This window comes from Chromatium okenii (assembly GCF_016583745.1).
GTDB lineage: Bacteria > Pseudomonadota > Gammaproteobacteria > Chromatiales > Chromatiaceae > Chromatium > Chromatium okenii.
This window is the reverse complement of sequence record NZ_NRRQ01000011.1, coordinates 1-55,215: the sequence shown is the minus strand read 5'-3', so window position 1 is coordinate 55,215 and position 55,215 is coordinate 1. Positions and strand designations below refer to the sequence as shown.

The 55,215-nt window shown below is 51.5% G+C and carries 63 protein-coding genes and 3 tRNA genes (1 of these 66 only partly in view); 38 read left to right on the top strand and 28 right to left on the bottom strand.

Annotated features, from left to right (window positions below; all coding sequences use genetic code 11):
• Together CKO12_RS06150 and CKO12_RS06145 are read right to left on the bottom strand one after the other, a co-directional pair.
• Positions 1-698, bottom strand: the 5' portion of a protein-coding gene (locus CKO12_RS06150; protein ID WP_200153865.1) for an ATP-binding protein. The gene continues 655 nt to the left of window position 1, outside the view; the window shows 698 of its 1,353 coding nt (coding positions 1-698); the start codon lies at positions 696-698; the stop codon falls past the left edge of the window.
• The gene (locus tag CKO12_RS06145) at positions 695-1,456 is read right to left on the bottom strand and encodes a response regulator (RefSeq protein ID WP_200153864.1); all 762 of its coding nucleotides are present in this window, start codon (positions 1,454-1,456) and stop codon (positions 695-697) included. Before CKO12_RS06145 ends, CKO12_RS06150 begins: the two co-directional genes overlap by 4 nt.
• A 75-nt stretch (positions 1,457-1,531) precedes the next feature.
• Between CKO12_RS06145 and CKO12_RS06140 the strand changes: the two genes are divergently transcribed.
• The 3 genes from CKO12_RS06140 to CKO12_RS06130 are packed head-to-tail and all read left to right on the top strand — an operon-like array spanning position 1,532 to position 2,903.
• Entirely contained in the window at positions 1,532-1,870 is a 339-nt protein-coding gene (locus CKO12_RS06140) for a PepSY domain-containing protein (RefSeq protein ID WP_200153863.1), read from the top strand.
• 2 nt (positions 1,871-1,872) lie between these two features.
• Entirely contained in the window at positions 1,873-2,535 is a 663-nt protein-coding gene (locus CKO12_RS06135; RefSeq protein ID WP_200153862.1) for a response regulator transcription factor, read from the top strand.
• Between the two features lie 44 nt (positions 2,536-2,579).
• On the top strand, positions 2,580-2,903 hold the full coding sequence (locus tag CKO12_RS06130; RefSeq protein WP_200153861.1) for a helix-turn-helix domain-containing transcriptional regulator: 324 nt from the start codon (positions 2,580-2,582) through the stop codon (positions 2,901-2,903).
• Positions 2,904-3,011: 108 nt separating this feature from the next.
• Here CKO12_RS06130 and iscB read toward each other — a convergent pair whose 3' ends face one another.
• On the bottom strand, positions 3,012-4,340 hold the full coding sequence (gene iscB, locus CKO12_RS06125; RefSeq protein WP_200153860.1) for an RNA-guided endonuclease IscB: 1,329 nt from the start codon (positions 4,338-4,340) through the stop codon (positions 3,012-3,014).
• Between the two features lie 577 nt (positions 4,341-4,917).
• Between iscB and CKO12_RS06120 the strand changes: the two genes are divergently transcribed.
• The 3 genes from CKO12_RS06120 to CKO12_RS06110 all read left to right on the top strand — a co-directional run bounded on the left by CKO12_RS06120 (position 4,918) and on the right by CKO12_RS06110 (position 6,321).
• A complete protein-coding gene (locus tag CKO12_RS06120; protein ID WP_200153859.1) occupies positions 4,918-5,364 on the top strand; it encodes a pilin in 447 nt (148 codons plus the stop codon).
• Positions 5,365-5,656: 292 nt separating this feature from the next.
• Complete coding sequence (locus tag CKO12_RS06115) at positions 5,657-5,899, top strand: AbrB/MazE/SpoVT family DNA-binding domain-containing protein (protein WP_105074903.1); 243 nt, start codon at positions 5,657-5,659, stop codon at positions 5,897-5,899.
• 5 nt (positions 5,900-5,904) lie between these two features.
• Complete coding sequence (locus CKO12_RS06110) at positions 5,905-6,321, top strand: type II toxin-antitoxin system VapC family toxin (RefSeq protein WP_200153858.1); 417 nt, start codon at positions 5,905-5,907, stop codon at positions 6,319-6,321.
• A gap of 225 nt (positions 6,322-6,546) precedes the next feature.
• On the opposite strand, the gene CKO12_RS06105 is transcribed toward CKO12_RS06110, so the two are convergent.
• From CKO12_RS06105 to CKO12_RS06090, 4 genes are all read right to left on the bottom strand, one after another.
• Positions 6,547-6,879, bottom strand: a complete 333-nt coding sequence (locus CKO12_RS06105) for a type II toxin-antitoxin system PemK/MazF family toxin (protein WP_420826831.1) — start codon at positions 6,877-6,879, stop codon at positions 6,547-6,549.
• Positions 6,870-7,031 carry an antitoxin MazE family protein gene (locus CKO12_RS06100; protein ID WP_242466235.1) on the bottom strand — a complete coding sequence of 54 codons (162 nt, stop codon included), beginning with the start codon at positions 7,029-7,031 and terminating at the stop codon, positions 6,870-6,872. Before CKO12_RS06100 ends, CKO12_RS06105 begins: the two co-directional genes overlap by 10 nt.
• 194 nt (positions 7,032-7,225) lie before the next feature.
• Positions 7,226-7,435: a CopG family transcriptional regulator gene (locus CKO12_RS06095; protein WP_200153856.1), complete on the bottom strand. Its 210-nt coding sequence runs from the start codon at positions 7,433-7,435 to the stop codon at positions 7,226-7,228.
• Positions 7,428-7,700, bottom strand: a complete 273-nt coding sequence (locus CKO12_RS06090) for a type II toxin-antitoxin system RelB/DinJ family antitoxin (protein WP_200153855.1) — start codon at positions 7,698-7,700, stop codon at positions 7,428-7,430. The genes CKO12_RS06095 and CKO12_RS06090 overlap by 8 nt, the downstream gene beginning before the upstream one ends.
• A gap of 285 nt (positions 7,701-7,985) precedes the next feature.
• Here CKO12_RS06090 and CKO12_RS06085 point away from each other — a divergent pair, with 285 nt between their 5' ends.
• Together CKO12_RS06085 and nadS are read left to right on the top strand one after the other, a co-directional pair.
• Positions 7,986-8,336 carry a type II toxin-antitoxin system RelE/ParE family toxin gene (locus CKO12_RS06085; protein WP_207146288.1) on the top strand — a complete coding sequence of 117 codons (351 nt, stop codon included), beginning with the start codon at positions 7,986-7,988 and terminating at the stop codon, positions 8,334-8,336.
• The gene (gene nadS, locus CKO12_RS06080) at positions 8,320-8,604 is read left to right on the top strand and encodes a NadS family protein (RefSeq protein ID WP_200153854.1); all 285 of its coding nucleotides are present in this window, start codon (positions 8,320-8,322) and stop codon (positions 8,602-8,604) included. The genes CKO12_RS06085 and nadS overlap by 17 nt, the downstream gene beginning before the upstream one ends.
• Positions 8,605-8,821: 217 nt before the next feature.
• Here nadS and pufA read toward each other — a convergent pair whose 3' ends face one another.
• The 3 genes from pufA to CKO12_RS06065 form a co-directional block, all read right to left on the bottom strand.
• Positions 8,822-9,067: a light-harvesting antenna LH1, alpha subunit gene (gene pufA, locus CKO12_RS06075; protein ID WP_200153853.1), complete on the bottom strand. Its 246-nt coding sequence runs from the start codon at positions 9,065-9,067 to the stop codon at positions 8,822-8,824.
• Positions 9,068-9,109: 42 nt separating this feature from the next.
• A complete protein-coding gene (gene pufB / locus CKO12_RS06070) occupies positions 9,110-9,256 on the bottom strand; it encodes a light-harvesting antenna LH1, beta subunit (RefSeq protein WP_105072690.1) in 147 nt (48 codons plus the stop codon).
• Between the two features lie 182 nt (positions 9,257-9,438).
• Complete coding sequence (locus tag CKO12_RS06065; RefSeq protein WP_242466234.1) at positions 9,439-9,837, bottom strand: hypothetical protein; 399 nt, start codon at positions 9,835-9,837, stop codon at positions 9,439-9,441.
• A 237-nt stretch (positions 9,838-10,074) separates the two neighbouring features.
• Between CKO12_RS06065 and crtD the strand changes: the two genes are divergently transcribed.
• From crtD to CKO12_RS06010, 11 genes are all read left to right on the top strand, one after another.
• Positions 10,075-11,562: a 1-hydroxycarotenoid 3,4-desaturase CrtD gene (gene crtD, locus CKO12_RS06060; RefSeq protein WP_200153851.1), complete on the top strand. Its 1,488-nt coding sequence runs from the start codon at positions 10,075-10,077 to the stop codon at positions 11,560-11,562.
• Between the two features lie 15 nt (positions 11,563-11,577).
• Positions 11,578-12,537: a carotenoid 1,2-hydratase gene (locus tag CKO12_RS06055; RefSeq protein WP_207146286.1), complete on the top strand. Its 960-nt coding sequence runs from the start codon at positions 11,578-11,580 to the stop codon at positions 12,535-12,537.
• Positions 12,538-12,613: 76 nt separating this feature from the next.
• Positions 12,614-12,994, top strand: a complete 381-nt coding sequence (locus tag CKO12_RS06050; protein ID WP_200153850.1) for a hypothetical protein — start codon at positions 12,614-12,616, stop codon at positions 12,992-12,994.
• A 284-nt stretch (positions 12,995-13,278) separates the two neighbouring features.
• Complete coding sequence (gene bchC / locus CKO12_RS06045) at positions 13,279-14,238, top strand: chlorophyll synthesis pathway protein BchC (protein ID WP_200153849.1); 960 nt, start codon at positions 13,279-13,281, stop codon at positions 14,236-14,238.
• The gene (locus tag CKO12_RS06040; protein WP_172452494.1) at positions 14,235-15,185 is read left to right on the top strand and encodes a chlorophyllide a reductase iron protein subunit X; all 951 of its coding nucleotides are present in this window, start codon (positions 14,235-14,237) and stop codon (positions 15,183-15,185) included. Before bchC ends, CKO12_RS06040 begins: the two co-directional genes overlap by 4 nt.
• A complete protein-coding gene (gene bchY / locus CKO12_RS06035) occupies positions 15,178-16,524 on the top strand; it encodes a chlorophyllide a reductase subunit Y (protein ID WP_200153848.1) in 1,347 nt (448 codons plus the stop codon). The genes CKO12_RS06040 and bchY overlap by 8 nt, the downstream gene beginning before the upstream one ends.
• Before the next feature lie 25 nt (positions 16,525-16,549).
• Positions 16,550-16,792, top strand: a complete 243-nt coding sequence (locus CKO12_RS06030) for a type II toxin-antitoxin system Phd/YefM family antitoxin (RefSeq protein ID WP_200153847.1) — start codon at positions 16,550-16,552, stop codon at positions 16,790-16,792.
• Positions 16,789-17,052 (top strand): Txe/YoeB family addiction module toxin, encoded by a 264-nt coding sequence (locus CKO12_RS06025; RefSeq protein WP_200153846.1) that lies wholly within the window; start codon positions 16,789-16,791, stop codon positions 17,050-17,052. The genes CKO12_RS06030 and CKO12_RS06025 overlap by 4 nt, the downstream gene beginning before the upstream one ends.
• 139 nt (positions 17,053-17,191) lie before the next feature.
• Positions 17,192-17,596 (top strand): excalibur calcium-binding domain-containing protein, encoded by a 405-nt coding sequence (locus tag CKO12_RS06020; RefSeq protein ID WP_200153845.1) that lies wholly within the window; start codon positions 17,192-17,194, stop codon positions 17,594-17,596.
• 10 nt (positions 17,597-17,606) lie between these two features.
• Positions 17,607-17,894 carry a hypothetical protein gene (locus CKO12_RS06015; RefSeq protein ID WP_200153844.1) on the top strand — a complete coding sequence of 96 codons (288 nt, stop codon included), beginning with the start codon at positions 17,607-17,609 and terminating at the stop codon, positions 17,892-17,894.
• Between the two features lie 46 nt (positions 17,895-17,940).
• Positions 17,941-18,405, top strand: a complete 465-nt coding sequence (locus CKO12_RS06010) for a DUF29 domain-containing protein (protein ID WP_242466233.1) — start codon at positions 17,941-17,943, stop codon at positions 18,403-18,405.
• 43 nt (positions 18,406-18,448) lie between these two features.
• On the opposite strand, the gene CKO12_RS06005 is transcribed toward CKO12_RS06010, so the two are convergent.
• The gene (locus CKO12_RS06005; RefSeq protein WP_200153842.1) at positions 18,449-18,838 is read right to left on the bottom strand and encodes a DUF2750 domain-containing protein; all 390 of its coding nucleotides are present in this window, start codon (positions 18,836-18,838) and stop codon (positions 18,449-18,451) included.
• 151 nt (positions 18,839-18,989) lie between these two features.
• Here CKO12_RS06005 and CKO12_RS06000 point away from each other — a divergent pair, with 151 nt between their 5' ends.
• The 6 genes from CKO12_RS06000 to CKO12_RS05975 all read left to right on the top strand — a co-directional run bounded on the left by CKO12_RS06000 (position 18,990) and on the right by CKO12_RS05975 (position 28,963).
• Entirely contained in the window at positions 18,990-20,099 is a 1,110-nt protein-coding gene (locus CKO12_RS06000) for a glycosyltransferase family 2 protein (RefSeq protein WP_200153841.1), read from the top strand.
• Between the two features lie 110 nt (positions 20,100-20,209).
• Positions 20,210-21,289: an alanine racemase gene (gene alr / locus CKO12_RS05995; protein WP_200153840.1), complete on the top strand. Its 1,080-nt coding sequence runs from the start codon at positions 20,210-20,212 to the stop codon at positions 21,287-21,289.
• 132 nt (positions 21,290-21,421) lie between these two features.
• Complete coding sequence (locus CKO12_RS05990; RefSeq protein WP_200153839.1) at positions 21,422-22,840, top strand: acetyl-CoA carboxylase biotin carboxylase subunit; 1,419 nt, start codon at positions 21,422-21,424, stop codon at positions 22,838-22,840.
• 362 nt (positions 22,841-23,202) lie between these two features.
• Positions 23,203-25,881: an ATP-binding domain-containing protein gene (locus CKO12_RS05985; RefSeq protein WP_200153838.1), complete on the top strand. Its 2,679-nt coding sequence runs from the start codon at positions 23,203-23,205 to the stop codon at positions 25,879-25,881.
• A 157-nt stretch (positions 25,882-26,038) separates the two neighbouring features.
• Positions 26,039-27,859 (top strand): sodium-extruding oxaloacetate decarboxylase subunit alpha, encoded by a 1,821-nt coding sequence (gene oadA, locus CKO12_RS05980; protein WP_200153837.1) that lies wholly within the window; start codon positions 26,039-26,041, stop codon positions 27,857-27,859.
• An 18-nt stretch (positions 27,860-27,877) separates the two neighbouring features.
• Positions 27,878-28,963, top strand: coding sequence for a TRAP transporter substrate-binding protein (locus CKO12_RS05975; RefSeq protein ID WP_200153836.1), 1,086 nt, complete (start codon positions 27,878-27,880; stop codon positions 28,961-28,963).
• Positions 28,964-28,988: 25 nt separating this feature from the next.
• On the opposite strand, the gene plsY is transcribed toward CKO12_RS05975, so the two are convergent.
• The gene (gene plsY, locus CKO12_RS05970) at positions 28,989-29,597 is read right to left on the bottom strand and encodes a glycerol-3-phosphate 1-O-acyltransferase PlsY (RefSeq protein ID WP_200153835.1); all 609 of its coding nucleotides are present in this window, start codon (positions 29,595-29,597) and stop codon (positions 28,989-28,991) included.
• 87 nt (positions 29,598-29,684) lie between these two features.
• Between plsY and folB the strand changes: the two genes are divergently transcribed.
• The 3 genes from folB (at position 29,685) to CKO12_RS05955 (ending at position 31,984) form a co-directional block, all read left to right on the top strand.
• Positions 29,685-30,038, top strand: a complete 354-nt coding sequence (gene folB / locus CKO12_RS05965) for a dihydroneopterin aldolase (protein WP_200153834.1) — start codon at positions 29,685-29,687, stop codon at positions 30,036-30,038.
• Between the two features lie 58 nt (positions 30,039-30,096).
• Positions 30,097-30,471 (top strand): DUF2782 domain-containing protein, encoded by a 375-nt coding sequence (locus tag CKO12_RS05960; RefSeq protein WP_338032706.1) that lies wholly within the window; start codon positions 30,097-30,099, stop codon positions 30,469-30,471.
• Positions 30,472-30,628: 157 nt separating this feature from the next.
• Positions 30,629-31,984, top strand: coding sequence for a sensor histidine kinase (locus CKO12_RS05955; protein WP_338032705.1), 1,356 nt, complete (start codon positions 30,629-30,631; stop codon positions 31,982-31,984).
• 8 nt (positions 31,985-31,992) lie between these two features.
• On the opposite strand, the gene dxs is transcribed toward CKO12_RS05955, so the two are convergent.
• Positions 31,993-33,894, bottom strand: coding sequence for a 1-deoxy-D-xylulose-5-phosphate synthase (gene dxs, locus CKO12_RS05950; RefSeq protein ID WP_200153832.1), 1,902 nt, complete (start codon positions 33,892-33,894; stop codon positions 31,993-31,995).
• 185 nt (positions 33,895-34,079) lie between these two features.
• Between dxs and CKO12_RS05945 the strand changes: the two genes are divergently transcribed.
• Entirely contained in the window at positions 34,080-34,922 is an 843-nt protein-coding gene (locus tag CKO12_RS05945; RefSeq protein WP_200153831.1) for an SAM-dependent methyltransferase, read from the top strand.
• A 156-nt stretch (positions 34,923-35,078) separates the two neighbouring features.
• Here the strand turns inward: CKO12_RS05945 and CKO12_RS05940 are convergent, their stop codons facing one another.
• The 3 genes from CKO12_RS05940 to CKO12_RS05930 all read right to left on the bottom strand — a co-directional run bounded on the left by CKO12_RS05940 (position 35,079) and on the right by CKO12_RS05930 (position 38,150).
• Positions 35,079-35,501 carry a sulfur globule family protein gene (locus CKO12_RS05940; RefSeq protein WP_200153830.1) on the bottom strand — a complete coding sequence of 141 codons (423 nt, stop codon included), beginning with the start codon at positions 35,499-35,501 and terminating at the stop codon, positions 35,079-35,081.
• A gap of 128 nt (positions 35,502-35,629) precedes the next feature.
• A complete protein-coding gene (locus tag CKO12_RS05935; RefSeq protein WP_242466232.1) occupies positions 35,630-36,607 on the bottom strand; it encodes a uracil-DNA glycosylase in 978 nt (325 codons plus the stop codon).
• Positions 36,600-38,150, bottom strand: coding sequence for a 2-isopropylmalate synthase (locus tag CKO12_RS05930; protein ID WP_200153829.1), 1,551 nt, complete (start codon positions 38,148-38,150; stop codon positions 36,600-36,602). Before CKO12_RS05930 ends, CKO12_RS05935 begins: the two co-directional genes overlap by 8 nt.
• A 122-nt stretch (positions 38,151-38,272) precedes the next feature.
• On the opposite strand from CKO12_RS05930, the gene CKO12_RS05925 reads away from it, so the two are divergent.
• Both CKO12_RS05925 and CKO12_RS05920 read left to right on the top strand, forming a co-directional pair.
• Entirely contained in the window at positions 38,273-39,148 is an 876-nt protein-coding gene (locus CKO12_RS05925) for a TauD/TfdA family dioxygenase (RefSeq protein WP_200153828.1), read from the top strand.
• A 52-nt stretch (positions 39,149-39,200) separates the two neighbouring features.
• Positions 39,201-39,653 carry a rhodanese-like domain-containing protein gene (locus CKO12_RS05920; RefSeq protein WP_200153827.1) on the top strand — a complete coding sequence of 151 codons (453 nt, stop codon included), beginning with the start codon at positions 39,201-39,203 and terminating at the stop codon, positions 39,651-39,653.
• A gap of 49 nt (positions 39,654-39,702) precedes the next feature.
• Here the strand turns inward: CKO12_RS05920 and CKO12_RS05915 are convergent, their stop codons facing one another.
• Positions 39,703-40,560, bottom strand: a complete 858-nt coding sequence (locus CKO12_RS05915) for a 23S rRNA (adenine(2030)-N(6))-methyltransferase RlmJ (RefSeq protein ID WP_200153826.1) — start codon at positions 40,558-40,560, stop codon at positions 39,703-39,705.
• A gap of 6 nt (positions 40,561-40,566) precedes the next feature.
• Positions 40,567-41,298, bottom strand: a complete 732-nt coding sequence (hypB, locus tag CKO12_RS05910; protein ID WP_200153825.1) for a hydrogenase nickel incorporation protein HypB — start codon at positions 41,296-41,298, stop codon at positions 40,567-40,569.
• Between the two features lie 112 nt (positions 41,299-41,410).
• Between hypB and CKO12_RS05905 the strand changes: the two genes are divergently transcribed.
• The 3 genes from CKO12_RS05905 to metA are packed head-to-tail and all read left to right on the top strand — an operon-like array spanning position 41,411 to position 44,018.
• Positions 41,411-41,992 carry a Uma2 family endonuclease gene (locus CKO12_RS05905; protein ID WP_200153824.1) on the top strand — a complete coding sequence of 194 codons (582 nt, stop codon included), beginning with the start codon at positions 41,411-41,413 and terminating at the stop codon, positions 41,990-41,992.
• Positions 41,993-42,039: 47 nt separating this feature from the next.
• Positions 42,040-42,921 carry an ATPase gene (locus CKO12_RS05900; RefSeq protein ID WP_200153823.1) on the top strand — a complete coding sequence of 294 codons (882 nt, stop codon included), beginning with the start codon at positions 42,040-42,042 and terminating at the stop codon, positions 42,919-42,921.
• 26 nt (positions 42,922-42,947) lie between these two features.
• Entirely contained in the window at positions 42,948-44,018 is a 1,071-nt protein-coding gene (metA, locus tag CKO12_RS05895; protein WP_200153822.1) for a homoserine O-succinyltransferase MetA, read from the top strand.
• 38 nt (positions 44,019-44,056) lie between these two features.
• On the opposite strand, the gene CKO12_RS05890 is transcribed toward metA, so the two are convergent.
• The 10 genes from CKO12_RS05890 to CKO12_RS05845 form a co-directional block, all read right to left on the bottom strand.
• Entirely contained in the window at positions 44,057-44,878 is an 822-nt protein-coding gene (locus tag CKO12_RS05890; RefSeq protein ID WP_200153821.1) for a carboxypeptidase regulatory-like domain-containing protein, read from the bottom strand.
• 84 nt (positions 44,879-44,962) lie between these two features.
• On the bottom strand, positions 44,963-45,688 hold the full coding sequence (gene bioD / locus CKO12_RS05885; RefSeq protein WP_200153820.1) for a dethiobiotin synthase: 726 nt from the start codon (positions 45,686-45,688) through the stop codon (positions 44,963-44,965).
• A 10-nt stretch (positions 45,689-45,698) separates the two neighbouring features.
• Entirely contained in the window at positions 45,699-46,538 is an 840-nt protein-coding gene (gene bioC, locus CKO12_RS05880; RefSeq protein WP_200153819.1) for a malonyl-ACP O-methyltransferase BioC, read from the bottom strand.
• Positions 46,535-47,302, bottom strand: a complete 768-nt coding sequence (bioH, locus tag CKO12_RS05875; RefSeq protein WP_200153818.1) for a pimeloyl-ACP methyl ester esterase BioH — start codon at positions 47,300-47,302, stop codon at positions 46,535-46,537. Before bioH ends, bioC begins: the two co-directional genes overlap by 4 nt.
• A 41-nt stretch (positions 47,303-47,343) precedes the next feature.
• Positions 47,344-48,414 (bottom strand): glycosyltransferase, encoded by a 1,071-nt coding sequence (locus CKO12_RS05870; RefSeq protein ID WP_200153817.1) that lies wholly within the window; start codon positions 48,412-48,414, stop codon positions 47,344-47,346.
• 32 nt (positions 48,415-48,446) lie between these two features.
• Positions 48,447-48,731, bottom strand: a complete 285-nt coding sequence (locus CKO12_RS05865) for a hypothetical protein (protein ID WP_200153816.1) — start codon at positions 48,729-48,731, stop codon at positions 48,447-48,449.
• Between the two features lie 17 nt (positions 48,732-48,748).
• Positions 48,749-49,804 (bottom strand): PilT/PilU family type 4a pilus ATPase, encoded by a 1,056-nt coding sequence (locus tag CKO12_RS05860; RefSeq protein ID WP_200153815.1) that lies wholly within the window; start codon positions 49,802-49,804, stop codon positions 48,749-48,751.
• A gap of 24 nt (positions 49,805-49,828) precedes the next feature.
• Positions 49,829-51,067: a PilT/PilU family type 4a pilus ATPase gene (locus CKO12_RS05855; protein WP_200153814.1), complete on the bottom strand. Its 1,239-nt coding sequence runs from the start codon at positions 51,065-51,067 to the stop codon at positions 49,829-49,831.
• Between the two features lie 184 nt (positions 51,068-51,251).
• Complete coding sequence (locus CKO12_RS05850; protein ID WP_200153813.1) at positions 51,252-52,607, bottom strand: OmpP1/FadL family transporter; 1,356 nt, start codon at positions 52,605-52,607, stop codon at positions 51,252-51,254.
• Between the two features lie 203 nt (positions 52,608-52,810).
• Positions 52,811-54,148, bottom strand: coding sequence for a UDP-glucose dehydrogenase family protein (locus tag CKO12_RS05845; protein WP_200153812.1), 1,338 nt, complete (start codon positions 54,146-54,148; stop codon positions 52,811-52,813).
• Positions 54,149-54,283: 135 nt separating this feature from the next.
• On the opposite strand from CKO12_RS05845, the gene CKO12_RS05840 reads away from it, so the two are divergent.
• From CKO12_RS05840 to CKO12_RS05825, 4 genes are all read left to right on the top strand, one after another.
• A tRNA-Tyr gene (locus CKO12_RS05840) sits at positions 54,284-54,368 on the top strand.
• Between the two features lie 52 nt (positions 54,369-54,420).
• Positions 54,421-54,494: transfer RNA gene (locus CKO12_RS05835), tRNA-Gly, on the top strand.
• 37 nt (positions 54,495-54,531) lie between these two features.
• A tRNA-Thr gene (locus CKO12_RS05830) sits at positions 54,532-54,607 on the top strand.
• A 72-nt stretch (positions 54,608-54,679) separates the two neighbouring features.
• On the top strand, positions 54,680-55,215 hold a 536-nt coding region (locus tag CKO12_RS05825; protein ID WP_200153811.1), incomplete at its 3' end, for a GTP-binding protein.

Below are 55,215 nucleotides of genomic sequence, written 5' to 3'. Positions count from 1 at the left end.
GCGTCGGCAGCAAAATGGCGCTCCGCTGCCAATGCCTGTTCGAGCCGCGCCATCAGCCCGTTGAGCGCCGTCGTCAGCGGGCGGATTTCGAGCGGAGCGCGGCGCAGATCAATTGGCGTCAGTTGCGCTGCTGAGCGGTGCGTGATGTCGCGGGTCAAGCGCATCAGCGGGCGCAGTCCATCCGACACCGCCAGCCAAATCAGCAGCGCCGTCAGCGGCAGCGACCACAGAATTGGCTGCAATGCTTGAAAAGTAAGATATTCAATCAGTTCCTGCCGAATGCTGTCATTTTGCGCGACATACAGCACTTCGCCAGCCCGCGCCGTTGGCAGACCAAACACGCGCCAGCGGGTATCGGCAAGCTGTTGATCCGAAAAGCCCAGCCCGTGCGCCAGCGGTTCGGCTGGCGCGGCACCGAAGCTGCTGACCAACACCTCGCCGCGCCACAGTTGAAAGCTGATTTTGGATTCGTAGGCATGACCGATGGGCGACAGCGTTTGCGGTGTACCCGCAATATCCGGCAAATGACCGGTTTGGGTGATTTGGTGCAAAACGTGTGCGGTTTGCGCGAGTTGCGCATCCAGCAATTCGTCAACCTCATGCTGGGCGCGATCCAACGCCACCAGTCCCACCGCGATCCACACAATCGCCTGCACCACAAACAGCGAAAACAGCAACCGGTAGCGAATGGAATTCATGGCGCAGGCTGCGAGAGCAATTGATAGCCGACGCCGCGCACCGTGAGAATGCGCTGCTTGCCGAGCTTGTGGCGCAAATGATGAATATGCACTTCCAGCGCGTTGCTTTCGATGTCGTCGTGCCAGCCGTAAGTCGTCGCTTGGAGACGCGAGCGCGGGACGACGCAATCGGCATGAGCAATCAGCGCCTCCAATAGACTGTATTCTTTGGGAGAAAGTGCGATTAACTGCTCGCCGAGCGTCACCGTGTGCCGCGCCGTATCCACCGCCAGCTCGCCAGCTTGAAATAACGCCGTCGCATGACCGGTGCGTAAGCATCTCTTTGAGAAATCCCCCCCGCCCCCTTTGTCAAAGGGGGAGCCAAAGCCCCCCTTTGAAACAGCGGGGTTAGGTGGATTTGCAAATCGCCGCAGCAGCGCCCGAATCCGCGCATTTAATTCATCTAAATCAAAGGGTTTGACGAGATAATCATCTGCGCCAGCGTCCAGCCCCGCAACCTTATCCGCAATTGCATCACGGGCGGTGAGAATCAGCACCGGCAGATCAATTCCCTGCTGGCGCAGATCGCGCAGCAATTTGAGACCATCGCGCCCCGGCAGCCCCAAATCCAGCACCATGACATCGAAATGCTCAACCCGCAGCGCGTGTTCAGCGGGATCGGCGCTTTGCAACCATTCGGCGACGTAGCCATCCTGACCCAGCCCAATTTGCAGACCAGCGCCGAGCAAAGGATCGTCTTCAACAATCAGGACGCGCATGAGTTCACCGGATGTCAGTTTTGAGTGGGCAATTGTCAGCAAATGGTCAGGATCATTGGACGTAGACTCAACCACATGTTTCACACGTCATTCTCGCGCTATCTCCTCCTCTGCATCGCCGCTCTGTTCAGCACCAGCGGCAATGCCGATCATCGCGCCCAACGCAGCGCCGCCGCGCACGATCACGCCCGGCAGGCGTTGGAACGCGGTGAGGTGCGACCGCTGGCGGAAATTTTGGCGCGAGTCGCCGATGCCGTGCCCGGTGAGGTGATTCACGTTGAATTTGAGCGCCAGCATCAGCGTGATCACCCGGTGTGGATGTATGAAATCAAGGTGTTGGCTGCCGATGGGCGGCTGCGTGAGGTGGAAGTTGACGCCGCAACGGGGCGCATTTTGAGCGTGGAGGACGATTGACGATGCGCATTTTGTTGGTGGAAGACGATGAGCGCGTGGCAGCGGGCGTCACGGCGGCACTCACCGCTGCGGGTTTTGTGGTGGATCACGCCCGCGATGGCGACACGGCGTGGTTTCAGGGCGAAACCGAAAACTACGCTGCGGCGATTCTCGATCTGGGGCTGCCGGGTTTGGATGGTTTGTCGGTGCTGCGCAAATGGCGCACGGCGGGAGTGCGGCTGCCGGTGTTGATTCTGACGGCTCGCGGCGATTGGAGCGAGCGGGTTGAGGGCATTGATGCTGGCGCGGATGACTATTTGCCCAAACCGTTTCGCGTGGAGGAATTGCTGGCGCGACTGCGGGCGCTGGTGCGGCGAGCGGCGGGACAGGCGACGGCAGTGCTGGTGAATGGTCAGTTGACGCTCGACACGCGGCGGATGACGGTCAGCGTGGACGGTGCGCCGGTGCATCTCGCGCCGCAGGAATATCGGTTGGTGAATTATCTGATGCAACACGCGGGACGGGTGATTTCGCAGCTTGAATTAACCGAACAGCTTTATGCGCAGGATTTCGAGCGCGATTCCAACGCCGTCGAAGTGTTGGTGGGGCGGGTGCGGCGCAAACTCGGCAGCAATTTAATTCAGACCCGACGCGGCTTTGGTTATTTGATTGAAGTGGAAACGTAAGAAATTGCGCGTATTGGCACGACTGGCAAAAAAGAGGTTAATTTATGTGCAAATCCCGTGCTCATGCTGACGCTAAAATTGAAAGTTTCCACAATAATCCAAGCTATGCTGCGGAATATCTTAATGCCGTTTTAGAAGATGGCGATCAAGAAGAATTACTGGAAACTCTCCGTTATCTTGCCGCTGCTTCTGCTGGAGTTTCTCAACGCACTGAAGAGATTAACTTTAATGCAAGTACGCTATATCACAGTTTATCGCCGACTGGTAATCCAGAATTAAAAAAACTCACGGAATTACTAACAGCAGTGGGATTGCGTTTGGTTGTGCAACCATTGAATCTGCCGCACCATTCCAAACCTTTATTGTGATCGTTTCGTCATTGTTATTTCAGATTGAAGACGGCACTGAAAATGATTCAACTGCAACCTTGCAGATAATTACGCAGGCGCTATCCGATATTGCGCGTATTCGCAACGCTAACGTCGCAGCGTTTTTTGATGCGTATAACTGTAGCCATCAGCGCGTTGAATGACTGTGCAACAGCGGTGCGAAATACTCTGAATTAAACGCTCGGCAGTTTGTAAATTGAAACGTCCCGTGGCGCGAATCGCTACCCGTCCGATATGAACCCCGGCATTTTTGCCTTTCAATACCCGCGCAATCACGCGGTCGCCAGTTTGAAATCCGTAAATGCGTTTGCGGCGCGTGCGATGACTGCGCGGAAAACCAAAGCAATCAAGCTGGGCGCGTTGATAAAGACCGCGTCCAGTTGCTTTGATTGCCAAGATCGGGCATTGCCAGCCGGTTAAAGTGTCGATTTTTCCGACACAAGCTGCATCGAGCGCATGAGTTTTTGGAATGTTAAGGCGGCTGCGATTAAATTGAGTTAATCCACCTGATCCAGTTTCAACCGGAACACCAATTGCGTTTAGTGCATTAAATAATGCCCAGCGCGTGGAATTGACCGCTGCTGCATCGCGTAACGGTTTTTTTGCCTGCGCTTGAATACGCCGCAATACTTCTGGCTTTTTGTTGAGAAATTCTGCAATTGGTTGGCTGCCTTTTTTCTGGTTGCAGGACGCGCAAGCCAAAGCCAAATTGCTAATCCGATTCGAGCCGCCGCTGGCTCGCGGTTGAATATGCTCAATTTGCAACGGGACATTTTTAGCGCCGCAATAAACGCATTGGCGCTGCCATTTTTCCAACAGATATTCCCGAACTTCGTAGCCAGCCAGCGTTCCGCGCTGATATTCCACACCAGAAATTTCTGGGTTTTGCATCTGCTGCATATCAAAGCGCACCAATTCCAAACTGATTGCCGTGACCGGAGCGAGATCACGCAAACGCTTGACCCAGTTCTGGGTGGTCTCGACACGATGGCGCAAACTCGGAGCTAGCCAGCCGACGGGTTTGGTGCGATTGTGAAAACGCGGCTCACGATGACGAAGATTGGCGCTGCGCCGCCGGCGACGCATCTGGCGGCGAGCTGTCAGTGCCTCGCTAATTTGCTGTCCGCGATGCGTCAGTTCACCCAGCCACAACACGGCAGCACGGCGCGTCGTGTTGCCAGTTTCAGGATCAATCGCTTCCGTTTCGCGCACCAGCGCCAAGCCAGTGGTCTTGCTGCCCGGGTCGAGTTTAATCCGCACCGGCTGCACTGCTCCGCCGACGCGATCTTTCAAGCGGATGGTGAACGGGACGAGCCGAGCGACCACGGCGCGACCCCGCGACAACAGCAGCCGCGCCTTTTTCTCGGAACAGGGCATCAGTGGTTGCTGGCGTTTATCTAATACGAATACTGCCATTTTTCTTTACCAAATCAATGCGCTTACGCGCCTAGTGACGGACGCCTCACGGCGTCGCTCCCCTCGGAAATGTGTACAAACGGCTCCTGCTGTTGCCAACAGCGATCAAAACCTTCGGCGTTTTACCTTTCGCCAGCATGATTCTGATCTTCCAGAGTCCGGGACTAAGGAAGCATCCCGGAGTGAGTCTTGACGACCTTTTGCACACGGAGCGGATTGGCTACCGCTTTCCCTGCTCAACCCAGCTCTTTAATGAGCTATCGGTTTTTGCAAACCGAGGTAGTTGATCGCCCGAAATGTCTCGCTGAACGTGTGCCAACCACCCGAGATGTCACACCTACGCCGCGACATCAAAAAAAATGCCTCGCTCATGGTGTGACACCCGCCGCACCCACTCAGCACCATTTTATTAAATTGCCTTAAAAATAAACGACTTAACGGAAAAAGACAGCGCAGCGCAAATCTTGGCACAGCAACTGCAAAATGGCAATCAGGAAACGATCCGCACCGCTCACTGAATACCGCGCTTCGTTTCTGCTTTCAATTCGGTTGATTCATTCACATTTGGAGCACGGCAATGAAAAAGTATCAACAAGGCTTTACCCTGATTGAACTCATGATCGTGGTTGCAATCATTGGTATTCTGGCCGCGATTGCGATTCCGGCATATCAGGATTATTTAGTGCGTGCGCGTCAGAGTGAAGGACTGGCATTAGCATCAGCAGCTAAAACGTCTGTAAGCGAAAATGCTTCTCAGGGTGAAGCCTTTGCTTCTGGTTGGACTGCACCCACCGAAACAGAAAATGTTTCAGCAGTAGCTATCGATGCGACTGCGGGACTAGTTACTATTGATTACACAGTGAAAGCTGGTGGAGAATGCACAACAACTTTAACACCAACATCCGCTGGCGCTGCTTTAGCCGTAGGAACACCGCCAGCTGGTGGCTCGATCGATTGGAAATGTACAAGCGATTGCGATGATAAATATCTGACTGCCAACTGTCGCGCTGCTGCTGCTGATTAATGACTGCATGAAATGGGTAGCATGAGCAACGGAATATGTTAGAAATGATGCCCATTTAAGTTTATGCAGTTGAATGAAAAAACCGCCTTTGAAAAAAGGCGGTTTTTTATTGCGCCATTAAAATTTGGTTGATTGCACATAATTTGAACTGCGGATTTAATCCGGTTAAAGCCTTCGATGAAATGGGGGCTTTTTTATTAAGTGGGAATTGGGTTGCAGTTGTAGATGAACCAACAGCAAGAATTTGATACATTGTCAAGATGTAGCCACTTGAATTTTCGAGAGCGATATTATGAATAACACAACGAGAATTACAAATAAAGGTCAAGTTACCATTCCTAAACATATTCGAGAACTCGCCGGATTGTTACCCGAAATGGAGGTTGAATTTCGCTTTGAAGATGGGCGAGTGATTCTCGAAAAAACATTCAGTCCGCCCAATCGTGTAGAACGCGCTATTGAGCGATTGCGCCGTGCCCAGCCCTGTATTTCACTCACGACCGACGACATTCTTGATTTAACACGCGGTGAGTAATGTCCATGCGCAAACGCATTTTGGTTGATTCAAACGTACTGCTCGACATCATCACGCATGATCCACACTGGAGTGAATGGTCAACGCAACAACTCAGTGACGGTTTACGCCATCACGGACGCCTTGTTATCAATCCGATCGTATTTGCTGAAATTTCATTTGCTTTTGAAACAATCGAAGCGGTCAACGACATTCTTTCACCTATGGATTATGACTATACATTCATTCCACGCGAGGCGGCTTTTCTGGCGGCACGTTGCCATGCGCAATATCGAATAGCGGGCGGATTGCGTACAATGATTTTGCCTGACTTTTTAATTGGTGCTCATGCTGTTGTCGATAACATGACGTTGCTGACACGCGATGTGCGCCGCTACCGCACTTATTTCCCCAGCTTGCAGTTAATTTGTCCCGGCGAATAGCAGCGTAGGTTGGATTGCCAATTGCAACCCAACAAATAAAACATTCGGAAACGGAGGTTTTTGTTGCGCCAATAATCGCAATTCAGTTAATCTGACCTAACACCAGTTAAAGATTGAATAGTGATTTGAACTGCGGATTTAATCCGGTTAAAGCCTCTGATAAAAAGGAGGCTTTTTTGTTGGGTGGGAATTAGCAGAGTAGGTTAGGTTGCTAATTAATGATGACTACTTAGCAATACCAAAAAATACTGCCAAGCAGCGCTCTATTTCTAACATTGTGTCAGCATCAAGGCGTCCAAAGGTAGCACCGACTTTTTCTCGTGCAACAGTCATTGCTTTATCCACCATGATTTGAGATTTTTTATGTAAGCCATTTGTCTCAGTCGGCATAACTGTGACTCGAAATAGCGGCGCATCTCGTAAATCGCTAGTAACAGGCAATACCGTCAGTGATGGATGTGCATCAAAAAAATCGGATTGAATTACCAAAGCTGGACGCGGTTTTCCATAATCACCTTGGAGTGCAATCGTCACCAAATCGCCGCGTATCATTCCCATCCATTAACATCCGTTACGGCTTCAATCCAATTCAACAACTCACGTTCTTGCATATCATTACGCAAAAGTGAAGATTGACGCCGACATTCAAGCGCAAAACTCGGACGGCGAGTATCTGGCACCCATAATTGAATTGGGCGCAATCCTGCCATACGCAATGCTGCACGGCGCTTGTGAGTGTGCGTTATTGAAGAGTGAGTCATTGTTAATACCCCAAATGATTTACAAAATACAGTGATTTTTTAATTGAACAAATGCTTAAAAATATACCAAGCGATGACCAACTTTGACGATTTCAACAACAGTAGATTTGAACCGCAAATTATAGTGTGCTATTAGTTTTAATCTAGGCTAGAAATGCTTCATCACTCAGAGTAGGCTCTTCTGCGCGGTCGGCAAAAGCAGCTAAATCGCCCTCGTTTTCTTGCAAAGAGAGGCGTATCGCGTCATTAACAATTTCAGAAATACTGCGGTGGGTATTCGCAGCTTTACAGCACAGCGCCTGATGCAGTGTTGGATCAAGATAAAGTGTGGAACGAGTAGCATGACTATTCATAAATACCTCTGAATGATTTGCGGTTCTTATTAAACACCGCTTGTAATTGGTCGAGAGTGATGGATTCCAGATTGTCTTTCTGCGCTTCCTCCATCGCTAAAATAGTAGCAGAGTTTGGTATTAGCGGCTCAAACGGCAGCACTTTTTCATGGGCGATGTGAATCAATAAGATGCGCAAAGCGTCTGACACTGTCAAAAGTACAGCACTGGCTTCTTCTTCAATGTCCGTATCAATGCAAGCGCGAACAACAGTATTTGTTGGCATGAGTTTGTTCTCTGGTAGCGTAGCAATATAAGTTGGGTCGCCAATAGTAACCCAAAAAACAACTGTTTTGCATTGCAAGCAAAACTACCGGTAACGAGGGTTTTTGTTGCGCCAATAATCGTAATTCAGTCAATTTGACTAGCGATCAGTTAAATTTGAACTGCGGATTTAATACGGTTAAAGCCTCCGATGAAATGGGGGCTTTTTTATTTGCGCCTTCCTATTTCGTAAAGATTGGTGTACTATGTAAGCCTCGCTTTAGAGCAAAATCAGTTGGGGTTTGCGTTGATCCAGACCATCGAGTTTATTGAAACCAGAATTTTTACGCATCAAATTCAAACAATTGCCACTGATGATGAAATTCAACAACTTCAGCGTGAACTCATCGAACAGCCTGAAAAAGGAGATTTAATTAAAGGCACCGGTGGATTAAGAAAGATTCGCATGGCAACTGGTATTTACGGCAAAAGCAGTGGCGCTAGAGTGATCTATTTTTTGGCAACATCTCAGACCATTTACCTCATAGCAGCTTACGCCAAACGCCAAAAAGAAAATCTGACACCCGCAGAAAAAGCGGTGCTGAAAAAACTTACGAAACAATTACACAGCGAGGCACACCATGAGTCTATTCAATGACCTTCAAAACTCTCTGGAAGAAGCCATTGCAATCCAGCAAGGTCGTCAATCTGCCAGTCGCGTCACCCGCCATGAAGTGATTGATGTCAAAGCCATTCGCACCCAATTGAATGTCTCACAAAGTGAATTCGCCAGCGCACTTGGCACCAGCATTGATACCATTAAGAGTTGGGAAAGCCAGCGGCGAAATCCATCCGGGCTGGCCGCTAAGGTGTTAATGACTATTCAAAAGAAACCGGATTATTTCCAAGAACTCGCGGCACACTAACTATTTTCGGTTAATGGTTTAGCCGCGTAGGTTGGGTTGCTAATTGCAACCCAACAAATAAACCCTTCGGCAACGGAGGTTTATTTGTTGGGTGAAAATTGAGCTTAAAAGATTCTGATTAGTGGAAGATTGTTGTTAATGCTGACTGAAAAAACGCAGGCAAAAAAATAGGCAGATGAGAATGTCATCCGCCTATCGGCACAAAAAGTGTCAGGTCTTACTGAGCTTGGGTCGCAGCAACTGGTGCAACAACAGCAGCTGGAGCAGCGCGGACGGAATCCTTGAAGCCGTAGCCTGGCAGAGCCAGTGCATAGCTATGAATCATCCACATTTGTACAAACAGAATGCCGAAGAAAGGAACCATCCAGGTAGCTGGATTGATAACGGTCCAAATTTTCCAATCTTCTTCAGGATGATTGGGTGCAGCAACGGACGGATCGGCCAACATAACAGGTACTTGCATTGGAAATCTCCTTTAATAAAAAGAATAAAGCGAATGTAACGCTTAGAACCAGGGTTGATAAACCCAAGTGACCACGTGAACGGCACACGCGATCATCACCCAGCTCCAAGTGCCATGCTTCCAATGCTCATGGAATTCTTTTGCTTGTGCGTCGGTCAGACCGGACAGGTTTTTTGCTGCTTCTGCCATTGAAGTACCCTCTGTGAATAACTGAATAAGTAACACGCACCTAACAGTGCGGGGTTGGGCTTGCTGTTAAGTTTCGCTTCACGTTGTGGAGCCGGAACCCATCAGCAATGCACGAGTGTTAGTTTAGCCTGACAGACGGTTGCGTCAAGTTTTATTTACACATCAACCGCCAGTTGACCTGCTTACCAAGCTCCAAATCCCCATTTTGCTAAGAAAATCAACGCTAAAAAGGTCAAAAACGCGGTGCCAGTGACGCGCCCAAAAAAGAAGATGTTGCTGTACATCGCCCGCCACACTGCGGCAATGCTTTGCTCCTGCATAAATTCCTGCGGAGCGGCTGCGGTGGTAGCGCCAGCACTACCGCCGCTTTCCACACGCGGATCAGCCGGAATCAAGCCATAAGGATCAGCGCGGCTCACTTTGAAAAACTGAATGTCTGAATCCGCGCCGCCTTTCTCAATCACCACAAACTCAGCACCCACCGCCAGCGCCTTATCAGTGGCGTACATCATGGCGAAATCGTCCAAACTCTCTGCCGCGCCGAGATAATCCCAAGTCGCTGATTTCTCAGGCCACATCATTCTTGCTGCGTAATTCAACGATGATTCCTCAATTGGATAGTGTAATGAACGATGAATGAGCGACCGCCGCCTGACTGTGCAAAATCGCCCCCTGTCAGGTAGACTCAACCGCCCAGATGTCTAGTGAACTAGACACTCATTTGAACCTAATCACAGCTCATCTTGCAAGGCGCGATCTCGCAAGTATCCAATCAAATTTTCCCTTTAATTTCACGGTTGAACAGACAAGGCAGACACATGCGGAATAAACGAATCCTCGTGATCGGCGCGGGCATGGGCGGCTTGAGCGCGGCACTCAAACTGGCAGTCAACGGTTGCGAAGTCACCGTCATCGAACGCGGTGCGCGTCCCGGCGGCAAACTCCGCGAGCAACATCGCGGCGACCAAAGTTTCTACACCGGCCCGACGGTGCTCACGATGCCTTGGATATTTGAGGAAATGTTCGCCGAAGCTGGCGCTTCATTAAAAGAGCGCGTCACGCTGCATAAAGCGGAAATCCTCGCCCGTCACGCGTGGAGCCAAAACGAACGGCTCGATTTATTTGCCGATCAACAACGCTCTGCAGACGCCATCGCCACCTTTGCTGGCGCAGCGGAAGCCGATGGTTATTTGCGTTTTGTGCAACACGCCAAGCGCGTATTTAATGCCCTCGAAGTCCCATTTATTCGCTCCTCGCAACCAACGCCGCTCTCCATTTTTGGACGCTTCGGAATGAGTGGCATGAGTGAATTGGCGCGAATTAAAGCCGTATTCACATTGTGGCAAGCACTCGGCGGTTATTTCAAAGATCAACGGCTGCGTCAATTATTCGGGCGCTATTCGACTTATGTTGGCGCGTCACCCTATCACGCACCAGCAACATTGATGTTAATTGCGGATGTCGAAAGTCGCGGCGTTTACGCCGTCGAAGGCGGCATCCACGGTTTGCCGGAAGCCGTCGCCAAGCTGGCTGAAGAGAAAGGTGTGACGCTGCGCTACGGCGAAAAAATCACAGAAATTATCATTGAAGGCGGACGCGCAGCGGGCGCAGTGCTGGAAAACGGCGAGCGATTGTCTGCCGATGCCGTCATTTACAACGGCGATGCCTCGGCGCTGGGCGCAGGTTTATTGGGCGCACGAGTGAAAAAAGCCGCCCCGCAAATTACTCCCGATAAACGCTCCCATTCCGTAGTCACTTGGAACTTATTGGCAAAACCCGTGGGTTTTCCAATGCAATATCACAACGTCTTTTTCCCGCGTGATTACGCCGAAGAATTCAAATCGGTATTTGAAGATTTGCGTTTACCAATTGATCCCACCGTCTACATCTGCGCTCAAGATCGCGGCAATCCTGCTGCCCCTGCGCCGACTGAAGCGGAGCGGTTATTAATTATGGTCAATGCACCAGCGCGTGGTGACAGTCAAATCATTCCCGAAGATGAGATTCGGCGCTGTGAAGAACGGGTAATGAAATTGCTGGCGCATTGCGGATTAACCTTTGCAGACAGCCAAGAAATCGCCGTGACCACGCCGGTTCATTTTGAACAAACCTACCCCGCTTCTGGCGGTGCCGTATTCGGGCGCGTCACCCACGGTTTATTCGGTTCTTTTGACCGTCCGGGCAATGAATCAAAAATTGCTGGGTTATATCTTGCTGGCGGCAGCGTCCATCCCGGCCCCGGTATTCCAATGGCGTCGATTTCCGGGCGAATTGCCGCCGAAGCAGTATTAGCGCAATTGAATTAAATCAGGAGTTGAATAATGGCTGTTGCAGAATCAAATCGCCCCGCCAGTCCAGATTTCAATTTAACGGTGCCGCCGCGTGGTTATGCGTGGTGGTATGTCGATGCGTTGAGTGATGACGGGCAACACGGATTAACGTTAATTGCGTTTATTGGCAGCGTGTTTTCGCCGTATTATTTCAAAGGACGGCGCAAAGGACGCAATGATCCGCGTGATCATTGTTCAATGAATGTCTGTTTATACGGTGAAAAACGGCGCTGGACCATGACAGAACGCCACGCCAACGCCGTGAATCAAACCGAGAGCAGCTTGACCATTGGACCGAGTGCGATTCAATGGAATGCCGATGATACGTTGACGCTGCAACTCAATGAAATTGGCACCCCAATTCCGCAGCGGGTGCGCGGCACGATTCATTTAACGCCCAATTTTATCAATGAGCGGATATTTACCTTGGATCGCAATGAACGCCATCGCTGGCGACCGATTGCACCGAGTGCGCGAGTGACAGTTGAATTGGAACATCCCAATATCAAATGGACGGGACACGCCTATTTTGATCGCAATTGGGGCGATGAACCCTTAGAAGATGCGTTTGTGTATTGGGATTGGTCACGCGCAGACATGGGTGGCAATGAAAGCGCAATTTTATATCACGTTGATCGCCGTAATGATCAACGGTTGGCACTGGCGCTCCATTTCAACGCTGACGGAACGCTGAATGAATTCACAGCACCGCTGGATTATCCACTGCCGCGCACATTAATTTGGCAAATGCCACGCAGCAGTCAATCGGATGCTGGATCGCCGCCGAGCGTGGTAAAAACATTAGAAGACACGCCGTTTTATTCGCGTTCGGTCATCAATGCGCATTTATTGGGGCGTCCCGTTGAAGCCGTACACGAAAGCCTGTCATTAGATCGGTTTCGTTCGGGATGGGTGCAGCATTTATTGCCATATCGGATGCCGCGCTGGTAATAACGAGGCGCGGAACCTGACTGTTATCAATGGTTCCGCGCTTAAAAAAGATGTGTTTTTAATGAGGTAATGATCCATGGCTATTTCTCTCGAAAAGAAGTTAGAAGAAGCAACGGTTGCTAAAAAACGCTATCAATCGCTCTTTGTCACCGTATCAATTTTGTTCATCGCAGTTGTTGGTTATTTGTTTAACAGCATGATTTTAGATTATGCCGTATTAGAAAACGTCAGCATCACTCGTGATGACGATACCAATCAGGTGTCATTTGCATACGATGTTGTCGAGCCGGGTAGAATTGATTTTAATTATGCAAACGCCATTCTCACTGATCGCAAAGATGCAGGAACAGATGAGAACTTTACTTGGAGTTGGGACGCAGAAGGATTAACAGAAATTTCTATCAGAAGTCGAAAATCTGTTCTACCACATTGGGATAAAGAGAATTTTGATTTTTAGCGATTGTTTCTGAAATTCAATAGACGTTGCATTGTATGCTCGAAAAAAACGTTCATTCACCTGTTGAATTGGTGTCTACCACTGAATGCGAGAACCTGCAATCACTTGATGACTCGTGGTGGGGCAAAAAAGCTCAATTGGCACTTGAAAGTGGTTTTGTTGGAGCTGATGAAACTATGCGGCGCATTCAAAAGCGGTTGGATTTAGAGTATTGCGCAGCCGATATAATTGAGTTTTTAATTTAATCAACTTTTCCCTTTTATTCCTTACTTTCGAGCCACACCGTGAACCCCGACATTCCCACTCTCGAAGCTCTCGCCGTCGTCCTCGAACAACCCGAACAGTTATCACTGCGCCGCCTCGCGCTGACGCCACCGGAACCCACCGATGTCATCGTGGACATCGAATGGAGCGGCATCAGCACTGGCACCGAGCGCCTGCTGTGGTCGGGGCAAATGCCCGAATTCCCCGGCATGGGCTATCCGCTGGTGCCCGGCTATGAATCGGTGGGGCGTGTCATTTTCGCGGGCGCAGAATCTGGTCTCAGCGTCGGGCAGCGCGTGTTTGTGCCGGGAGCGCGTTGTTATGGCGAAGTGCGCGGTTTATTCGGCGGCGCAGCGTCACGAATTGTTGTGCCCGCCAGCCGCCTGTTGCCAGTCGCAGAAAATTTCGGTGAGCAAGCCGTGTTGTTGACGCTGGCAGCCACTGCTTATCACGCCATCGCCGGCGCGACGGTCGAATTGATCGTTGGGCATGGCGTGCTCGGACGGCTGTTGGCGCGGATTGCGGCATTGGATGCAGCGACGCCGCCAGTCGTGTGGGAAACCAATCCAGCGCGGCATTCGGGCGCGGACGGTTACGGTTACAACGTCATGTCGCCGGACGACGATCCGCGCCGCGATTACCGCTGCATCTGCGACATGAGCGGCGATGCGACGATTTTAGATCGGCTGATTGCGCGGCTGGCGCGAGGCGGCGAGATCGTGTTGGCCGGCTTTTATCACGCGCCGGTTGCCTTCACTTTCCCGCCAGCATTTATGCGCGAAGCGCGGTTTCGCATCGCCGCTGAATTTCAACCCGCCGATCTCGCCGCAGTGCAGGCGCTGCTTGATTCTGGGCGCTTGTCACTGGATGGTTTGATTACGCATCGCGTCGCTGCGACTGACGCTGCGAGCGCGTATCGCACCGCGTTTGGCGATCCCACCTGTTTGAAGATGATTTTGGATTGGAGAAATTTATCGTGACTGCATCCGTGACCGTTTCCGCGCCCACCGCGCCAGCACTCAAACAAACCCAGATCATCGCCATCTATGGCAAGGGCGGCATCGGCAAGAGTTTCACCCTCGCCAACCTGTCTTACATGATGGCGCAGCAGGGCAAAAAGGTGCTGCTGATTGGCTGCGATCCCAAAAGTGACACCGCAACGCTGCTGTTTGGCGGACGCGCTTGCCCGACCATTCTCGGCGTCTCCAGCGAGAAAAAACGCGCTGGCGACAGCGTGGCGATTGGCGACATCTGTTTTAAGCGCGATGGCGTGTTTGCGATGGAGCTTGGCGGCCCCGAAGTCGGACGCGGCTGCGGCGGACGCGGCATCATTCATGGCTTTGAATTGCTGGAAGGTTTGGGCTTTCACGAGTGGGATTTTGACTACGTTTTGCTGGATTTTCTCGGCGACGTGGTCTGCGGCGGCTTCGGGCTGCCGATTGCCCGCGATCTGTGTCAAAAAGTCATCATCGTCGGCTCCAACGATCTGCAATCGCTCTACGTCGCCAACAACGTCTGCTCGGCAGTCGGCTATTTCACCGGCTTGGGCGGCAGCGTCGGCGTCGCCGGCATGGTCATCAATAAAGATGACGGCACTGGCGAGGCGCAAGCGTTTGCGGACGCAGTCGGAATTCCGATTTTGGCGACGATTCCGGCCGACGATGACATCCGCCGTAAAAGTGCGAATTACGAAATCGTCGGACGCCCGGGCGACCGCTGGGGCGCGTTGTTTGAAGAATTAGCGGCGAATGTTGCCACCGCGCCGCCGGTAAAACCCAAACCGCTGGCGCATGAAGAATTGCTCAATTTATTCAAAGGTGATGCCGTTGGGCGGCATGTGATTTTAGAACCGGCGAATGCTGCGGATATGTGCGACGCAGCCGCAGTGGCGAAACCGTCTCTGGAAGTGGTGTACGACGATGTCTGAGTTGCCAACGCTTTCGACCTGCGCCAGCGGTCCGCACGATCAACCGCAAACGATGTGCCCAGCATTCGGCGCACTGCGCGTCGGACTGCGAATGCGCCGCACCGCGATGGTGCTGGTTGGTTCGGGCTGCTGCGTGTACGGGCTGAGTTTCACCGCGCATTTTTACGGAGCGCGGCGGTCGATTGGTTATGTGCCGTTTGATTCGGAATCGCTGGTTTCCGGTCGATTATTCGAGGATGCGCGGGACGCTGTGTTGAAACTGGCTGATCCCGACCGCTACGACACCATCATCGCCATCAATCTGTGCGTCCCGACGGCATCTGGTGTGCCGCTGCGCTTATTGCCCAAGCAAATCAACGGCGTGCGGATTATCGGCATCGACGTACCCGGCTTCGGCACCCCAACTCACGCCGAGGCGAAGGATGTGCTGGCGGGCGCGATGCTGCATTACGCTCGCACTGAGGCGGAGCAAGGGCCGGTGCAAGCGCCACGCGGTGGGCGCAGCGAACGTCCGACGATCACGCTGCTCGGCGAGATGTTCCCCGCCGATCCGGTCGGGATTGGCATGATGTTGGAACCGCTGGGGCTGGCGACTGGGCCGGTGGTGCCAACCCGCGAATGGCGCGAGCTGTACGCCGCGCTTGATTGCGCTGCCGTTGCCGCGATTCATCCGCAATATGCCGCGTCCGCCCGCGAATTTGCCGCTGCCGGACGCCCAATTATTGGCTCGGCTCCGGTCGGCTGCGACGGCACGGCAGCGTGGTTAGATGCGATTGGACAAGCCTGCGGCATCGCGCAAGACAAGGTTGATGCAGCGAAAAACAAGTTTTTACCGGCAATTGCTGGCGCGTTGGCAGCCAAACCAATTAAAGGGCGCGTGATTGTTTCCGGTTATGAAGGTTCGGAATTATTAGTGGCGCGATTGTTAATTGAATCGGGCGCGACAGTGCCGTATGTCGGCACGGCTTGTCCGCGCACGGCGTGGAATGAAAGTGATTTGGAATGGTTGACTGCGCACGGCGTACCGGTGCAATTCCGCGCTTCATTGGAACAAGATTTAGCGGCAGTGAAATCATTGGAACCGGATTTAGCAATTGGCACCACGCCGGTCGTGCAAGCAGCCAAAGAATTAACCATTCCGGCGCTGTATTTCACCAATTTGATTTCAGCGCGTCCGTTAATGGGACCGGCTGGCGCGGGTTCATTAGCGCAAGTGATTAACAGCGCCTTGGCGAATAAAGAACGCTTTATTGCGATGCGTGAGTTTTTTGATGGCGTAGGAATGGGCGAAACGAGCGGGATTTGGTCGAAAGCGCCGGTGCAGCAAGCGATTATTTAATTTGTTGATGCGCGAGAATACGATGATGTCCACTCTCACCACGACTGAAGTATGCGCCAATTTGAATTCTCTTATGGATCAAGCCGCTGAATCACATCAGCCGATCCATATTACTGGCAAGCGCACGAGCGCCGTATTGCTGTCTGCCGAAGATTGGCAGGCTATTCAAGAAACGCTTTTTTTGCTGTCAGTTCCAAACATGCGCGAGTCCATTAAAGAAGGTATGGCTGCACCACTGAGTGAAAGCATTAAGGAATTGGATTGGTGAGCTGGCAAGTTGTCTTTTCCAAACATGCGGTAAAAGACGCAAAAAAGTTGGCTGCTGCCGGGTTAAAACCAAAAGCGCAGGCATTATTAGCGGTATTAGCCAGCGATCCGTTTCAGAATCCGCCTTCATACGAAAAATTGGTTGGTGATCTTGCTGGTGCCTATTCACGACGTATCAACATTCAACATCGCTTGATTTATGAGATTTTCACAACAGAACATGTTGTTCGTGTTTTGCGAATGTGGTCTCATTATGAGTGAAAGAAATCGTGAAGTAATGCCTTGGCGAATAAAAACCGCTTTATTGCGATGCGTGAGTTTTTTTGATGGCATGGGAATGGGTGAAACGAGCGGGATTTAGTCTGTTGTTTGTTAGACTATACTGAAAAAGGTATTTGATATGAAAAATATAATCGTGATTGCTATTTTTGTGGTTATCGGCTGGTATGGCAGTTTGTTATACCAACAAAACAAATTGCCGTTTTTGCCAAACCTTTCATCTAACCCATCACATACAGCCACAAAATGTATCACCAAAGATGGTGAGGTTATCTATGGCAACATACCTGAGGGAACTGTATGCGAAAAAATAGAGCCAATTGATGGTTCACTAACAATCGTTAACAAACAAGAGAATTCTGATAATCCAGATACTGGAGATTCAAAATTTTGGTGTGACGGCAGAATATACTGCTCTCAAATGAAATCTTGTGAAGAGGCTACTTTTTTTCTAAGAAACTGTCCAAATGTGAAAATGGATGGCAACCATGATGGTATTCCTTGCGAAAGCCAATGGTGCGGATGAGTTAAAGTAATTGAGTCAAGCACCAGTTGGCAACATTTGTTTGGTCGATGGTGAAAAAATAATTAAATCCAACACGATTACTGAACAACTCCATGCTGAGATTGAACAAACACCGGAGCACTATCGCCCGCTGTTGTTGCGTTTGGTGCATTCTTTTCGTGAAGGGATTGAAGAAGATGCGCCTTGGTTAAATGCAGCTGAATCTTTCCGCGAAGGCTGGAAGGATATTAAAGCGGGACAAGTTTATGTAATTGAGACGTTATGGGATGACATTCATATCAAAACTGATAAACGCTAATGGTACTCTATTATTCGGCAGCATTTATTTGTGCGGTGATGAAAAAATGATTAAACCCAACACTATGAATTCATCATATTCTTGCCTGTATGAACAAGACATCGTTGCTTGGGCGAATCAACAAGCCGCAGCACTGCGTACCGGTCACTTCGCGCAGCTTGATCTGGAACATCTTGCCGAGGAAATTGAGGACGTGGGCAAAAGCGAGCAACGCGAGTTAATGAGTCGTATGGCTATTTTAATCGGGCATTTATTGAAATGGTGTTATCAGCCTGAGCGACGCGGTGCCAGTTGGGAATCCACCATCCGCACCCAGCGCGAGGCAATTGCGCGACGATTGCAGCGCACTCCCAGTTTGAAATGTACGCTATTTGATCCTGATTGGTTTGCTGATGCTTGGAGCGACGGGCGTGATTTAGCTGTGCGCGAGACTGGTGTATCCGATCTGCCGAATGATTGCCCTTGGTCAATTGAAATGATCTTCACGTCTACTTGGTTGCCTGAGCAATAATCAGCAGTTCCCCCTTTAAAAAAGTGGAACTGCGTTAAACAATTTACTGCTGTGCTTCTTCAATTAAATCTTCCAAAACCGTCAATGGCTCCAAGACGATACTGGTGCCATCTGGGGCGGGAAATACTGCCACCTGTCGTTGATCTCGCGCCATTCCTTTTAGCCAGCGTTCCTTAAATATCTCCAGCGCCAGCGGTTCGGCGCGACAATCCGCCCAATCTCGATCTACCAGCGCGGTGGCAAATTCCGCAGCGGGCCAAAACGGGAAACACTCGTGACCGTCGTCATCTTTGAAAGCGACAAAGCCATCTGCGCCCTTGAGTGTCCAGACTTGGGCATGAGCGGTCACTTCGCTCAGAAAGAGGGTGTAACGGTCGGCGGCGGATAATTTGAAAGCACTGGCGACGGCGTGAGCGGGCAGCGGTGATGACATGATAGAACCGGCGGGTGAATTGAGAAGCCGGCGATGTTAGCAGTTGCGCGGGCGCTTTGATTCCGCAGCACCGCCATCGGTCAGCTTGATTTGATAGGATCGCCAATTGTGTTTATTTGCCGTCGCTCAGGTTGATTTTATGTCCGCTGCCATGCCATGCCTTTCACCGAATCCGCCCCCCGAATTGGCGCTCATCGTGCCGACGTATAACGAAGCTGCGGCGGTCGCCGAAGTGGTGCGGCGCGTGGCGGCGGTGTTGGACGGAATTGCGTGGGAAATCATCTTTGTAGATGACGATTCGCCAGATGGCACTGCCGAGCGGGTGCGCGAGCTGGCGCGGCACGATGCGCGAGTGCGGCTGATTCAGCGGATTGGGCGGCGCGGGCTGTCATCGGCCTGCATAGAAGGGATGTTGGCGACGACGGCACCGCTGCTGGCGGTGATGGATGGCGATTTGCAGCACGATGAAACGCTGCTGCCGGTGATGTTGGAAACACTGAAAACGGCGGCGCTCGACATCGTGATTGGCAGTCGTTACGTCGCTGGCGGCGGCGTGGGCGGGTGGAATACGCAGCGGCAAAGGATGAGTCGGCTGGCGACGCGCATTGGGCAGCGTTTAATTCGTGCCGAATTACATGATCCGATGAGCGGTTTTTTTATGGTACGCGCCAGCGTTATTCACAATTGTATTCATCGTTTAAGCGGTGTTGGATTCAAAATTTTATTAGATATTTTCTTTGCTGCGCCCACGCCGCTGCGTTTTCAAGAATTGCCGTTTACTTTTCGCCAGCGCGAAACTGGCGCAAGTAAATTAGAAACGGCGGTGCTGTGGGAATATCTATTGATGCTGGCGCAAAAACTGATTGGCACACGCATTCCGGTGCGATTCATTGCTTTTTCATTGATTGGCGGCTTAGGCGTTGCCGTACACATGGCGGTGCTGTGGCCGCTTTTACACTGGTTTGGAACGAGCGCATTTTTAGCGGGGCAAATGGCAGCGACGCTGGTGGCAATGACCAGCAATTTCTTTCTCAATAACATTTTAACTTACCGCGATCAGCGGCTGGTGGGACGGCAATTGCTGTGGGGCTGGTTAAGTTTTGTATTGGTGTGCGGATTAGGCGCGTTAGCAAATGTCGGCATCGCTAATGCGTTATTTCAACAAGGACATTCGGGCTGGTTTTTATCAGCATTAGCGGGAATTTTAGTGGGCGCAGTGTGGAATTATGCCGTGACTGCCGTTTACACTTGGAAAAAATGAGCAATGAATGTCGCTTATTGCTAAATCTTCCAATTTCCTTTTCTAAAAAAGGGCTTTGTGTGCTGTTTTATAAAGCACGATTTTTTACTGACTACTGACAACTCAAAACAATGCCATCCTCTCGTCCACTCCGCGCTCGCATTCATCTGGATGCCATTCGTCACAATTACCGTTACGCCAAACAATTAGCGCCGCATTCAAAAGCATTGGCGGTCGTTAAAGCCAATGCCTACGGGCATGGCGCAATTGCTGTCGCGCAGGCGCTGGCTGACTGCGCTGATGGTTTTGCGGTCGCTTGTATTGATGAAGCAATGGAATTGCGCGAGGCAGGAATCACGCAGCCAATTGTGTTATTGGAAGGCGTCTTTCATGCTAATGAATTGGCGCTGGTGGATCGCGCAGGATTAAGCGTGGTGATTCATTGTCAAGAGCAATTGGCGTGGTTATTAGCAGCGCGTCCAACGCAACAATTTAATTGCTGGATTAAAATTGATTCGGGAATGCACCGAGTTGGTTTTGCGCCATCTGATTTTAATCGCGTTTATGCGGAATTACGCGCCTGTCCGCACGTTGGCGAATTAGTGGCAATCAGTCATTTTGCCCGTGCTGATGAACCGAATTTGCCCTATACGACGCAGCAAATTGCTGTATTTGAACAAGCCTTATCAGGTTTAATCATTCCGCGCAGTTTGGCGAATTCGGCGGCAATTCTCGCGTTCCCAAACGCTCATGCCGAATGGATTCGCCCCGGGCTGATGCTGTATGGCGCTTCACCGTTTGCCGAGGCGCAACCGCTGGCGATGGCGCTGCGCCCGGCGATGACGCTCGAATCAGCGTTGATTTCAGTACGAAATTTGCCAGCCGGTGAGCCGGTTGGTTACGGCGGGAGCTTCGTGTGCGAGCGCCCGACGCGAGTCGGCGTGGTGGCAATTGGGTATGCCGACGGTTATCCGCGCCATGCGCCGACCGGAACGCCGGTGGCGGTGAACGGGCAAGTGACGCGCCTGCTGGGGCGGGTGTCGATGGATATGATTACTGTTGATTTAACTGGAATTATTGACGCCAACGTCGGCGCAACGGTGGAATTATGGGGCACAATAATTGCTGCTAACGCGGTTGCTGCTGCCAGCGCAACGCTTGCTTATCAATTATTTACCGGCATCGGACGACGGGTCGCACATTGTTATTAAATTCACGCGGTGACAGAGAATTCAATTTGCTTTACAGCACTCACTTAATCAGCGATATTGCAGCGCAGCAACACATTTGCGCATTCACCATTAACTGCATGTTCATTCAGTTATTTAAGGGCTTAAACATCAATGCTGCGTAAAATTTTAATCGCCAATCGCGGCGAGATTGCGGTGCGAGTGATTCGCGCCTGCGCCGAAATGGGTATTCGCTCGGCGGCAATTTATGCCGAAGCGGATCGTCATTCACTGCACGTTAAAAAAGCGGATGAAGCCTATAGCCTCGGCAGCGATCCGCTGGCGGGTTATCTCAACGTCCACAACATCGTCAATCTGGCGCTGGCGACGGGCTGCGATGCGGTGCATCCGGGCTACGGGTTTTTGTCAGAAAATCCAGAGCTGGCAAGGGCTTGCGTGCGACGCGGGCTGACATTTATTGGCCCGACTGCCGAGGTGATTGCGCGAATGGGCGACAAAACCGAGGCGCGATTGGCGATGCAAAAAGCGGGCGTTCCGGTCACGCCCGGCAGCCCCGGCAACTTGGAAAATGTTGAGGAGGCACTGCACTGCGCGGCTCAAATCGGTTATCCGGTGATGCTGAAAGCAACATCTGGCGGCGGCGGGCGCGGCATTCGGCGCTGCGATGATGCTGAGGCGCTGCGCCACAATTATGAGCGCGTCATTTCAGAAGCGACTAAAGCGTTTGGACGTGCTGAGGTGTTTTTAGAAAAATGCGTGGTGAATCCGAAGCATATTGAAGTGCAAGTGCTCGCTGATCAGCATGGCAATTGCATTCATTTATACGAGCGCGATTGTTCAATTCAACGCCGCAATCAAAAGTTAATTGAAATCGCGCCCTCGCCGCAAATTGATGAAGCAGAACGGCAATACGTTGGCGGTTTAGCGGTATTAGCAGCGCGAGCAGTTGGTTATACCAACGCGGGAACGATTGAATTTTTACGCGATGTTGATGGGCGTTTTTATTTCATGGAAATGAACACACGCATTCAAGTCGAGCACACCATTACTGAAACGATCACCGGCGTTGATTTAGTGGAGGAACAAATCCGCATTGCGGCTGGTTTACCACTGCGCTTCAAACAGCATGATATTCAACGACGCGGTTTTGCCATTCAATTCCGTATTAATGCGGAAGACCCTAAAAATAACTTTTTACCCAGCTTCGGGCGCATTTCCCGTTATTACGCGCCCGGCGGTCCCGGTGTGCGCACTGATGGCGCAATTTATACCGGTTATACTATTCCGCCTCATTATGATTCGATGCTGGCAAAAGTGATTGTGTGGGCATTAAATTGGGATGATGTGGTCAGTCGGGGTGATCGGGCGCTGCGCGATATTGGCGTTTACGGAGTGAAAACCACCATTCCGTTTTATCAAGAAATTCTGCGTCATCCTGAATTCCGCGCTGGCAATTTCAATACCAGCTTTTTAGAAATGCACCCCGAATTGTTGGAGTATTCAACCAAGCGTCGCCGTGAAGATGTTGCGGCGGTATTAGCGGCGGCAATTGCCGCGCACGCTGGCTTATGAATAGTAGCGGAAAATAGATCACTGACTGCTAAAAAAACCTTTTACGAGCAGTCCTTGTTTGTATCTCTAGCGTATTAGGATTTACGCAGTTGAAAGTTAAGTTGTTGATTTTTATGGAAGTGCGATTGTGCGGCGCACAAACTGACTTCAATAAAATCAAACATTTAGAAATTCAACTGCGTAAATCCTACGTAAAAAATTAAGGAAATAGTAATTTATTCGCTTGCGTCGCTCTAATATGCTATTTTTTGTTTATGTGGCGCGTAAACCTATTTAACCAATGTTTCCTTAAAACTCAGACTTATTCAGTAGTTTGAAGTAAAACTGAGTAGAGTTGCGTGAGTAAATCAGTGGAGAGTTGTATGGACTTAACTACGGGAATCATGCCCGAATTGAAACAAGTTGCTAATGAGTCTCTAACTGTATTTAAAACAGTTGCAGATACTTGTCGGGAGTCACTGGGAGATTCACTTTCTCCTGACCTTGGATCATTTGCTTGTGTTAACACTTTCACAAATTCTACTGCGTCTAATGAACTTAAAAAAATCAGCGACGGATGTAAAGCCAACTACACACATTTGGCTAAAGAACCAGTTCTAGTTCGCGTAACAGGACTGACTGATGAGGGAGAAGAAGAAACCTATTATATTTGCCGTGAGACGCCGCCAACTATAAAAGGGTTTACATGCGCTAGTTATAAATCCCCGATAGGTCGTTTGGCATCTTTAAATGTCGGCGCTGAGGGAAATATCACTACTCCTGAGGGGGGAAAAACGCTTGAAATTATCGAAAAATTTCGTTTTCACCCTTTCTTAGAAAATAACCAATGGGATTCAAGAAATACAGAGGCATATGGTGAAAAATTTAGTGAGTCTGGATACTATCCGATTGAATCACTGAGATCACTGCTTGCGGAAGCAGATAGTATCGAAGAAATTCTCGCAGAAGATCAACTACGTAAAGATATTTTTGAGGGCACTCGTCGCAATATTATTGGTAAAATGGAATTGCGCGATCAGCCTATTCTGGATCAGCACCAAGATGAAATTTTTCGGCTACCCTTGGATGCACGGCTACTCATTCTTGGCTCCCCTGGTACGGGTAAAACAACAACTTTAATCCGGCGGCTTAGTCAAAAACTAGACGAAAAATATCTTAATGAAGATGAAAAAGATATTATTGATTCTGTAAAAACAGAAATTCCACATGCTCAAAATTGGTTGATGTTCACACCTACGGAGTTGCTAAAGCAATATCTTAAAGAGGCTTTTAATCGAGAGCATGTTCCAGCACCTGATAGTAACGTTAAAACTTGGGTTGATTATCGAAAGGCTTTAGCAAGAAATACGCTTGGCATCTTAAAAACAACCAGTTCCAATGCTGGTGGCTATACTCTTAAAGAATCTGCTAAAACCCTAAATGATGAAGTCTTTACTAACTTAGTCGGTTGGTTTGAAGATTTTAATGCGTGGTATCACACAACTCTTTTTGAAGAGTTACATCAATCTGCCGAAAATATAGCCAATAGCCACGATGATAAAATCGCTACTGTTGGGAAACGGTTAATATCCACATTGAAAAAATTTACAAAATGGCAAAATTTACCAAACATTTCAGTGTCTTTCGTTTTAGAAGTGCATCTCGTTCAAAAACACTTAGAGCAAATAAAAGGCAATATCGAAAAAAGAATTGAAGACGCTGTCAAGCATCAACGTAGCAAGAACAGAAATTTTCTCGAAGAACTAGCAGAATTTATCAGTCATCTCAGCCAGAATGAGATTGAAGATCAAGACGATTTTGAAGACCAAGACGATGAAGCGCAGCAACCGCTGACCACGCGAAAACAAGCTCTGGATGTGTATAAATCAGCAGTAAAAGCTCAAGCACGAGCTGTTGTTAATGAGAGTTCTCTCAGAAAAGATACTCGCAATGCAAAAGTGATTCAGTGGTTAGGCAATCGAGGACTGAGTAAAGAAGATTATAAAGTTATAGGCAATAGCTTAGTAATGCAATCAAGTGCTCGGCGTTTTGTAAAACCGATCCTAGCTGACATCCCAAAAAAATATCGTGTTTTTAGAAGGCAAAGACAGCAGGAAAGCCAATGGTATTTCAAGGATGGCTTTACTTCCACAGATTTGCATCCTCTGGAATTAGATACCATTTTGTTAATGATACTCAGAAATGCTAGTGAATTTTTTCTTAACAAGAATATCCTTAGAAACATTGATAAGCCTTCTTTTTCATATTTGAGAGAAATAGAATTTATTTTTCGTAATCAAATTTTTGTTGACGAAGCAACTGATTTTTCTCCTATACAACTTGCCTGTATGGCTAATCTTTCGCACCCGCAAGTGCGTTCTTTTTTTGCTTGTGGAGATTTTAACCAACGACTAACCACTTGGGGTACACGTTCTGAGAAAGAAATACATTGGATTTTTTCAAACACCAATAGAATAATTGATGTTAAAAAAATTAACGTTGCGTATCGGCAAAGCAGCCAACTTAATGAACTGGCTCGATCTGTAATTCTAGCCTTTGGTGGACAAGAACAAGATGTCATTTTACCTAAGTATGTTAATAATGATTGTGTTTCACCTGTGTTACTAGAAAATGCTACAGATCATGCTATTGTAGACTGGTTGGCGTTACGCATTCAAGAAATTGAAAAATTGGTTAAAAAGTTACCCTCTATTGCTATTCTTGTTTGCGATGAAAATGATGTTGAACCACTTGCTAACGAGCTGAACAGCATTTTAGAAGAGGTTAACATTCAGGTTATTGCCTGTCATAAGGGTCAAACTAGAGGACAGGATACGGATGTTCGGGTTTTTGACGTTCAACACATTAAAGGGCTTGAATTTGAGGCTGTCTTTTTTATTGGCATTGATCGCCTTGCACATTTGCAATCACAGCTTTTTGATAAGTATTTGTATGTAGGCGCTACCCGCGCCGCAACTTATTTAGGGATGACTTGCACTGATTCTTTACCTGATGCTATCGTCAGTTTACGTCACTTGTTTGTCAATAATTGGAAAATTTAGAGAATGTTAGTTAAAATTTTCTGTATAATAATTTTTAGTGATATACGGAATAAAAAGCTCTAAAAATCATTGACCTTCAAGCCTAATTTTTTAGTTTTGAATTGGTCAGAATTTTTCTATTTTGCAGATTAGCCCATTTCTTATTAAGAGCGAGACCATGCCGAAAATCAAAATTACTGATGTCGTTTTACGCGACGCCCATCAATCTCTTCATGCCACGCGGATGCGTACTGAAGACATGCTGCCGATTTGCGCCAAATTGGATGCCATTGGCTATTGGTCATTAGAATGTTGGGGCGGCGCAACCTTTGATGCGTGTGTGCGCTTCTTAAAAGAAGACCCGTGGGAACGCTTGCGCCAATTGCGTGAGGCATTACCGAATACGCGCCTACAAATGTTATTGCGTGGGCAAAATTTGCTCGGTTATCGCCATTATTCTGATGACGTGGTGCGGGCATTTATTGCTCGCGCCGCAACGAATGGCATGGATGTTTTTCGTATCTTTGATGCGTTAAATGATTTGCGCAATTTACAAACTGCAATTGAAGCCACCAAAGCGGCAGGTAAACACGCGCAGGGCACCATTTGTTATACCGTCAGTCCAGTGCATAATGTTGCTGGTTTTGTGGCAATGGGACGTGAATTAGCGGCGATGGGTTGTGATTCAATTGCCATTAAAGATATGGCGGGATTATTGACGCCGTATGTGACCGCTGAATTGGTGAAAGCCTTAAAAGATCACGTCGATTTGCCGCTGCATTTACATTCGCACGCGACTTCAGGTTTGGCGGATATGTGCCATTTGAAAGCGATTGAAAATGGCTGCGATGGTTTAGATACGGCAATTTCTTCTATGGCAGGCGGCACTTCGCATCCGCCGACTGAAAGTTTAATTGCTGCGTTGCGTGGTACTGAATACGACACCGGCTTGAATTTAGAAGCAGTGCAAGCAGTGGGGCTGTATTTTTATCAGGTGCGCAAGAAATATCATCAATTCGAGAGTGAATTTACTGGTGTTGATACGCGGGTGCAGGTTAATCAAGTTCCCGGTGGTATGATTTCCAATCTTGCCAATCAATTGAAAGAACAGAATTCACTGGAGCGCATGAGCGCAGTATTGGAAGAAATTCCCCGCGTCCGTAAAGACCTCGGTTATCCGCCACTGGTGACGCCGACTTCGCAAATTGTCGGCACACAAGCGGTGCTAAACGTATTGACTGATCAGCGTTATCAAACCATTACCAACGAAGTGAAGTTGTATTTGCAGGGGCGTTATGGACGTGCGCCAGCGGCTGTGAATCCAACGCTGCAACAACAGGCAATTGGCAATGAAGAGTTAATTGATTGTCGTCCGGCTGATTTATTAAAACCGGAATTGGAACGCTTGCGCCATGAGATTGGTGAATTGGCGCACTCGGATGAAGATATTTTGACTTATGCGATGTTTCCTGAAATCGGGCGCAGCTTTTTGGAACACCGCGCCGCTGGTACTTTGCAGCCAGAAGCGTTAGAACCTTCACCAATTCAAGGAGATGTGCGTACTGCGCCGACAGAATTTAATATCGCGGTGCATGGCGAAACCTATCATGTGAAGGTCACTGGCACCGGTCATAAAAATCAGGCAGATCGACATTTTTATTTCACCATTGATGATGTCCCGGAAGAAGTTGTCGTTGAGACGCTTGATGAAGTGGTATTGACTGGTGGAACGCAGGGCGCAGTAAAAAAAGCGATTGTGGGGCGGCGTCCTAAACCCACGCAACCCGGTCATGTTTCGACGTCAATGCCGGGCAATATCGTGGATGTGTTAATTAAAGAAGGCGACCGTGTGACTGCCGGACAATCGCTATTGGTGACGGAAGCAATGAAGATGGAAACTGAGATTCAAGCGCCAATCAGTGGCACGGTGACGGCGCTGTATGTCATTAAAGGTGATGCAGTCAATCCAGATGAAGTGTTATTAGAAATCACTGCTTAATTTGAATGGGGATTTGTAATGCAACGACGGGATTTTTTGAAAACTGCTGGTATTGGGGCGCTTGCCGCTGGTATTGCCGCACCCGCACTGGCTGCCGCGCCAGCAATGAAATGGCGCATGGCGTCGAGCTTTCCCAAAAGCCTCGATACTATTTATGGCGCAGCGGAAGTATTAGCCAAGCGCGTCGCTGAATTGACGGATGGACGTTTTGAGATTCGCGTATTCGCTGGCGGCGAATTGGTGCCCGCATTCGGCGTGCTCGATGCGGTGCAGCAAAATACCGTCGAATGCGGACACACAGCATCTTATTATTACTACGGTAAAAATAAGGCATTGGCGTTGGAAAGCACTTGGCCATTTGGTCTCAATACGCGCCAGATGACGGCGTGGTTATACGAAGGCGGCGGGATGGCGCTGTTGCGCGAATTGTTTGCCGAATACAACCTCGTGCATTTTCCCGGCGGCAGCACCGGTGCGCAGATGGGCGGCTGGTTTCGTAAAGAAATCAAGTCGTTGGCGGATTTGCAAGGCTTGAAAATCCGCATCCCCGGCTTTGGGGCGGAAATTTTCTCGCGGCTGGGCGCGGTGCCGCAGTCGTTGCCGGGCGGAGAAATTTATCCGGCGCTGGAGCGCGGCGCGATTGATGCGGCAGAGTGGACGGTGCCGTATGACGATGAAAAGCTGGGATTTCAAAAGGTTGCGAAGTATTACTACGCGCCCGGCTGGTGGGAAACCGGCACGCATCTGGTGTTTTATGTGAACAAGGCGCAGTGGGAGGCGTTGCCGCCGCCCTATCAAGCTGCGTTCACCGTCGCCGCGCAGGAAGCGCATCTGCTGATGCTTGCCGCTTACGATGCTAAAAATCCGCCGGCGTTGCAGCGGTTGCTGCAAAACGGCGCGGAATTGCGCCGTTTTCCCGATGATGTGTTGCTCAAAGCCTACGATGTGGCGCAGCAGATTTATGCCGAAGAATCTGCGCAAAATCCGACATTTAAGGCACTTTACGAGTCGATGCGCACCTTCCAACAGCGGTCTGACGTGTGGTGGAACGTCGCCGAATCACCGATGGCGAATTTCATGCAGGCGGTGCGGCGGCGCAAATAACCGCACCGATATGACGGGACGGGCGTTAATCAGGCGAATTCGTTAAACGCCCCTCCTGCCCCGTCAGCAATTTTTGAATGTTGCTGCGATGCCGCCACACCAACAGCCCGCTCATCACCAACTGCATTCCCACCAGCACTCGCACCTCCGTTGGCTCCGGCCACAGCAGCCACACCAGCAACGGCGCTAACGTCATCGAAATCAACGCCGCGAGTGAGGAAATTTTCAGCACCTTGGCGACAAACAGCCAGATCGCCGCCACCGCCAGCCCAATCGACCAGTGCAGCCCAAATTGCACTCCCAGCGCCGTTGCCACACCTTTGCCGCCCTGAAAACCGAAAAACAGCGGATATAGATGACCGAGAAATGCCGCTAAACCAATCGCTGCCAGCGCCAGCGGCCCCACTCCCAGCGCGTGTCCCAACAGCATCGGAATGAGACCTTTGAGGCTATCGCCCACCAGCGTGATGGCGGCTGGCTTTTTGCCGCCAATCCGCAACACGTTGGTGGCACCCGGATTATTGGAACCTTGGGTGCGCGGATCAGGCAGTCGCATTAACCGACACACCACAATCGCGCTGGAAATGGAACCGAGTAAATAAGCAGCAATCACAAGTGCAACACTAATCATCATCATGGTAAGCAATACAAGCAGAATGAAATGTGCGGTAGATTACGCCAAATTAACGGCAATTAAGCAATATCACTTTGGAGCAAAATAATGGACGTAGTTTTTATTCGCGGTGTGCGGATTGACGCGATCATCGGTATTCACGACTGGGAAAAGCAGCAGCGTCGCCCGCTCATTGTTGATCTCGAATTAGCCAGCGACATCGCCCGCGCTGCTGCCACTGATCGGATCGCCGACGCGCTTGATTATGCCGCCGTCACCGCTCGCCTGACGGAATTGGTGATGAACAACCGTTTTGAGCTGGTTGAAACGCTGGCCGAACACTGCGCCGCTCGCCTGCGTGAGGAATTCAACATCGGCTGGCTGCGCCTGACGCTGCACAAACCGGATGCGGTCGGCGCGGGCGTGGATGTCGGCGTGGTGATTGAGCGCGGCAGCCGTTGATGCGCCCGTCTGACCGAGTTTGGCTTTACCATGACTGATCTTTTTTAATGAGATCACGGTGATTTCTTTGCGCAATCGTATTTTGTTCACTGTCCTTTTCGCGCTGACCAGCGCCAACGCTGCCGCCCAATCCGACGCTGCGGCACCGGATGATGCTGCAACCACTGGCGGTGGTTTTCTCCAAGCGCCGAGCGTTGAGCCGTCGCCGCTGACCGATGACGCGGTAGAGCCGGACATCACCATCACCGAATCTGGCGCCACGACCGTGTATGAATATCGGGTACGCGGGGCGCTTTATATGATTCGCGTCCAGCCGCAGGTCGGGCCGGCATACTATTTTTATGACGTGAACGGCGATGGCACCATCGACGCGCAAGAACGTTCTGCTCGCAATACCGCTGTCCCGCAATGGGAATTGCTCCATTGGAACTGAGCGGCATTATTGGATTGTCAAGACCCGAAAAAAGTTGGCGGTTGTCAGTAAAAAGCACGGTTATCACCGATAACTGACAACGCAATCAATCGCTTATATCGCAACCGCGTCACTCCTCGTCTTGATAAAAAAAGAAAATCTAATGCAGCACCGCTCATTGCGCCTCCGTCTCTGGCTCGGCGCGATTGTCTCCATCAGCATCGCGCTGACCGTCGCCGCCTTCGGCTTGATCACGCTGTTTGAACATCACGTTGAACGGCGCATCGACGCCGAACTCCGTTTGCAGCTCAACCAACTCGCAGCCGCGCTCGTGGTTGCCAGCGACGGCAGCGTCAGTCTCAGCAGCGAACCGGCTGATCCGCGTTTTTCCCAACCGTTGAGCGGGCTGTATTGGCAAATCGACAGCGCCACCACGCCGGGGCTGCTGCGTTCGCGCTCGCTGTGGGACACGCAGCTCCAACTGCCTGCCGATCCACTCGCCCCCGGCGGAGTTCACGCGCATCTCCTCGCCGGTCCGGGTCAACAACCAGTGCTGGTGCGCGAGCGCCAAGTGCGGCTGCACACCGCCACCGCCCAACCGCTGCGCCTCGCGGTGGCACTGCATCGCGCCGAATTAACTGCGGCTCGCGCTGACTTCGCTGCCGATATGCAGCCTTATCTCGCCTTGATCGTCATCGTGTTGTTGCTGGCGACGCTGGCGCAGATTCACACAGGATTGGCTCCGCTGGAAGCGGTGCGGCGCGGCGTGGGCGCAATCCGCTCCGGTCAAGCACCGCGCCTTGCCGATCACTATCCGCTGGAGGTGATGCCGCTGGTGAGCGAAGTGAACGCGCTACTCGCCGCCCGCGCCGAAGCGATTGAACGCGCTCGCGTCTGGACTGCCGATCTTGCGCACGGACTGAAAACGCCGCTCACGGCGCTGGCAGCAGATGCGCAGCGGCTGCGTGAGCAGGGACATCCGGCGCTGGCAGATGATTTGGAGCAGTTGGCAACGGCGATGCGCCGCCGCGTTGACCGGGAATTGATCCGGGCGCGAGTGCGTTCTGGCACCGCTCGCCATGAGGCGCGGGTGGAAGTGGGCAGCGCGATTGCCCGTCTGCTGCGGGTGTTGCAGCGCACTCCGGAGGGCGAACGCTTGGCTTGGCAGGTGGAGATGCCGCTGGAAGTGCAGGTGGCGCTGATGCCGGATGATTTGCTGGATTTGCTGGGCAATCTGCTGGAAAACGCGGCGAAATGGGCGCGATCAAGTGTGACGGTGACGGTAACGACGGATGCGGAATGGCTCGATATTGCGGTCAGCGATGACGGCGCGGGCGTCGCTGCCGCACAGTTGCCGCGTCTCGGTGAACGCGGACTGCGCCTCGATCAGCATAAAGAAGGGTCGGGCTTGGGCTTGGCGATTGTGCGCGACATCGTGGATGCCTACGGCGGCGCGGTGACATTTGAAGCCGCAGATGCGGGTGGTTTGCTGGCGCGGGTGCGATTGCCAGTCGCGCCCCGCGAGATGGAATGATGGGTGAATTACTGCGCTGCCGCTCGCGCTAATTCAGCCTGCACGCTGGCGATGATGCCGTCGGCATTCAAACCGCAACTCGCCAATTGATCGGCGTGTTCGGCGTGTTCGATATAACGATCTGGCAAGCCCAGATGAATGCAGCGCACCACGATGCCGTGCGCGGATAACAGCTCCGCCACACCGCTGCCCGCTCCGCCTGCAATCGCGTTTTCCTCCAGCGTCACCAGCACCGCGTGGCGCTGCGCCAGCGCCACAATCAGCTCGGCATCCAGCGGTTTGACAAACCGCATATTCGCCACTGTCGCGTTCAGCGTTTCCGCTGCCGCCAGCGCCGCTGTCACCAAACTGCCGAATGCCAGCAATGCGACCTGTTGCCCGTCGCGGATGATTTCGCCACGTCCCAGCGGCAGTGCTGGCGCGTGAGGATCAATCTCGACGCCGGGGCCGCCGCCGCGTGGATAACGCACCATTGCTGGGCCTTCATATTCAAAGGCGGTTTTCAGCATCTGCCGACATTCGTTTTCATTCGACGGCGCGAGAATCACCAGATTCGGAATCGGGCGGCTAAAACTCAGATCAAAGCTGCCGGCATGAGTTGCGCCATCAGGGCCGACTAAACCGCCGCGATCCACCGCAAAGGTCACGTCAAGATTTTGCAGGCACACGTCGTGAATCATCTGGTCATAAGCGCGTTGCAAAAAGCTCGAATAAATCGCCACCACCGGCTTGAGACCTTCACACGCCATGCCCGCTGCGAGCGTGACGGCGTGTTGCTCGGCGATGCCGACATCAAAAAACCGACTCGGAAAACGTTTGGCAAAATTGGTCAGCCCTGAGCCTTCGCACATCGCGGGCGTGATGCCCATCAGCCGCGCATCAGTCGCCGCCGCATCGCACAGCCAACTGCCAAAAATCTGGGTGTAACTCGGCCCGGTCGCCGTGCTTTTGCGCAGTTCACCGGTGCGGCAATTAAACGGGGTGACGCCGTGATAGAGCGTGGGTTCGCGCAGTGCTGGCTCGTAACCGCGCCCTTTTTGAGTGACGACGTGCAGCAGCCGTTGCCCGCGCATGTCTTTGACATTGCGCAGCGTGTTCACCACCGAATCGAGATCGTGACCGTCGATGGGGCCGATGTAATTGAAGCCGAGTTCTTCAAACAACGTGCTCGGCATCAACATGCCTTTGACGTGCTCTTCCCAGCGTCCAACCAGATCGCGCAACTGCGGCAAGCCCGCCAGCGCGGTTTTACTGCCTTCGCGGACGGTGGTGTAAATCTTGCCGGACAGCAGTCGCGCCAGATGATCGCTGATCGCGCCGACGGGCGGCGAAATCGACATTTCGTTGTCGTTGAGGATGACGACCAGATCAATATCCATCGACCCGGCGTGGTTGAGCGCCTCAAATGCCATGCCTGCGCCGAGAGCGCCATCGCCGATGATGGCAACGACGGTGCGCCGTTCGCCGCGCATTTTGGCTGCCAGCGCCATGCCCAAGGCGGCGCTGATCGAAGTGCTGGAATGCCCGACGCCAAAGCTGTCATAAGCACTTTCGCTGCGTTTGGGGAAGCCAGATGGCCCATCTTTTTGGCGCAGACAGGTCATTTGATCGCGGCGACCAGTGAGGATTTTGTGCGGATAGGCTTGATGCCCCACGTCCCAGACCAGCCGGTCGCGGGGCGTGTCAAACACATAATGCAAAGCGATGGTTAATTCGACCACGCCGAGACCGGCAGCGAGATGTCCGCCGGTTTGGGAAACGCATTCAATTAAGAAATTGCGCAAATCGGTGGCGAGTTCCGGCAGTTGCTGCTGCGGCAGGGCGCGTAAATCAGCGGGACTGTCGATGGCATTTAGGAGCTGGTGTCGGGATGCGGCGACACCAAAATCACTCAGGGTGCGGTGTGGCATGGTGAAATTTGGTCTATTTTTTGACGGCTTTGTAGTTTAGACCAAATCGGCGGCAGGTTGCCGGTTGGCGGGGCAGCGGCGGCGTGAGAAGCGATGTCGTTTCATTATTGAGTGCTCAATTGTCAGTGACATTCATTGACACCATATTGGGAATTTCAATTGCGCTATTGATTAGGAGAAAACGAATGCACACTATTGAAGCGATTGAATCACTTTTGCACAAGCAAGTATTTCCACGCTCGGCGCAATATGACGCGGCGTGGGTATTGAATAATCAAATGGGGCCTAATGCGCTGTGGCTTGCCGAATGGCTAACGGAAAAGCAGGTATTACAGCCCGGAATGCGGGTGTTAGATTTGGGCTGCGGACGTGCATTGACCAGTATTTTTTTGGCACGAGAATTCAAAGTGCAGGTGTGGGCAACTGATTTTTGGATTACGCAAGACTATAACTGGCAGCGTATCGTTGCAGCGCAGGTAGATGATTTGGTGTTTCCAATTCGTGCCGAGGCGCATTCATTGCCATTTCCAGAAGGCTTTTTTGATGCGATTATTTCTATTGATGCGTATCAGTATTTTGGAACCGATGCGCTTTATCTTGGCTATCTCAGTCGCTTTTTACGTCCGCACGGGAGCTTGGGCGTTGTGATGCCGGCATTGATGCAGCCGTTGGTGGCGGGTGCAGTTCCAGAACATCTGGCGCAGCCCCAAAGCAATGGCAAAGCGTTTTGGGAAGATGGTTGTTGGAGCTTCAAAACGGCGGCGTGGTGGGAAGAATCATGGAAACGCAATAGCACTGTGACGGAAGTTCAAGTCGATACGCTGCCGGATGGATGGCGCTATTGGCGTGATTTTGAACAGGCAATTGAAGCGGCAGGAACTGGAATTTTTCCTTCTTATGCCGAAGCATTGGATGCAGATCAGGGGCGTTATATCGGTTTTGTGCGGGCACTCGCCAAGCGCACTGATGCGCCAGCAATGAATCTATATGATCCCGCATTGGCGGCGCGGATGGGAGTGGATCGTTAATTCGCTTTTATGATTAAAGCTGGCGCAGTGACAAATCGCAGTATTTATATGGCGTTGGTCGTGCGCTATCACTGAAACAATTAACGACTGCTTCACTTCCGCCCATTAAAAAAGCCAGACCGAAGTCTGGCTTTTTTTATTCAACATGCGAATGAATTACTTCGCTTGTTGTTGTGCTGGCGCAGCCGGAGGTGGTGCCATCGGTGCCATTGGCGGTGCATACGGGAACGCATACGGATAAGCGCCGCCGTAGTAAGGCGCACCATAGGGGTAGCCATAGCCATAACCCGGCGCGTTGTAACCATAACCATCGTTATAGCCGTAGCCACGTCCACTGCCATAACCACGTCCGCGACCGTTGCCACGTCCGCCGCCACTCATGCTCATGTTGAAATCGCCATAGCCGTCGCCAAACATGTCGCCGAGCATGTCGCTCGCGCCGTCGCCCCAGCCGTTATTACCGTAACCGTTATTGCCATAACCATTGTTGTTGCCCCAAGGACCGCCCCACCATGCGGAAGCAGAAGCAGAAACACCCAACAAAGCAGCGATTGCGGCAGCAGTAGCAAGTTTTTTCATCGTAGTTCTCCAATTATTTTTACTGATGATTGATGATTGTGGCCGGTCTGATTTTGGTCTGAGCTGCGACCACGAAATTAGTATATTAGGAAATTCTAAATTAGTAAACACCCTTGGTCTGCTTTTTTTCAGCTCACCGCCAACCGCTCCAGCACCGCCGTCAAATCCTCCCACGACTTCGCCTTTTGCTCCGGCGAACGCAACAAATACGCGGGATGATAGGTCGCTCGCAACGGAATCCCCGCCGGTTCCAACTGCCACCACTGCCCGCGCAGCTTCCCAATCGTCTCGCTCGTGTGCAGCAGGTGCTGCGCCGCAATCGCGCCCAACGCCACAATCACTCGCGGCTGCACCAGCGCGATCTGCTGATTGAGAAACCCAGCGCACTGCGCCGCCTCCTCCGGCTTGGGATTGCGATTGTCCGGCGGGCGACACTTGAGCACGTTAGCGATGTAGACCTGTTCACGGGTCAAACCCAGCGCCGTCACCATCGACGTCAGCAATTTCCCCGCTCGCCCCACAAATGGCTCACCGAGCCGATCTTCATCTGCGCCCGGTGCTTCGCCAATCAACATCAACTGCGCATCACGAGCGCCAGCACCGAATACCGTCTGCGTGCGGGTGGCGCACAGCTCGCAAGCGCGACAATTCGCCACCTGTTCTCGCAGCACATCCCAAGCTGGCGCGACTGCCGGCAGCGGCATTTCCAAGCGCAGCGGTTCCGCGTTGACCGGCGCCAGCACTTCCGGTGCGAGCGCAGCGGGCGGCAGTTCCGGTGCCACATCGAATAAGGTCTCTGTCATCACATCTGGTTCTATCACCGTCTCACTCTCTAATTGAACTCGCGCCAGCGGCACAACCGGCACTCGCGGCAGCCAGCACGTGATATCCATCGCCTTGAGATATGCCGCCCGCCGCGCTCCGCTCATTGATACCTGCGGCAGCGGCACCGCAGCGGCTGTTGCGACCACCGCTGGCGCAGGAGCAACCGCTGGACTGCGCGGCACCGTCGCCGCCGGTTGAATGCGCAATTCCCAGCGGCTGATGCCCAGCGCGTCGAGATATGCCGCGCAGCGCCCCGGCGAAGATGCCCACAGCTCAGACATCGGCGATCTGCGGATGTGCCCGCTGTGCCGGATGCAAAATCGTGTTGCAAGCGTTGAGATACGCCTTGGCAGAAGCAATCACGATGTCAGTATCCGCGCCTTGCCCGTTGACCACGCGCCCGCCTTTTTCCAAGCGCACCGTCACCTCGCCCTGCGCATCAGTGCCGCTGGTGATCGCGTTGACCGAATACAGCCGCAGCGCCGCGCCACTCTTCACAATGGATTCAATCGCCTTAAACGTCGCATCGACCGGGCCGCTGCCGCTGGCGCTGCCAGCTTGTTCTGCGCCGTCCACCGTCAACATCAACGTCGCGTGTGGCGTTTCGCCAGTTTCCGAGCACACCCGCAGCGACACTAATTTGACCCGCTCGTTGGCGGTTTCCAACGTCGCGTCAGTCACCAGCGCCTGCAAATCCTCATCAAAAATCTCGTGCTTTTTGTCCGCCAATTCTTTGAAACGGGCAAACGCAGCGTTCAAATCTTCCTCAGAATTCAACACCACGCCCAGCTCCAGCAACCGCGCTCGAAACGCATTGCGCCCCGAATGCTTGCCCATCACCATCCGGTTTTCTGACCAGCCGACATCCTGCGCCCGCATGATTTCGTAGGTTTCGCGGTTTTTCAGCACGCCATCTTGATGAATGCCGGATTCATGCGCGAAAGCGTTGATGCCCACCACCGCTTTATTCGGCTGCACCGGAAAGCCAGTAATGGTCGAAACCAGCCGCGAGCAGGTCATAATTTGCGTGGTATCGAGCCGAGTTTGGCAATCAAACAAATCCTGCCGCGTCCGCACCGCCATCACGATTTCTTCCAGCGCCGCATTGCCCGCCCGCTCACCTAAGCCATTGATTGTGCATTCAACTTGCCGCGCTCCATTGCGCACCGCCGCCAGCGAATTGGCCACCGCCAGCCCCAAATCGTTATGACAATGCACCGAAAACACCGCTTGATCGGCATTCGGCACCCGCTCGCGCAAGGTCGCAATCAGGCTGCCGAATTGATCGGGAATGTTGTAACCGACCGTGTCGGGAATGTTGACAGTACGAGCGCCAGCCGCGATCACCGCCTCCAATATCCGGCACAAAAAATCAATCTCAGAACGCCCCGCATCTTCGGGCGAAAACTCCACATCATCGGTGAACTGCCGCGCCCGTTTCACCGCGTGAACTGCCTGCGCCAGCACCTGCTCCGGCGTCATCCGCAACTTCTTTTCCATGTGAATCGGCGAGGTCGCAATAAAGGTATGAATCCGCCCCGCCGCCGCCGCTTCCAAGGCTTCACCGGCGCGATTGATGTCCGCATCCAGCGCCCGTGCCAACGCGCAGACCCGGCTATCCTTCACCGCCGCTGCGACCGCCTTCACCGCCTCAAAATCGCCGGGGCTGGCAATCGGGAATCCCGCCTCAATCACATCAACGTGCATCCGTTCCAAGGCTTTGGCGATCCGCACCTTTTCATCCTTGGTCATTGACGCGCCGGGGCTTTGCTCGCCATCGCGCAACGTGGTATCAAAAATAATCAACTGGTCTTTGCTCATCATCGTGTCACTCATTATTTTGGAATTGGTGATGGTTTGATTGTAACCCGGCGCGGCTATTGGGCTACCATAAACGTCCGGCGCTCCCCGCCGGATTTCTCACATGATTACGGTGTCCCATTGTTATGACAGATTCTCCATTTTATCTCTGCAATGAAAGCGCATATCAACGCTGGCGCGATCATAAATTAACCATTGCGCCAACTGATCTCAATGCGCTACTGGTTGAAATCAAGGACCCGCGCCAGCTCACAGCGGCAGAACATCAGGCTATTTTAGAACGCTGTCGCATAGCAAATATGGCGATTTATCTCAGCACCACTGGCGCTGATCCAGATAAATCCATTCCCAAAGCCTTGGGCGCACAATTTGGATTACAGCAATTAGATCATAATGCTGGCGCTGATGAAGATGCGATTACTTCATTAACGGTGCAAATTGACAGCGCCCACGAAAATTACATTCCGTATTCCAATCGCCCGATTGACTGGCACACCGACGGCTATTACAACGCACCCGAACGCCAGATTTATGGGTTATTGCTGCATTGCGTGCAACCCGCCGCTGCCGGTGGTGAAAATGCGTTATTGGATCACGAGCTGGCGTATTTACAGCTCCGCGAGCATCAACCTGATTTTATTCAAGCGTTAATGCACCCCGATTGCATGACAATTCCCGCAAATGAAGTTGGCGGAGTACAGGTACGACCCGCACAATCAGGCCCCGTATTTTCAGTCCGTTCTGATGGTCGCTTGCACATGCGCTATACTAATCGCGCCCGCAACATCAAATGGCGCGATGATGCGCTCACTACCGCAGCAGTTGCCTATCTGAAAGAATTTTTGCGCACTGATTCGCCTTGGCATTGTGTAGGGCGTTTACAATCCGGTTGGGGGTTAATTAGTAACAACGTGCTCCACACCCGCACCGGTTTTACTGATGGCGCGATGCCGCGTTTATTATATCGCGCTCGCTATTACGAGCGCATTAACGGCACCTAAACTGGCACTCAAACACATCATTTCATTCACAACTTTATAGGAATTAACCGCAATGCAACAGCGTTTTTCATTACTGAGTTCATGCGCAGCATTTTTGCTTGGTGCATTCGTCATCATCGGTAGCGCCCAAGCTGCCAACGCAACGCTCACTCCGCCAGAAGTATTGAGCAAACTGCAAGCTGGCGAATTAACCTTAATTGATATTCGCACTCCAGAAGAATGGCGTGGTTCTGGCGTGGTGGCAGAAGCAAAACGCATTGATCTGCAAGACCCCGACGGCGCAACTGGCTTTACTACAAAGGTATTGGCTGCCGTGAATGGCGACAAAACTGCGCCGGTGGCGGTCATTTGTCGCACCGGCAGCCGCAGCGGTTATGCACAGCGATTCCTGCAAAAACAAGGATTTACGAACGTCATCAACATCCCCGAAGGCATGATCGGCAGCATGGCAGGACCCGGCTGGATCGAGCGCGGACTCCCGATTAAACCTTGCCCAGATTGCTGATCATTCACGCACGAAATGCCCATCATCTTGACATGATGGGCGCAAAAGCTCATGCAGTTGTTGCCGTGCGCCATTCTACATGCCAGCCCGCATCTTTTAATGGCGCAATAGCTAATATAGCCGCTAACCGTGGTAATAGCGCCTGCAATTGCAATTCAAACTGCCACGGCGGGTTAATCAGGATAACTCCTGAGCCATACATTCCAAACGTTGGCGGTTGCGGGCGCACCCACAATTCCGCAGTTAATAGCGTTGGTAATTGCCGCAGCAACCGTTTTAATAATTGGGCAGCTTGATCGCGTTGTACACCCAAACGCGGATACCAAATCAGATAACAACCGCCTGCCCAGCGTTGATAAGACGCAAATATAGTTTCCGCAACTTGCCGCATTTCAATTGCGGTTTCATACGACGGATCAATTAACACCAAGCCCCGCGATGGCGTGGGCGGCAATAGCGCCGGTAAACCTTCATAACCATTGCGTTGATGCACATGAATTCGCGCATCATGGCTAAAATTGTGGCGCAAGGTTTGCGCTTCTGTTGGATGCAATTCCATTAAAATCAATTGATCTGCATCCCGCAATCCAGCCTGCGCTAACTGCGGCGACCCCGGATAACGCACTATTTCATCCGTTGCATTAAGCGCCGCAATCGCATTGAAATAGGCGGCGAGTTCAGGAAATTCCGCCCGTCGCGCCCATAAACGCTTAATGCCATCCGTCGCCTCGCTGGTTTTACGCGCCTGCGCACTGGTGAGATCATAAATGCCCGCGCCGGCATGAGTTTCCAAATAAGTCAAGGGTTTAGGTTTAAGCGTCAGCGTTTCCAGCAACAGCGTCAACACGCTGTGCTTGAACACATCGGCATGATTTCCCGCGTGGAATCCGTGCAAATAACTCAGCATTGTCAATTACTTATGTGCTGCCAGCGCCGTATGCAACCATTGCAGCCAAGGCGTCAAATCGCTGCCGGGGCGCGTGGACAGAGTGATAAAGGGCGCGGTGCTGGCGAGTTGGCGCAAATGGTGTTCAGCGCGAATTGGTTGAAATTCGGGCAATAACGGCAATAAATCGGCTTTAGTACACAATACCAAATCGGCAATACGAAACATCACCGGATATTTAGCAGGTTTATCATCGCCTTCGGGTACAGACAGCAATGTAATGTTGTGATGTTGACCGAGATCAAAGCTGGCGGGACAAACCAGATTGCCGACATTTTCAATAAATAATAAATCAATCTCGTCTAAATTCAATTGATGCAAAACGGTATGAATTTGTTGGGCATCGAGATGACAGGCACCGCCAGTAGTAATTTGAATAGCGGGCACACCTTTGGCGCGAATACGCAGCGCGTCATTTTCAGTTTCTAAATCGCCTTCAATGACCGCAATGCGACAATGAGCACCGAGTGCATCAATCGTAGCTTCTAATAGACTGGTTTTGCCCGCGCCCGGCGAGGACATGATATTTAATGCCAATATCTTGTGGGCATTAAAATGTTCGCGGTTATGCGCTGCCTGCTGATCGTTTGCCGATAACAACCCGGTCAACACCTCTACGGCAACGTGTTGATGATCGCCAGATATTGAATGCGCGTGATCATGGTCGTGAGGATGGGTGCAGCCGCAGGTATTACACATGTTAAATTGTCCGCTGAATTGATAGAATTGCACTGCGTAGCACTGACAGCCGCGCTTGACGCTTGCAGGTCATGCGCATTTCAGCCCACAGCAATAAGAAAGGAGTAACCCAATGTCAAATACTGCTGAACGTCTTTATATGACTGTTGACGCCTATTTGCAAGCCGAAGAGCATTCATTAACCAAACATGAATACATTGCAGGTGAGATTTTCGCAATGGCAGGAGCGCATGAATCACATGTTACCATCGCCGGGAATCTTTTTTCACTGCTGCGTTCACATGTGCGCGGCAGTCCATGCCGCGTATTCATTGCGGATATGAAAGTGAAAGTTGATACTGCCGACAGTTTTTTTTATCCCGATGTGTTTGTCACTTGCGATGCGCGGGATGTTGGACAAGCGTTAATGAAACGTCATCCCAATTTGATTATTGAGGTGCTGTCAAAATCAACCGCAGTATATGATTACAGTGCGAAGTTTGGTTATTATCAGCAGCTTGAATCATTGCAAGAGTATGTGTTAGTGAAACCGGACTGTATGGCGATTGATGTCTTTCGCCGTGAAGAAGACAACCAGTGGGTATTATATTCTTTTACAGCCGCTGATGAATTGGTATTGACTAGCGTTGATTTTCACTGTGCAATCGCCGCAGTGTATGAAGACGTCTTATTACCACCGCTGGCGGTAAGATGATTCAATCAGAACGCATATATTGACCACTTGATTTGGAGTCTTAACCCTTGAAATTTACAGTTGAAGCATTCCGGGCTTGGAACAACAAATGCGTCACTCTGTTGGGCATGTCTGGCGTGGGGAAAACCCATTTATCGGCAATGTTGCGCCGCAATGATTGGTTTCACTATTCGGGTGATTATCGTATTGGCACCCGTTATTTAGACGAGCCGATTTTGGATTTAATTAAAGCGCAGGCAATGCGCGATCCTTTTTTGCGTGATTTATTGCGGCGCGATTGGATTACGATTCGCAATATCATCAAAATTCACGATCTCGGCCCAGTGTTGAGTTTTATTGGCAAGCTGGGCAATCCTGAATTTGATGGATTACCACTCAATGAATTCAGCCGTCGCCAAGCGTTATACCGGAAAGCAGAAATTGCGGCAATGTACGATGTGCCAGATTTTGTGTGTAAAGCGCGAGAAATTTATGGTTATCCACATTTGGTCAATGATGTTGGCGGCAGCCTGTGTGAATTAGATGATCCGAGTGTGATTGAATTGCTCGCCAAGCACAGTTTAATTCTATACATTCGCGTTCCGGCAGCAGATGAAATCAAACTGATTCAACGCGCCCAAGCTGATCCTAAACCGTTGTATTATCGACCAGAATTTTTACGGGCGGCTTTGGTGGATTATTTAACCGAACAGGGGTTGCATTACGTTGCAGAAATTGAACCCAATGCCTTTACGCGCTGGGTATTTCCGCGTTTATTTCATTCTCGAGTGCCGCGTTATGAAGCGATTGCGCGTCCACATGGTTATACGGTGTCGTCTATTGATGTGGCAAGTGTGCGCGATGAACAGGATTTTCTGTTGTTAATTGAATCCGCAATTGCCCGCGCTGAAATTGCACCAGCAGCTGATTTGCCGCGGGCTGAAATTTAATTCATCGCTATCGGAGTATTGCCATTATGCCTATTGTCGCCCATAACGATTTACCTACCTTCGCACGCTTACGCGATGAGGGACAACGTATTCTGGAACCGGATTGCGCAATTCAACAAGATATTCGAGAACTACATATTGGCTTGCTCAATATGATGCCAGATGCAGCACTCGCTGCTACTGAGCGGCAATTTTTTCGCTTAGTTGGTCAAAGCAACCCCATTGCGCAGTTTTATGTACATCCATTTACTCTCGATGGCTTAAAACGCGGTGCGGAAGCGCAAGCATATATTCAACGCTATTATGAACCTTTTGAAAAAATTCGTGCAGAAGGATTAGACGCACTCATTATTACGGGTGCTAATGTAAGCGGCTCTGATTTAGCGCAAGAACCTTTTTGGCAACCATTAATTACAGTAGTGGATTGGGCATTTGAACAGGTGTGTTCAACGCTGTGTTCCTGTTTAGCAACTCATGCGGTCATGCAATTTCGCTATCAGCAACGGCGGCAACCATTACCGGCAAAATGTTGGGGCGTATATTCACATCATATAGTTGAACGCACACATCCGTTAGTGAGTGATGTGAATACGCGTTTTGATGTGCCGCATTCACGGTTTAATGATATTAGCCGGGCACAATTTGATGCTGCTGGCTTGCGGGTATTAACTGAAAGTGATGCTGCGGGTGTACATTTAGCAGTGAGCGCCGATGGATTTCGGCAGATTTTCTTTCAGGGGCATCCTGAATACGATATGATTTCGTTATTAAAAGAATATAAACGCGAAGTGAAGCGGTTTATTACCGGTGCTCGTGTGGATTATCCCCCGTTTCCTGAACATTATTTTGGGTTGCAAGCACGGGCAATTTTGGATGAATACCATGAGCAATTACATGAAGCTTTGGATCAAGGACGCGAGCCACCATTATTCCCAGAAGAATGGATGACAACGCGGTTACATAATACTTGGCACGATACTGCGCAAGGTGTGATTGGTAATTGGATGGGCTTGGTTTATCGCGTTACCAATAATGACCGTCGCCTGCCTTTTATGGCAGAAATCAATCCAAACGATCCGTTGGCATTGGGATGGTGAATGAGTTGTTGGCAGGAGCAAAATGCTCCTGCTAGCAATTACCAATAAAACGATACTTGCACTGCTCCATTCGCAGTTATTCGCACTTCTTGCGCTTGAATTTGATCGGCGTAATTAACCCGCAGTCGGTATTGACCGGGCGCAAGACGCGCATAAAACCAAGGACCTTTGGAAATTGCTGCTAATAATGTTGTGCCGGTCGCATCAAAAATTTTTACTTTGACATCAGCGAGATACGCGCCGGAGCCTTGCGCAGCAAACAATAAATAAAGGTTGTAATCCGATTTAACCTGCGCCAATTCTTCGCGCTCCGAAGCTCCAATTCCGCCGCTCACATAGGGCACGCCATCGCCAGCGGGCGCGACTTCCGGTGCGTTATCCGTTGATTTTGCTTCAATATCTTCCGTTGGTTGTTCCTCAGCAGCGGGCGGCACCGTCAACTGCGGAATCCGGTGTGACTCTAAGCGCACGGGCGGCAACCGGAGCGGCTGCCCCGCATTTGGCAGCGATAACGTCGGTTCGGCGGGGGCAGCAGGCGGCGTCACTTCTAACTCCGGCGCGGTCGATTTCGTTTCTAATTCAGGTACTTCGGTGCTGATCGGCGCGTCATCCGCCGCCTCAACGGGCGGTAATTCTTCGGGCGGTTCATCCGATGTTGGCGTCGCCAGCGGCAACACGGTTCCGGCTGGCAACACCGTTCCCGCCGGCAAGCGCGTTCCAGCGGGCAGTACGATCCCGCCCGGCAAGGTGGTATCGACCGACAACACCACTTCTGCTGACAATTCCATGCCGACCATATCGGGAGCAGCGACAACGCTGTTGGTAATGGCGAGCAATAGCAATAAATAGCGATAGTTCATACGTTATCTCATTATCATAGAATTACAGTGCATTAAACCAAGTTTTGATTTTTTGTGCGATTAAAAACTGCCATAATTCAATTCTCATCTTTCAATTCGTAAATACTCCGCAATCTGTTGCGGAGTTGCTGCATCTAACCAAGGCACGACGCCCAAACAGGGCGCAGTCATCAATTCCGTTAAAGTTGCAAGAATACCGTCGCGTTCGCGCAGATGTGGATCAACTTGATTGGCAATCCAGCCGTATAATGGTGCGCCGCTGGCGCGAATACTCTCAATTGTTAATAGCGCGTGATTGATGCAACCGAGCTTGAGACCAATAATGACAATCACGGGTAATTGCAGCATTACAGCCAGATCACTGAGAAAGAAATTGGGAGCTAATGGGACGCGCCAGCCGCCGACGCCTTCAACAATGATTCTATCGGCTCGCGTTGCTAAATTGTTATACGCGGTGATGATGGTATTGGCGTCAATGGTGACATTGATTTGTGCTGCGGCGAGATGAGGCGCAATTGGGGGAACGAATAGATAGGGATTGATGAATTCATAGGGTTCAAGCGTGCTGCCCTGCGCCAGCAATTGCAAAGCGTCGGAATTAAATTTGAGTGTTTTAACTCCAAACTTTTTTGATAACGCTGCCCAACTGGTGATTGCTAAATCCACTTCAGACCAACAGGTCGCGCCCGTTGCCACCGGTTTCATGCCCAGCACCCGCAGCCCGCGCCGTTGCAGCGCCGCCATTAACCCGAGGCTGATCGTCGTTTTGCCGCAATCGGTGTCGGTACCGGTGATGAAAAAACCGCTCATTTTTTAGGCGTCAGTCGGGAAAACGCACGAATTGTTGACGCGAGGTCGCAGCAGGCTCCGGTGCCCAAGCGTGACCATAAATCACCTCATAACTGGCCGGTAAATCGCCCGCGTGTCGATGGAATTCATACGCTTGCTCAACCGCCATCATGCGCGTCCGCCCGGTCAAGCCGCGAGCGCGATCTGGCGTCGCGTTGTGCGCACCCAACGTTTTGAGGTCAACCATCAGGTCGCGCAGACGTTGATACGTCAACGTCAGCCGTTCGACATCAATCACCGGATCGGCAAACCGCGCCTGCACCAGCGCGTCGCCCACGTCGTGCAAATCTAAAAACGGGCTGACGTGGGGATAACCGTCAACCTGCGCCCACGCTTGGCGCAATTCACTCAGCGTGCCGCGCCCAAAAGTGGTGAACATCAGCAGCCCGCCCGGTCGCAGCACGCGCCGACATTCCGCCAGCGCCAGCGGTAAATCGCACCATTGCAGCGTCGCATTCGACACAATTAAATCCACCGTCGCCGGTGCCAGCGGCAGCAGTTCCGCATCGCCGCAAATGCACAACGGACGTCGCCACCAGCGCCCGCGTCGCCGCGCTTGCAGCAGCATCGGGTGCGCGACATCCAGCGCGAGGTGTTGCGCTTTGGGATAACGGCGCTGCAACGCAGTGAGCGCGTGACCGGTGCCGCAGCCCAAATCCAGCACCCGCTGCGGTTGCAGCCGCACCACGTCGAGCCGCTCAATGAGCCGGTCGCTCAACTCGCGCTGGAGCACCGCCACCGCGTCATAACTGCTCGCCGCTCGCGCAAAACTGCGGCGAACGTGCGCTTTATCAACGAAGTGCGTTGTCATGCTGGCGCTGGCAGCGTGGCAAAAAATGCACGCATCGCTCGCGCCGTTTCCAGCGGATGCGACAGATGCGGGGCATGAGCCGCGCCAGCGATGATTTCGGTCTGCGCCCCGGGCATCAATACTTCCACCCGTTCTGCGACCTTGGCGGGAACCAGCGCATCGTGACTGCCAAATAACCACAGCGCCGGGCAACGAATATCTGGCAGTTGTCCGCGCAAATCCTCATCCCGCAGCAGCTCCAATCCCAGCGCCAGCGCAGCGGGCTGCGGCACTGGTTTGGTCGCCAATTCCGCTCGAAGCTGGCGCAGCGTGTCACGGGCGCTCTCACTGCCGCGCACTTGCAGCGCCAAAAATCGCGCCAGCGTCGCGCTCGGATCAGCGCGTAATTCGTCATAAAACTGCGTGAGCGTGGTCTCCGGCATGGCTGGCGACCAATCGACTGCCTGCACGAAACGCGGCGTCGCCGTCAGCAGAATTAAACCAGTGACGCGCTTGGGTGCTCGCAAAGCTGCCGCCAGCGCGACCAGCCCGCCGAGCGACCAGCCGAGCCACACTGCTTGCGGCGGTGCAGCTTCCAAACAGGCATCCGCCCAGCGCCAGAGCGTGTTGAGTGACGGCAAAAATGGGCTGTTACCGTGACCGGGGAGTTCAATCCGATGCTGCGCTGCGCCGCCCCACGCTGCCGGGTCGCAGTCATTCCACACGGCGGCATTCATGCCCCAGCCGTGCAACATGACCAATTCATCAATAAAGCCTGTAGACATTTGTAAATGCTCAAAATTTGGGTGACGCGGAGTGCCGGTCGTCACGCGCCGGTCAGTCGCCGATAAAGATCGAGATATTGATTGACGATGGTCTCGCGGCTGAATTCGCCCGCCACTCGCGCACTGCCCCGCGCTGCGAGATCGCGCCGCAAGGTCTCATCAAGCAATAGCGTTTGAATGCCAGCCGCGAGTGCCGCGTCATCTTCACACGGCACACACCACGCATCGTCGCCATGACGAGCGACTTCACGCGCTCCGCGAAATTGCGTGGTTAATAACGGTTTGCCGCAGCGCCACGCATCCAGCATCACGTTGCCAAATGGCTCGGCATCCAGCGATGGAAATACAACCAAATCAGCCATTTGCACAAAAGGCGTTGGCTCAGTTTGCCAGCCCGTCCACACGATTCGCTGCTCCTGCTGCGTTGCCCGCGCCTGCTGGCGCAGGGTCGCTGCCAACGGTCCATCACCGAGCATCACCAGCCGCAACGGACGTCCGGCGATGGTTGCCGGCAGCCGTGCGAGCGCCGCGAGCAGATGGCGATGTCCCTTAAATGCCACAAAGCGCCCCAGCGTCACCAGCACCCACGCTTCCGCTGGAATCCCAAGCTGCTGGCGCAGTGCTGCCAATTGTGCTGGCGCGACCGGCGGCGCTGGTGTCGCAAAGTTGTAAATATGATACACGCGCTCGGCGGGAAAACCGTTAGCAATCATCCACTCGCACAGCGCCCGCGTGTTGCCAATCCAGCCGTGCGCGTGGCGATACGGCGCGAGCGCGTAATAACCGCCGAGGCGGGCGAGGTGTACCGTGCCCGGCGGCGGCTGCGTCAAGCGCGTCGCCCGTCCCATATAGGTTTGCACGATGTCTGGGCGCGTGCGTTGAATAAGCGCAGCGACGGCGCGACGCGATAACGGGTCCCAAGTGGTATGAAATGGCAATTGATGAACCGGCAGCGTGCCGAATTCCAAATCCTTTAATTCGCTGCGACACCGAATGGCCACTGCAACTGCCGCACCTTGCGCCGCTAATGCGCAACTAAACCGCTGAAACCAATACTCAGCACCACCGAGTTTTTTACTCGCCACAATCTGCAAAGAAGTCGGATTAGACATCAAAATCACTGCGCTGAAAAACGACGCTACATTTAATCATCTTCTCGCTCTTCATTCTGGAATAAATACCGTCCACTGCCATAATCTGGCGTCGTCGTGCCGGGGATTGCTTCATACACCTTGCCATCACGAATAATGAGCCGTTCTCGCGCTCCATAATCTGGCGTTGATGTACCTTTAATTGCGGGATAAATCACGCCATCGCGTTCCACAAATGCCGCTCCCCAATCACCACTGCGCAGCACACGTTCATCAGCAACAAGCGCGGTAGTGAATAACGCCAGCGCCGCCACAAATAACCCCCATTTCATCAGCATGATTCGCACTCCGCAAATTAACCGAAATGCACCTTTGCTTCTAAATTCGGTGCTGAATCCGCATTTGCCAAGGCTTCTTCTAAAGTAATGCGCCCTTCACGATACAACGTCAACAACGCATCATCAAAGGTTTTAATTCCTTCGTGACCGCTATTTTGCATCGCTTCAATCACCTCATCCACGCGCCCATCTCGAATTAAATCGGCAATGTGCGGCGTATTCACCAGCGTTTCAATTGCCGCACAACGCGCTCCCGTTGCTGTTTTTACTAACCGCTGCGAAAGAATGGCTTGCAAATAAATCGACAAATCCATAAATAACGTATTGTGCATTTCTTGCGGAAACATGTTAATAATGCGTTTTAACGCTTGATGCGCATTGTTAGCATGTAACGTTGAAATCGCAAGATGACCGGTGCCAGCCAGTTCCAATGCCGCTTCCATTGTCTCCCGCGTCCGAATTTCGCCAATTAAAATCACATCTGGCGCTTCACGCAATACACTTTTTAACGCATTCGCATAACTGTGCGTATCGACGCCCACTTCCCGCTGACTAATAATGCACTGTTTATGTGAATGTACAAATTCTACCGGGTCTTCAATTGTCACAATGTGACCAGAAGCACTCGCATTCCGATGATCAATCATTGCCGCTAAGGTCGTCGATTTACCCGAGCCAGTCGCGCCAACCATTAAAATAATGCCGCGCTTGCTCATAATGATCTGCGAGAGCAGAGGCGGTAAATTCAATTCTGCCATTGAGGGAATGTTGGCGCGAATATAGCGCAATACCATTGCGGGCTGACCGCGCTGGAAATAAGCATTGACGCGAAACCGAGCGCGATCTTCAAGCGCAATTGCAAAATCTAGCTCAAGTGCTTGTTCAAAGTCGCTTTTTTGCTGCGCATCCAGAATAGAATTTAAGGCAGCAGCGCACAGTTCAGGAGTTAATACCGACTCACCAATTGAGCGAATTAAGCCCTCAATTTTAATTTTTACTGGCGCACCCGGATTAAAAAAGAGGTCCGAGGCTTTATAGCGCACCATCATTTCAAGATAAGGCGTGATATCCATGCAATAGGTCGCCTGTGATTGTCATCAACTTTTTACATGCGCCGGATTGATTAAATCAACCGGAGCTTCTTCAATGCGCGACACCGCACCGAATACATCAGAATCAAACAATGCTTCTTCATCTTCTTCCGTTGCCAGTGTCAAGTTTGGCGCTTGATCTTTTTGACCGCGAGTGCGTGCTTCGTGACCTTCCAGCTTAATTGCTAAACGCAGTCCGTTCATAGAATCTGCATTGCGCAGCGCGTCTTCATAACTAATTTTGCCCGCCTCATATAAATCAAACAGCGCCATATCAAAGGTCTGCATTCCCAATTCCCGCGAACGCTTCATCACGCCTTTAATACCACCCACATCGCCCTTGAAAATCAAATCTTGAATTAACGGTGAGTTAATCATTACCTCAACTGCGGCAATGCGTCCGCCATTGGTACAGGGCAGCAGGCGTTGGGAAATAATGGCGTTGAGATTCAGCGAAAGGTCCATCAATAATTGACTGCGCCGTTCTTCGGTGAACAAGTTAATAATACGATCCAGCGCCTGATTCGCATTGTTAGCGTGTAATGTTGACAAACATAGATGACCCGTTTCTGAAAAGTTAATCGCATGTTCCATCGTTTCACGGGTGCGAATTTCCCCGATTAAAATGACATCCGGTGCTTGCCGCAGGGTATTGATGAGAGCGGCATCCCAGTTTTCAGTATCAACGCCAACTTCGCGCTGCGTAATTAAACAATTGCGATGCGGATGCACATATTCAACTGGGTCTTCAATAGTAATGATATGACCATAGCTGTTTTCATTGCGATACCCCAGCATCGCCGCTAATGACGTTGATTTACCCGAGCCGGTGCCGCCAACCATTAACACCATGCCGCGCTTTTTCATCACGATTTCTTTTAATGCGGGCGGCAAATTCAATTCATCAAGCGTGGGAATGGTGGCGTTAATTGTCCGCAATACCGCTCCGCACAAGCCTTGTTGCACAAACGCATTGACGCGGAAGCGTCCGATGTCTTGCGGGTTAATGGCAAAGTTGCATTCTTTATGGGCATCAAAATCGCGGACTTGGCGGTCATTCATAATTGAACGTACCAAAATGTTGGTTTGTTCACCGCTCAAAATCTGGCTACTCATGGGCGTCATGCGCCCATCAATTTTGCAGGCCGGCGGAAACCCCGCCGAAATGAATAAGTCGGAACCTTTTTTAACGAGCATTTTACGCAAACATTCGAGCATAAAATGCGCTGCTTGCTGACGATCCATAATGCACTCCTGTGGTTTTCATTGCGCAATCATTGCGGCAGCAAGCGGAGGATGACGCGATGCGCCGCAGCAGTGAATCAATTAGAACCGCAAAGGCATTGTCGATGCAAAATAATCTGGGGCGGGGTAAACGCGGGGCGATGCGTCACCCGTGATCCGGGGACGCATTCAAGTAGTGCGGAAATTAGAATTTCAAACCAAAACTGAGCTCAAGCTCCATTTGATCCATGGCGATATTGATGGATTTCGCGCCACCAGAAAAGGGTAATTCACAACCACAATCAAGGTCTTTTTGCGGCGCATACATGGCAGCAAGATTGATTTCACTATTTTGCGTGATTGCTTTAGTGAGTCCTAACGTGAAATGGTGTTCAATGAGTGCGGGAGCAACCACATTAAATAATACGCCATCACGCGGAATAGGTTGTTTGCCATAGCTATAACCAGCACGCAAAGTTAAATCAGGTTGCATTGCCCATTGTGCGCCAATTTTATACACGGTCATATCGCGCCAACCAAACCCAACGCCTTGACTACCACCAAGACAATGCTCTATTTGACCTGCCATGCAAAGCTGGATGTTATTGGTCATGTCATTGCTTAACGCATCAATGTCGCTATACCAAATGTGTTGGACATCAAATGCAAAAGTCAGGTCTGAAGTGGCTTTGAAGGCGAGACCGATATTCACAAATGCGGGTGCATTCAAATCACCACGTTTTGCAAATAAATCGGAATAACTGCCAAAGCGTTTGAAATCCACTTGGCTTTGATAAGCCGCGCCCAGCGCGAGTTGATCACTCATTTGCCATAACGCGCCCAATTGAAATCCTAAACCGGGAACGGTTTCACGACCTTGATTAGATAACGCTTGGGGATTGCCATCGGCAACCATGCCGCCAAAACTAGAAAAGCCTTCGGCTTTGAACATTTGATACGCTAAAATCATGCCGCCACCAACTGAAAAATTGTCGGCGACTTTGCGTGAATAATTCAGATTCAGTGCTACCTGCATTAAATCAACGCCGGTGGTTGCATCTGATGGCGTTGCCATTGCGCCGCCATAAGTGCCCATGCCATAGGCGGTATCATGGTGATCATAACTGGTATTCATGCCGCCATTGCCGTATAGCGCGACCCCAATTGCGCTGACATCATCAAGCGGTTGGCTGTAGGCAAAATGTGGAATAAGAAAGAGATCATTTTCACTTTCAATAGTGCCAGTATAATTCGCATTGCTGCCAATTGGCATTGGCGGATAACCATTATTGGCAAGATTGGTTGATGCGTGTTGGGTGTATTCACGATTGGGTTGAAAAAGTGAAAAACCAATATCTAAACGCTGCCCTACCCATACGGTGCCGGCGACGTTGGTGGTGGCGGTCATCGCGTCTTGCGGCAACGCGGCTCCCGTGCCCGCCATGCCTTTACTTTTTGTGCCGTAACCGTGTGATAAATAACCATTCGTTGCCTGAGCTGGCATTGCAAATGGCAGGACGCAGACGATGCCAATGGTCAGCGCGGAGCGTGTGAATCGCATAAAACATTCCCCCTCAATTCGATTTTTTGTTGGTGGTCGTCGCTGCTCAATTGCAAATCGACGGGGGCAAATTTAGCACAGGCTCCCGTTAATTCGGGAAACCAGATTGACAATTCGCAATTGCGATGCGGTTGGCGCGGACTGGAAACGGGTGCGACTGGGGGCGCTTTGACGACCGTTGATGATCGCCAAAGCAAATGAAATCAATCAGGTAGGCGCGGGAGACGCCCGATTGAGATGTAGGTGAGACCGGCGGCGGTGGCGAGACTGCCGTCGAGGGCGTTGCGTCCGTCGAAGATGACGGGCGTTTTGAGCATGTGTCGAATGACGCCAAAATTGGGGCTGCGGAATTGCGACCATTCGGTCACGAGCGCCAGCGCGTCGGCATTGTGCAGTGCTGCCATCGCGTCGGCGGCGAGGGTGAAATCTTCGCGTTCGCCATAAATGCGGCTGGCTTCAGGAATTGCTACCGGATCAAAGGCTTGCACAAGTGCTCCCGCTGCCCATAACGCTTCCAATAACGCACGGCTGGGTGCTTCGCGCATGTCGTCGGTGTTGGGTTTGAATGCCAGCCCCCAAACTGCGATGACGCGCCCGCGCAAGTCGCCCTGAAAATAGGCGTTGATTTTGTTGAATAATAAGTCTTTTTGCCGAAAATTGACGGCTTCAACGGCGTGGAGCAATTGCGGTTCGTAGCCGAGGCTGCGGGCGGTTTGTTCCAAAGCGCGGACATCTTTGGGAAAACAGGAGCCGCCGTAGCCGCAGCCGGGATAAATGAATTGGTAGCCGATGCGGGGGTCGGAGCCGATGCCGATGCGGACGCGCTCGATGTCTGCGCCCACTGCTTCGGCGATGTTGGATAATTCGTTCATGAAACTGATTTTGGTCGCCAGCATGGCGTTGGCGGCGTATTTGGTGAATTCCGCCGAGCGCACGTCCATCGTCATTAAGCGGTCGCGGTTGCGATTAAATGGCGCATAGAGGGCGCGTAATAATTCGGCGGTGCGCGGATTGTCGGTGCCAACGATGATGCGATCTGGGCGCATAAAATCGTCAATTGCTGCGCCTTCTTTGAGAAATTCGGGGTTGGAAACAACATCAAATTCAAAGCTGACTTCGCGGGCAGCCAAGGTGTCGCGCATCACTGCCGCTACTTTGTCGGCGGTGCCAACCGGCACGGTCGATTTGTCCACCACGACGCGATACGCATCCATGTGTTGCGCAATGGTGCGGGCGACGGCGAGGACGTATTGCAGATCAGCGGAACCATCTTCATCGGGTGGGGTGCCGACGGCGATAAATTGAAACAGCCCGTGTTTGACGCCGGCTTCTGCGTCAGTAGAAAAGTGTATCCGCCCGGCTTCGCGGTTACTTTTAATGAGTTCCTCTAAGCCGGGCTCGTGAATGGGGACGCCACCGTTATTGAGTAGGTCGATCTTGGCGGGATCGACGTCGATACACAGCACGTTATTGCCCACTTCAGCCAAACAAACGCCGGTGACGAGACCGACATAACCGCTACCGAAAATCGTGACATCCATTTTTTTGATCCACAACACAGGATTTAAGAGGCGTGGAACAAATAATATCAGTTCACAGGTGAAAAATTTGAGTTGCGGAGCGCATAAGACAGTTGACGTGACGCGAAAGCGATCTCTATAATGCGCGGCTTGTTTGGAGGGGTTCCCGAGCGGTCAAAGGGATCAGACTGTAAATCTGCCGGCTCAGCCTTCGGAGGTTCGAATCCTCCCCCCTCCACCAAAAAAATACGATGTGCGATTAGCGGTTTTATTCGGCTTGCGTGTGTAATAAGGCGGGTGTAGTTCAACGGTAGAACCTCAGCCTTCCAAGCTGATGGTGTGGGTTCGATTCCCATCACCCGCTCCATCGCTTTTTTAGTTTGCAGTCGAAAGTTTTATTATTTGCCCATGTAGCTCAGTTGGTAGAGCACACCCTTGGTAAGGGTGAGGTCATCGGTTCGACTCCGATCATGGGCTCCAAATTTTGTAATAAGCCGTTTGCGTGTTTTCAATAACACGTCTTGTCGATTTGAACCATGCGGAGAGCCGTTCATGTCAAAAGAAAAGTTTCAACGGAGTAAGCCACACGTCAACGTTGGCACCATTGGTCATGTTGATCACGGCAAAACCACGCTGACGGCAGCAATTACCACCCACCAATCAAAGAAGTTTGGTGGTGAGGCGCGGGCCTACGATCAGATTGATAACGCACCGGAAGAACGGGCGCGTGGAATCACGATTGCAACAGCGCACGTCGAATATGAGAGCAATCAGCGCCATTACGCGCACGTTGACTGCCCCGGTCACGCGGATTATGTCAAGAACATGATTACCGGCGCGGCGCAGATGGACGGTGCCATTTTGGTGGTGTCTGCTGCTGACGGTCCGATGCCGCAGACGCGGGAACACATTCTGCTGTCACGGCAGGTTGGTGTTCCTTATATCGTGGTGTATCTCAACAAGGCGGACATGCTCGACGATCCTGAGCTGCTCGAATTGGTTGAAATGGAAGTGCGCGAACTGCTCTCCAAATATGATTTCCCCGGCGATGACACGCCAATCGTGACGGGTTCGGCGAAGTTGGCGCT

Excerpts from the sequence above, each read along its gene's own strand:
- bchY (WP_200153848.1), top strand. The coding sequence starts at position 15,178 with ATGTCTGAGTTGCCAACGCTTTCGACCTGCGCCAGCGGTCCGCACGAT.
- pufB (WP_105072690.1), bottom strand. The coding sequence starts at position 9,256 with ATGGCAGAAGCAGCAAAAAACCTGTCCGGTCTGACCGACGCACAAGCA.
- CKO12_RS06090 (WP_200153855.1), bottom strand. The coding sequence starts at position 7,700 with ATGCCAACAAATACTGTTGTTCGCGCTTGCATTGATACGGACATTGAA.
- alr (WP_200153840.1), top strand. The coding sequence starts at position 20,210 with ATGCCATCCTCTCGTCCACTCCGCGCTCGCATTCATCTGGATGCCATT.
- pufA (WP_200153853.1), bottom strand. The coding sequence starts at position 9,067 with ATGCAAGTACCTGTTATGTTGGCCGATCCGTCCGTTGCTGCACCCAAT.
- CKO12_RS06100 (WP_242466235.1), bottom strand. The coding sequence starts at position 7,031 with ATGGCAGGATTGCGCCCAATTCAATTATGGGTGCCAGATACTCGCCGT.
- CKO12_RS06095 (WP_200153856.1), bottom strand. The coding sequence starts at position 7,435 with ATGAATAGTCATGCTACTCGTTCCACACTTTATCTTGATCCAACACTG.
- CKO12_RS06030 (WP_200153847.1), top strand. The coding sequence starts at position 16,550 with ATGTCCACTCTCACCACGACTGAAGTATGCGCCAATTTGAATTCTCTT.
- CKO12_RS05870 (WP_200153817.1), bottom strand. The coding sequence starts at position 48,414 with ATGTCTAATCCGACTTCTTTGCAGATTGTGGCGAGTAAAAAACTCGGT.
- CKO12_RS06065 (WP_242466234.1), bottom strand. The coding sequence starts at position 9,837 with ATGATGTGGCCTGAGAAATCAGCGACTTGGGATTATCTCGGCGCGGCA.
- CKO12_RS05975 (WP_200153836.1), top strand. The coding sequence starts at position 27,878 with ATGCAACGACGGGATTTTTTGAAAACTGCTGGTATTGGGGCGCTTGCC.
- bioC (WP_200153819.1), bottom strand. The coding sequence starts at position 46,538 with ATGACAACGCACTTCGTTGATAAAGCGCACGTTCGCCGCAGTTTTGCG.
- CKO12_RS05945 (WP_200153831.1), top strand. The coding sequence starts at position 34,080 with ATGCACACTATTGAAGCGATTGAATCACTTTTGCACAAGCAAGTATTT.
- CKO12_RS06020 (WP_200153845.1), top strand. The coding sequence starts at position 17,192 with ATGAAAAATATAATCGTGATTGCTATTTTTGTGGTTATCGGCTGGTAT.
- CKO12_RS06000 (WP_200153841.1), top strand. The coding sequence starts at position 18,990 with ATGCCATGCCTTTCACCGAATCCGCCCCCCGAATTGGCGCTCATCGTG.
- oadA (WP_200153837.1), top strand. The coding sequence starts at position 26,039 with ATGCCGAAAATCAAAATTACTGATGTCGTTTTACGCGACGCCCATCAA.
- CKO12_RS05935 (WP_242466232.1), bottom strand. The coding sequence starts at position 36,607 with ATGTCTGAGCTGTGGGCATCTTCGCCGGGGCGCTGCGCGGCATATCTC.
- CKO12_RS05890 (WP_200153821.1), bottom strand. The coding sequence starts at position 44,878 with ATGAACTATCGCTATTTATTGCTATTGCTCGCCATTACCAACAGCGTT.
- CKO12_RS05985 (WP_200153838.1), top strand. The coding sequence starts at position 23,203 with ATGGACTTAACTACGGGAATCATGCCCGAATTGAAACAAGTTGCTAAT.
- CKO12_RS06140 (WP_200153863.1), top strand. The coding sequence starts at position 1,532 with ATGTTTCACACGTCATTCTCGCGCTATCTCCTCCTCTGCATCGCCGCT.
- CKO12_RS05905 (WP_200153824.1), top strand. The coding sequence starts at position 41,411 with ATGTCAAATACTGCTGAACGTCTTTATATGACTGTTGACGCCTATTTG.
- CKO12_RS06135 (WP_200153862.1), top strand. The coding sequence starts at position 1,873 with ATGCGCATTTTGTTGGTGGAAGACGATGAGCGCGTGGCAGCGGGCGTC.
- CKO12_RS06105 (WP_420826831.1), bottom strand. The coding sequence starts at position 6,879 with ATGGGAATGATACGCGGCGATTTGGTGACGATTGCACTCCAAGGTGAT.
- CKO12_RS05850 (WP_200153813.1), bottom strand. The coding sequence starts at position 52,607 with ATGCGATTCACACGCTCCGCGCTGACCATTGGCATCGTCTGCGTCCTG.
- CKO12_RS05865 (WP_200153816.1), bottom strand. The coding sequence starts at position 48,731 with ATGCTGATGAAATGGGGGTTATTTGTGGCGGCGCTGGCGTTATTCACT.
- metA (WP_200153822.1), top strand. The coding sequence starts at position 42,948 with ATGCCTATTGTCGCCCATAACGATTTACCTACCTTCGCACGCTTACGC.
- CKO12_RS05845 (WP_200153812.1), bottom strand. The coding sequence starts at position 54,148 with ATGGATGTCACGATTTTCGGTAGCGGTTATGTCGGTCTCGTCACCGGC.
- CKO12_RS05990 (WP_200153839.1), top strand. The coding sequence starts at position 21,422 with ATGCTGCGTAAAATTTTAATCGCCAATCGCGGCGAGATTGCGGTGCGA.
- CKO12_RS06010 (WP_242466233.1), top strand. The coding sequence starts at position 17,941 with ATGATTAAACCCAACACTATGAATTCATCATATTCTTGCCTGTATGAA.
- CKO12_RS06130 (WP_200153861.1), top strand. The coding sequence starts at position 2,580 with ATGTGCAAATCCCGTGCTCATGCTGACGCTAAAATTGAAAGTTTCCAC.
- nadS (WP_200153854.1), top strand. The coding sequence starts at position 8,320 with ATGAGTCTATTCAATGACCTTCAAAACTCTCTGGAAGAAGCCATTGCA.
- CKO12_RS06050 (WP_200153850.1), top strand. The coding sequence starts at position 12,614 with ATGGCTATTTCTCTCGAAAAGAAGTTAGAAGAAGCAACGGTTGCTAAA.
- crtD (WP_200153851.1), top strand. The coding sequence starts at position 10,075 with ATGCGGAATAAACGAATCCTCGTGATCGGCGCGGGCATGGGCGGCTTG.
- iscB (WP_200153860.1), bottom strand. The coding sequence starts at position 4,340 with ATGGCAGTATTCGTATTAGATAAACGCCAGCAACCACTGATGCCCTGT.
- CKO12_RS05940 (WP_200153830.1), bottom strand. The coding sequence starts at position 35,501 with ATGAAAAAACTTGCTACTGCTGCCGCAATCGCTGCTTTGTTGGGTGTT.
- dxs (WP_200153832.1), bottom strand. The coding sequence starts at position 33,894 with ATGCCACACCGCACCCTGAGTGATTTTGGTGTCGCCGCATCCCGACAC.
- CKO12_RS06120 (WP_200153859.1), top strand. The coding sequence starts at position 4,918 with ATGAAAAAGTATCAACAAGGCTTTACCCTGATTGAACTCATGATCGTG.
- folB (WP_200153834.1), top strand. The coding sequence starts at position 29,685 with ATGGACGTAGTTTTTATTCGCGGTGTGCGGATTGACGCGATCATCGGT.
- CKO12_RS06110 (WP_200153858.1), top strand. The coding sequence starts at position 5,905 with ATGCGCAAACGCATTTTGGTTGATTCAAACGTACTGCTCGACATCATC.
- CKO12_RS06055 (WP_207146286.1), top strand. The coding sequence starts at position 11,578 with ATGGCTGTTGCAGAATCAAATCGCCCCGCCAGTCCAGATTTCAATTTA.
- bioH (WP_200153818.1), bottom strand. The coding sequence starts at position 47,302 with ATGTCTACAGGCTTTATTGATGAATTGGTCATGTTGCACGGCTGGGGC.
- CKO12_RS05855 (WP_200153814.1), bottom strand. The coding sequence starts at position 51,067 with ATGGATCGTCAGCAAGCAGCGCATTTTATGCTCGAATGTTTGCGTAAA.
- CKO12_RS05920 (WP_200153827.1), top strand. The coding sequence starts at position 39,201 with ATGCAACAGCGTTTTTCATTACTGAGTTCATGCGCAGCATTTTTGCTT.
- CKO12_RS06115 (WP_105074903.1), top strand. The coding sequence starts at position 5,657 with ATGAATAACACAACGAGAATTACAAATAAAGGTCAAGTTACCATTCCT.
- bioD (WP_200153820.1), bottom strand. The coding sequence starts at position 45,688 with ATGAGCGGTTTTTTCATCACCGGTACCGACACCGATTGCGGCAAAACG.
- CKO12_RS06005 (WP_200153842.1), bottom strand. The coding sequence starts at position 18,838 with ATGTCATCACCGCTGCCCGCTCACGCCGTCGCCAGTGCTTTCAAATTA.
- CKO12_RS05930 (WP_200153829.1), bottom strand. The coding sequence starts at position 38,150 with ATGATGAGCAAAGACCAGTTGATTATTTTTGATACCACGTTGCGCGAT.
- CKO12_RS05915 (WP_200153826.1), bottom strand. The coding sequence starts at position 40,560 with ATGCTGAGTTATTTGCACGGATTCCACGCGGGAAATCATGCCGATGTG.
- CKO12_RS06145 (WP_200153864.1), bottom strand. The coding sequence starts at position 1,456 with ATGCGCGTCCTGATTGTTGAAGACGATCCTTTGCTCGGCGCTGGTCTG.
- CKO12_RS05925 (WP_200153828.1), top strand. The coding sequence starts at position 38,273 with ATGACAGATTCTCCATTTTATCTCTGCAATGAAAGCGCATATCAACGC.
- plsY (WP_200153835.1), bottom strand. The coding sequence starts at position 29,597 with ATGATGATTAGTGTTGCACTTGTGATTGCTGCTTATTTACTCGGTTCC.
- hypB (WP_200153825.1), bottom strand. The coding sequence starts at position 41,298 with ATGTGTAATACCTGCGGCTGCACCCATCCTCACGACCATGATCACGCG.
- CKO12_RS05860 (WP_200153815.1), bottom strand. The coding sequence starts at position 49,804 with ATGGATATCACGCCTTATCTTGAAATGATGGTGCGCTATAAAGCCTCG.